We start from the raw sequence: 57272 nt of genomic DNA, 5'->3' as shown, positions 1-57272 counted from the left end.
GAATATGGGCCGGATTATATCTATGCCCTTCTGACCTCTTATGAGGAAACGCCTGAAGAGCTGGAAGAAACTGTCGGCGACAAATATTACAATCCGGCATTCGGATCTGGTGTCGCGATCGGCATGGCTCCACCGCTTTCTGACGAGCTGGTGGATTATACCGATGGAACGCCGATGACCACGGAGCAATATGCCAAGGACGTGACATCCTTCCTGATGTGGGCCGCAGAGCCCAAGCTGGAAGAACGCAAGCGGGTGGGCGTGAATGCTCTCATCTTCCTTGTTGTCTTCTCGTTCCTGATGTTCTTTACCAAGCGCAAATTGTGGTCGAAAGTGAAGCACTGATCACGAAAGCGTCTGGATTAGAAGTCAAATGAGGGCCCCTTTTCGGGGCCCTTTTTTGTGTGCTGGTTGAAAGGTTGATCGAAAGGGGAGGCGCCGGATCGGCGTATGCTCAGATGATCTGCTACGATTGTGTAAAGGAAAAAATCTCGGGAAGCTTGTAGATATATTAAATACTATATATGGAAGTATAAAATTTAGCTATAGAGAGGCTGTATGCCAGCAAAAACCGAAAGTAGAAAAAACAACAACAAAAACGGGCGCGTATCCCTTGCCATGGTTGCTGCGCATGCTGGCGTCTCTATTGCCACCGCCTCAAGAATTATCAATGGCATCACCAACAAGGCATCAAAGCAAACCGTAGAGCGCGTTCGGGCTTCCGTGGAGGCATTGCACTACCGTCCGGCGAGCATCGGAAGGGCTTTACGCTGTCAGGAAAGTCGCATTATTGGCCTGCTGGCCGCCGCCATCGAAAATCCGACCATGGCTGCGATTGCTGCTTCTATAGAAAGGGCGCTGCGGGACGAAGGCTATGTCATGTCCGTTTGCGATACCTATGAGCGCGCCGATGTGCAAGATGAATATCTGCTTGAGATGCAATCCCAACTGGCGCGGGCGGTCATCATCGTTGGGGCAGTGGGAAGCCCGGTTCTCGACCGGATGCGTGAGAGTGGCCCGCCGATGCTGTTTGTCAATCGGCCCGATCCGGACGATAGCAATAGCCCCTATATGGGTATCGACAATTACCGGACCGGGCGCGACGTGGCTGATCTGCTGATTGCGCGGGGTATTCGCAACGTGGCGCTCATTCATGGGGCTCTTGATCGTACGGCTGCGACCTATCGGCGTCAGGGCGTTCTGGATGGACTGGCTGAAGCGGGGATTATGGAGCGCGATATCCTGCATGCGCATGTTGAAGGGCTTAATCATCTGGAAGTGGGCTATGCAGCCATGGCTCAGATTTTGGAGCGCGATAACCCGCCGAGGGTCATCCTTTGCATGAGCGACATGTTGGCTTATGGGGCCTATCGACAGGTTACCGAACGCGCTATGGACCCTGTAAGGGACTTCGGCTTTATCGGGTTTGATGCTTGCCCTCTCAATCCATGGATTGCGGGATGGCTGAACTCTATTGGCGTGTCTGCCGAACATTATGGACGCGGCAGTGTTGCGGCATTGAAAGCGGTCTGGGATGGCGAGGAAAGACCTTCGCCCCTTTTTCTTCCCCATTCCCTGCATTTGAGCGGTCAGCCTCTCCCTGGAGAAAAGTGAGCAGGCTTGCGCCGTAGCCGAGAGGTTTTTCCCTTGCGGCTTTGACCTGTGAAGCTTGTGATCCCGAATCGGGGCGGCTTTCGCGGGCGAGGTCCGGAGGCTTTCGCTTTATGACGCTGCATGCGTTGTTTCTGCGCCCATTTGGGAGGGGTTGCTTGCACTTTTTGAATTGCCTTGTCCGGATTTCTTGTCCATATCTAGGGGAGGGCAGATCCAGCAACTGGATGCCGATAAAGGGTACGGCTGCGTCCAACAGGAAGCCGGTGCTTATCTACGAATTGCGAGAAGCGGAGCCTAGCGAATGCAAAGCAGCGAAAAACTTGATCTCAAGAGCCTCATCCGATCCATTCCGGATTATCCCAAGCGAGGCATCATCTTCAGAGACATTACCAGCCTCATTTCCCATGCTGACGGCTTCAAGCAATCCATCCGTGATCTTTCTGCACCCTATCTTGATAAGGGCATAGAGAAGATTGTTGGTATCGAAGCGCGCGGCTTCATTTTCGGAGGTGCAATGGCGGATTATCTGGGCGTGGGATTTGTTCCCATCCGCAAGCAGGGCAAGTTGCCCGGCAAGGTGGTTGCTCAGGATTATTCTCTGGAATATGGCACCGACCGGATCGAGATGCATGATGATGCGGTTGCGTCAGGAGAGAAGGTGCTTCTCGTTGACGATCTGATTGCGACCGGCGGCACGGCTGTGGCAGCTTGCGAGCTTTTGCAAAGTGTGGGTGGTCAGGTTGAAGGGGCTGCTTTCGTAATCGATCTTCCTGACCTTGGCGGCGTGTCGCTGCTCAAAGAGCGCGGTATTGATGTGCATACATTGGTAGCCTTTGAAGGGCTCTGATCGCTTTGTTATGCCGGTGCGCAGGAGTCTGCGCTGTGACTTAATATCGCATATAAGTGTTTTACCTAGGGTGAATGCTTATATGGGAGTAAGATGCAATCCTTGCTACAAAGGAGTCAGATCATGACTGTGAATGTTGGAAAGCTCGATCGGATCATTCGTGTGATCGTGGGTATCGTCTTGCTTGCGATCGTCTTCATCGGACCGCAAACCCTGTGGGGCCTGTTGGGAATCATTCCACTGGCGACCGGTTTGTTCCGCTTCTGCCCGCTTTACACCCTTATCGGGTTCAATAGCTGCCCGGCGTCTGAAAAGACAGATGCCTGAATAGATAGGGTCATTCCCGCCGGATATTACCGAGATTTGGGTCTCAGGTAGTGCCGGTTGCTATGAAAACGCCCGCCCCGGATCAGTATCTGGAGCGGGCGTTTGCTATTTTGCGCGGAGCCTATCCCCTTTGAAGTGGCGTAAGGCGCGACCCGCGCTTTCTAGTGTTGCACAATGTTGGCGCGTGGAGCCAACCATGGCAGCAGGGCGGCAAAGCCGAAGACGACGGTTATGATGCCGAACATTTCCAGCGTCGAGAGCAGCACACTCTGATGGTAGATCGTGTAGCTGAGGCTGCCGACAGCTGCGTCGTGGGACATCCCTCCTTGCATCATGTCGTTGATGACCCGGTCGGTGTTTGGCATCATGTTAACGAGCTCATTCTGCTTCACGCGTGCGGTATTCTGCCATTGGGTCTGCACCAGAGACGTGGCAAAGGCCCCTGCGAGCGTTCGCATGAAGTTGGAGAGCCCGGCGGCGTTGGCTTGCTCATGGGGCTCCACGGTGGCCAAGGCCAGCCCTGTGACAGGGACGAAGAACATCACCATGAATGGCCCAGTGAAGAGCGTTGGCCACGCCATTTGCATGAAGGTTACATCACTGTTGAAAGTCATGCGCCATGCCATCATCGCGCCAAGCCCCAAAAGGCCCGTCGAGAGAATTATGCGGGCATCAACCACTTCGACCACCTTGCCAACAATGGGTGCAGATACCATGGCCAATATGCCCATGATGCCGGTGGCATAGCCAGCCCAGGTGGCGGTGTAGCCCATATTCTGCTGCAGCCACAAAGGCAGGATCACCACTGAGGCGAAGAAGGCGGCAAAGCCCCCGGCAAAGGTCACCGAGGCAGCCGTAAAGCCCCTGTGCCTGAAGATGCGCAAGTCTACGATGGGGTTTTCATCGGTCAACTCCCAGATCAGGAACGAGAGGAAGCCTATGACGGCAATCGCTCCGAGGATGCAGATTTCCGGCGAGGAGAACCAATCCTTGTCTCGCCCTTCTTCGAGCATGACTTCCAAAGCCCCGACCCAGATGATCAGCAACCCAAGGCCGACGGCATCAATGCGCGCCTTGGTTTTGGGGTCTGGCTGATGTCTGAGGAAGGCCCAGACAACCAGGCCTCCGATAATGGCTACAGGCACCTTGATATGGAAGATCCACTGCCAGCCATAGCTATCGCAGATGATGCCACCTAGAATAGGGCCTGCAATCGGGCCGATAAGGGTCGTCATCGCCCAGAGCACCGAGGCCGCTGTGGCTTTCTCCTTGGGGAAGATGCGCATCAGCAGCATCTGGGAGAGAGGCATGATGGGGCCGCCAACCAGACCGAGCATGACGCGCCCGAGAATGAGTGTGTTGAGCGAGCCGGCCATGCCGCAATAAAGGGAGACCAGCGCAAAGGCAAAGAAGCAGAAAATGAAGGTTCGGGCGGCACCGAACTTCATGGCCAACCAGCCTGTCAGAGGCACAGTGATGGCTTCCGCCACCGCGTAGGAGGTGATGACCCATGTGCCTTGCGACATGGAAACACCCAGAGATCCGGCAATCGTTGGGACCGATACGTTTGCAATCGTGCTGTCCAGCACGACAAGAAAGTTGCCTGTGCCGATCGCCAGAGCAGCAATTATTAGGCTGGCCCCTGTTAGGGGCCGGCTGTTGCTGTCATCGTTCGTCATCTTTTTATGTCCTTTATGTCCGACTACTCAGCGACATGAATGTCGGCTTCCATGGACAGGCCCACTTCCAGGGGATGGTCTTTCAGTTGTTCTGGATTAAGTGCGATGCGGACCGGTAGGCGTTGGACCACCTTGATCCAGTTGCCGGTGGCGTTCTGGGCAGGGACGGCGGAGAAGGCAGCGCCGGTCCCGCCAGAGAAGCCCACAACGGTGCCCTCAAATTCGACATCGCTGCCGTAAAGGTCGGAATGAAGGGTCACAGATTGGCCCGGCTCAACCTTTTCCAATTGCACTTCCTTGAAGTTGGCATCGACATAGACCTCGTCAAGGGGGACGACGACCATCAGGCGCATGCCCGGCTGAACCCGTTCTCCGACCTGCACGCGGCGCATGGACACGACACCGTCGACCGGTGCGCGAATGACCGTGCGGTCCAGATTGACTTGAGCCTGATCTCGTTGAGCCTTGGCGACCAACACTTGGGGGTTGTTCTCCACTGATGCACCTTCGATCATGGCTGCGTTGGCCATTTGCTGACCTTCCGCGGCTTCAAGTCCCGCGCTTGCCGCTTCGAGAGCCGCTTCTGCTGCTCCCAGATTGGCCTCGGCATTCTTGAAGGCGGTTTCGGCCATGGTCAGCTCATCGCCAGAGACGGAGCCGTTTTCGACCAGAGTCTGGCGGCGTTCGAGGTCGATCTTGGCCTTGGCGAAATTGGCCTCGGCCATTTCATGTTGGGCTTCAGCGCGCTTCTGATCGGCCTTGCGGCCTTCGATCTGGGCGAGCAGGGTCTTGTCCGTTGCGTTCAGAGCCTTGACGGCCCGCAGCGACTGCTGATAGCCGGCTTCGGCCTGTGCCAGATGCAGCTTGGCGTCGGTATCATCCAACACCACCAGAATATCACCTTTGGCGACATGCTGGGTATCGCTGACGCGTACTTCCTTCACCGGAGCGGCAATCAGTGGTGTGATGCCTGCAATATCTGCGCCCACATAGGCGTTGTCGGTGATGGCATGCTTGGACGCATAGAGCGTGTCATAGGCGTAGTAGGCGCCAGAAAGGGCCGCTACAGCGACGAAGAGGCCAAAAAACAGGGGCCAGCGTTTGCTTTTCTTTTCAGGCATTTCTGTCTCGCGATCCTCATAGATCTTTTCGATCTTGTTCTCGAGTTTTACATCCGTTGGTACTTTTTTCATGTCACTCACTTGGTTTTCTCCATGTCACGAAAGCCTCCACCAAGAGCACGGACCAACTGAATATCGAGCGCAAAACTACGCGCTCTCAGAGCAGCCGCGGCACCGCGGGCGCCAATCATGGCGTCCTCGGCGGCTAGGACTTCAAGATAGGTTGCAAGGCCGCCTTCATAGCGGTTCTTGACAATGTCATAGGCATTTTGCGCCGCTTGCACGGCATTGCGGGTTGCTCTCAGGCGCACGGAGAGCTGGCGTTTGCTCACCATGGCGTCGGCAACATCTTTGAGCGCTCTTGTGAGCGTCTGATCATATGTCGCGACCGCCATCTCCTGGCTGGCTTTGGATCTCATGAAACCAGACCGCAGGCGTCCTCCGTCCAGAATCGGCAGAGAAACCGCCGGGCCGATGGAGCCGAGCGTTGCGTCTCCGGCATGTAGCATGTCTAGGCCAAGGGCCTGTCGGCCAATCATCGCCGTCAAGTTGACGTTCGGGTAGAAGGAAGCCTTGGCCTCATCTACGCGTTTGACAGCTGCCTCTGCCCTCAGACGTGCGGCAACAATATCCGGGCGGCGTCCCAGAAGGTCGAGCGGCAACTGGTTTGGTAGGCCATAATAATGACCGCCGTTGACCCTTGGACGTTTGATGGACAATCCTCGGTCCGGTCCTTTGCCCAGAAGAGCTGCCATCTGGTTCTTTGCCAGAGCGATATTCTCGTCAATGGCAGCAAGGCGGGCGATCGTGCTTTGCTGGTTGGATTTGGCTCTTTCGAGTGCGCTTTCATTTTCAAGCTGCTGATTGAAGCGGGACTGCATCAGCTTGAGACTGTCGTTGCGGACACGCAGGGCGCTGGAGGCTGCATCACGGCTGGCATAAAGCGATGCTAACTGCGCATAAGCCTGTGCGATACCGGAGGAGACGGCAAGGCGCGCTGCTGCAGCCTCTGCTTCGGCTGCTTGCTGTTCGCCCTTGGCGGCGGCCAGTGCGGCCCGGTTCTTGCCCCAAAAGTCGATTTCCCAATTAAAGTTGAGCGTCGCGATGCCGCCATCATTCCAGCCTTGAGGCACGAATGCTTCATCCATCAGATAATGGTAGCTCTGGCGTTCCTGATCGACAGACGCCTGCGCACCAACATTGGGAAGCAGGCCGGCCTTGGACATGCCGGTCGCGGCTTTCGCCAATTTGAGGCGCGCCTGTGCCAGCCGAATATCGTTGGCTTGCGAAAGGCCTTCCTTCATCAACTGGTTTAGCTGTTTGTCTTTATAGGCTTCCCACCAATGGTCAGATGGCCATTGGGCAGCGCTGGAAAGGAGCGACTTTCCGGTCTGATAGCTTTCAACCGATTTCATCTCGGTGAGCGGGGTGTCTTTTGGCGGAATGGCGCAGCCAGCCAAGAGAATGAGGATGCTCAGGGCCATTGGCGTGGCGCGATGGTGGTTCAGATTGAAATGCGACATAGTTGGGAAATCCAAATTGGGTTCAGGGTGCGGTAAAACCGTACAGTACGTTTTAGTTATATTCTTCACTTGCGCTCGTCAAGCTAAAACTGTACTCTTGTGTTCACTTATAGGGAGTGTCGCATGCGCGTTAAGACAGATGAAAAACGGCTCGAGATTCTGCAGGTTGCTGCCAAAGTCTTTGGCCAGAATGGCTATCATGGGGCCAGCATGTCAGCGATTTCTGCGGAGCTTGGGGGGTCAAAAGCTACACTTTATGGTTACTACAGTTCTAAGGAAGAATTGTTTGCCGCCGTGCTGATGCAGTCATTGGATGATCAAGGAACCGCTGTATTCCGGATTTTCGAGGACCGGGACAATGATGATCTGGCGGGTCAGTTGAAAAAATTCGGACGCGACTATCTGGACTTCATCACCGATCAGGAAACCATGGCGCTTTTTCGCAGCGCCGTTTCTGAAGATTTCGAAGGTAAGCTGTCTCAGTTGCTTTATAAGAACGGTCAGGGACGTGGCTGGGGTGAGGTGGAAGACTTTATGGCGCTCAAAATGCAGCAGGGGGCCATTTCGGGGCCTTCTGCCCAAATTGTCAGCCTGCATCTAAAGGGGCTGTTAGAAAGCGGAGTTGCCGAGCCGATTATGTATCGTTGTCCCCCATTGCTTGATTTCGATCTCGCGGTTGATGCAGCTGTCGATGCGTTCATGAATGCCTATGGCGGGGCTGGCTGATGGGCATACAGGTTGTTTTGCATTATGTGCGCGTGATCCTGCGCTATCTTTGCCGCCGGCAACGCTCAGAGCAATAGAGAACCTGCGGCCAGGAACGCACCCATTTCTTGCGCCAGTTGAATGGCCTGAGGCATGCCGGACAGATTTTGCTGGGTAGAGGCGGCTTGCTCCTGCTCATAGGCGCTGGCTCCTCTTCTTTTCCTTAACGACTGCCATAGCGTTTGTTGCTGCCAAAGAAGTCCATTGGCGGCGTAATGAAATATTTTCATTTACACTATGGCTCTACCGGAACTTATACGGGTTTGAACCGTTGATCGGATGATACCATTTTAAGGAAAACAACAAGGGATCGGGACGAAGGGGTTTGCAAGAAAATCCAGCCTGCTCCCTTCATTGATTTCATTATTTTCAGGAGAGCCCAATGAAAGATAGTTATGATATTGCCGTCATCGTGGGGAGTTTGAGAAAAGACTCCATCAACCGCAAGGTCGCTAATGCGATCGTCAATCTGGCCCCGGAAAGCTTGTCTTTCCGTTTTGTGGAAGTGGGCTCATTGCCCTTCTATAATCCGGATCTGGATGGCGAAAATGCACCCGAAGAATGGAAATCCTTCCGCGCGTCTTTGGCGCCTGCCGATGGCGTTTTGTTTGTAACACCGGAGTATAACCGTTCTGTGCCTGCTGCCTTGAAGAATGCGCTTGATGTCGGGTCGCGTCCTGCTGGCGAGAGTTCCTGGTCTGGTAAACCTGCGGGTATCGTATCTGGGTCTCTGGGCGGTATTGGCGGCTTTGGCGCCAACCATCACTTGCGCCAGTCCCTGACCTTCCTTGATATGCCTGCCATGCAGCAGCCAGAAGCCTATATCGGCGCATTCGGTGGTCTGTTTGACGATAAGGATCAGATGACAAATGACGGTACGCGGGACTTCCTCAAGCAGTTTGCTGCGGCCTTTGCCGACTGGGTCAAGCTGCACGCCAAGTAAGCCCGCTTTGATCAGAGTTTGTTACTGCTAGCGCATAAAAAGCCTGCCCGGAATGGGCAGGCTTTTTTGTTTGGCTGTTCCAGTTCCTCAAGTGTTGAACTTGAAGAGCATGACGTCGCCGTCTTGCACAATATATTCCTTGCCTTCGTCGCGGGCTTTGCCAGCTTCTTTGGCCGCTGTTTCGCCACCAAGGGTCACATAGTCATTAAAGGCGATGGTCTGGGCGCGGATGAAGCCGCGTTCGAAATCGGTATGAATGACACCGGCGGCCTGTGGGGCCTTGCAGCCTTTGGTGATGGTCCAGGCGCGGGTTTCTTTCGGGCCAGCTGTGAAATAGGTGATGAGGTGCAGCAGGTCGTAACCGGCGCGGATCATGCGGTCGAGACCGGGCTCTTCCAGGTCCAGCGTTTCCAGGAATTCTTCCTGTTCTTCTGCATCCAGCTGAGAGATTTCAGCCTCGATCGCTGCAGAGATGACAACGGCGCCTGCGCCCTGTTTTTCTGCCATGGCTTCAACAGCCTTGGAGAATTCATTGCCCGTGCCAGCGCTTTCCTCATCCACATTGCAGATATAGAGGACGGGTTTTGTCGTCAGCAGGTTGAGATCGTTGACGGCCTTTCGTTCTTCATCGTCGGCCATGTCGAGCATACGGCCCGGTTTGCCATCATGCAGCAGCTCAAGCAGGCGATCCATCAGGGCGGCTTGCGCCTTGGCGTCTTTGTCTCCGGTCTGACCGCGCTTGCGCAGGTTGGCCACACGGCGCTCAAGGCTCTCCATGTCAGAAATCATCAACTCGGTTTCAACGGTTTCAGCGTCGGTAACCGGATCGATCTTGCCTTCCACATGGGTGATGTCTTCATCTTCAAAGCAGCGCAGCACATGCACAATGGCGTCCACTTCGCGGATGTTGGCCAGAAACTGGTTGCCCAGACCTTCGCCCTTGGATGCACCGCGCACGAGACCGGCGATGTCAACAAAGGTAAGGCGGGTCGGGATGATTTCCTTGGAACCGGCAATCTTTGCGATGGCATCCATGCGCGGATCCGGAACGGCAACATCGCCCGTATTCGGTTCAATGGTGCAGAAGGGATAGTTGGCTGCCTGTGCCGCTGCGGTTTTCGTTAGCGCGTTGAACAGGGTGGATTTGCCGACATTTGGCAATCCCACGATACCGCATTTAAAACCCATTGCTCTTAATCCTTGTTTCTGGTGACCAGCTGTTTCAGCGCTTCGGCCATCGCATTGCGTGGGGGCTCCGCGTTTTTGTCGGAGCGGGCGCTGTTGCTGCCCTTGTTCGGTTTATCCGAGCTGCTTGATGATGCCTTGCTGCCTGGTTGGGAGGGCTTTGTGTCAGCGCTTGCGGATTGTGACTTGCTTTTCTTGTGGCCATTGACGGGAGGGGCCAGCCTCTGGTTGAAATCCGTCATGAAGCGGCCCAGATCATTCTCGATGAGGCTCTGGGCTGTGTAGGCCAGAGCGTCGAGTGTTGGCTCCAGCCACTCTCTGTCCACTTTGGCGAAATCGCCTAACACCCATTGGGTGACCCGTTCCCGGCCCGGATGGCCGATCCCCAGACGGATGCGGTGGAAATTGTTGCCGATATGCGCACCAGTCGAGCGCAGGCCGTTATGCCCGGCGACGCCGCCGCCCAGTTTGGCCTTCACCTTGCCGGGGTTGAGATCCAACTCATCATGATAGACATAGACGTCTTCAGGCGGGATCTTGTAGAAGCGACAGGCTTCCGAGATCGCACGGCCGGATTCATTCATGAAGGTGGTAGGCTTGAGGAGCAGGACTTTATTCGAGCCGATAAGGCCTTCGCTGACCTCACCCTGAAACTTGCGGCGCCATGGACCGAAATTATGCTGGCGGGCAATCTCATCGACTGCCATGAAACCGATATTGTGGCGGTTTCCTGCATATTGGGGTCCGGGATTGCCAAGTCCGACGAGCAGATACATGGATTAACCTCCCGAACCCTGAACTTGTGGGGTCTGAAACGCAGAGCCGATTACTCAGCTTCTGCTTCAGCGCCTTCTTCTTCTTCACCTTCAGCTGGTTCGTTGAAGCCAGCAGGTGCTGCGATGGTAGCGATGGTGAAGTCGCGATCGGTAATGGTCGGGTTCACACCTTCCGGCAAGGTCGTTGCGGAAATGTGGATCGAATCGCCAAGATCGGCTTCTTTCAGATCGAATACGAAGGATTCCGGAATATCGGTTGCCGGGCATTCAACTTCGACGTCACGACGAACGATGTTGAGGGCGCCACCGCGTTTCAGGCCTGGGCATTCTTCTTCGTTGATAAATTCAACTGGAACACCAACAGTGATTCTGGTGGTGCGTGAAACACGCAGGAAGTCGACATGCATCGGGAAGTCACGGATGACGTCGAGCTGGTAGTCGCGAGGGATCGCGCGGATCTTGTCACCATCCACATCGATGGTCACGATGTGCGTCAGGAAACCGCCCTTATGGATCTGAAGGTTGGTTTCCTTGTAAGGGATAGCGATGGAGATAGGATCTTTCTTGTCGCCATAGATGACGGCAGGGATCTTGCCTTCGCGACGCAATGCACGAGCGGACCCCTTACCGACCCGGTCACGGCGTTCTGCTTTGAATTCAAAGTTAGCCATTGGATATACTCCTGAAAAAATAGAAAAAAGGCCGAATGTTCGGCCCCGCTGCTGCAACTCCTCCAAGGGTGTAGAGGCAGCTGGAGGGCTTATAAGACATAAGGGTGCTATTGGCAAGCGGTGGTAACGCAGAAATCAGCGATTTTTCGCGGCGACCTTTGCCCGTCCTGTTATCGGAGCCGGACAGGCTTGTCTGGCCTATGCAATCAAACTCTCATGCAACGGTGTTGCCGGCAACTGCGATCATTAAAGCAATTCGTCAAAAGCCCCATCAAGGAACGGCTTGAATTTGAGCCATTCTTTGGAACTGTTTTTGTAGATTGACTTTCTGACCTGCAAATTCGATGCGGTTTTGACCATGCGGCTGTTTGCATGAGGAGACAGACAAGCATCCTGCCAGTCGAGGTTCAAATAGCTGATCAGCTTTCTGATTTCAGTGTCATGGTCATTGGTCAGAGCATCATAATCGACTTCTATTATCCGGTCGCCATATGTCTGGTTCCAGAAGGTCATGAGGTCTTCATATAGCTTATAGAAGCGCACGACGGCTTGAAGATCATAACTGTATCCCAAACCGTTGCCGACGAAGCATGTCTTGAAATTAGACCAGCAGATCGCTGCTGCATCGCGCTTCACATGGATGATCTTCGCTTCGGGAAGCGCCGAACAGATAAGGCCGATCTGGCGGAAATTGTAGGGCATTTTGTCGGTGACATATGCTTTGCCTTCGGATGCTCTTTTCAGTTCCGACAAGTATGTCTGTCTGAAAATCTGTAAATTTTCAGTCGTTGCAGGAACGGTTCCCAAGCTGATTTTTAAACCCAAGTTCGTTGCATAGTCGAGTTCGCCACCTCCATGGACGTCACCATGGCTCGAAATGATCTGCTCAATCAATGTTGTGCCAGATCGCGGCATGCCGAGAATGAAAATCGGTGTGACAGTCTCATCGTCTCGGGAAGGAACCAATGCTTGTGCTTTGATGCCGGGCGCTGACTGCCGGATCTTTTCGAAAAGCTCTTCATCCTTTTCGATAGTGTAGTGCACACGGTTGATCTGCAGTGCGCCACCCGCTTTATAATGCTTGAGAGACTCCTCCAACTGGCCTGTTTCTTCATGGATTTTTGCCAGAGTGTAATGTAGCAGGATCTTGTCCTTGCTTGACAGATCCTGCTTGTTCAAAAGGCCTTCGATGAAGCCGATTTGAGGATCATCTGGAGTGTGGTCTAAATAGGAACCAATATTATGGAGCGTTTGTGCGTCATCTGGCTTGATGGACAGCGCTTTTGTGTAAGCCTCCATAGCCTTGTCGGGCTCGCCGGCCGATGTAAAGATAACGCCGAGATTGGTGTAGGCGCTTACATGCTCGGGGTTGAGAGACAAGGCTTTGTTGCAAGACGCAATGGCCTCCTCGATGTGACCTTGCTCATACAGGGCCGTTCCGAGATTGCTATGGGCTTCGGAAAATGCGGGACGATGGCGTATGGCCTTTTGGAATGCCTCGGTTGCCTCGTCAATTTTTCTTTGTTCCAGATAAACTGTGCCAAGATCATTGTTGGCCTCGGGCAGGTCTGGCTTTATGGACAGGACCTTTCGGTAAGCACTCTGCGCCTCTTCCATCTTTTCAAGATCCTGCCAGCTGCGGCCCAGGTTATACAATGCCTCGGGAAATGCCGGATTGATCGACAGGGCTTTCTGGTAAGCTGCAATTGCTTCGGTCAGCTTGCCCTGTTGGCGAAGAGCATTGCCGATATTGTTGTGGGCTTGCGGCAGATCCGGCTTGATGGATAAAACCTTCTGAAACGAAGAAATGGCCTGCTCGTGCAATCCCTGCATTTGCAGGGCGTATCCTTTGTTCAGGTGAGCCTCGATATAGTCTGGCTTGAGAGAAATTGCTCGATCAAAGGCAGCTATGGCCTGATCGAGCTTTCCAAGCTGGATGGAAGCAATACCGTGAATATACCAGATGACAAACACATCGGGGCGTTGCTTGAGGATTTCCTGAGACTGGTCAATGGCATCTTGGAAGAAGCCTTTGGAAAGCAATCCACCCAGTGTCCTGATCGTTTCGTTGATGTGGGTGTTCGCGCCTCTTATTTTAATCTGCTTTTCCAAGAGAGCTAACCCCTGAACTGCGCGACTGTTGCCGGGGAAGACTTCCAATACAGTCTGATATAGCCTTCTCGCTTCGGAATAATTGCCCTTTTGGGCCAAGGCTTGAGCATTCTTGAGGGTGAGATCTACTTTTAGTTTTGCCAACGTGAATAGCCTTCAACAGTGAAAAGCGGAGATGTAAGATCAGACTTTGGCAATCTCAAGATGTGAAACAACAACTGCTGCCAAAGAATGAGCTTTGTATTGGGCGATGTGAAACGGCCCTCAGAATAGAAACAACCTTGAGCTCTTGGTACGTATAATTGTCAATAAGATGTGGTCAGCACACGTCATTGAGGTGGGCATTCTATCGGGGGATGTGTCGAACAAATCAGACAGGATGGCGGTAATTTACTCCAGATTCGCAGCAACGCAAGGAATGATTGTTATCCAATTGTAACCAAGCGTTTTCCGCGAGTTGGAGAAGAGCGTAGTCCCGGCCAATCAAGTAAATGACTCTGGGGAAGGGCGCTCAAACAAAAAGCCCGCAGCATCAGATGAGACTGCGGGGTTATCGATTTTCGCGCTAACAGGGAGGGGGCTGAAGCAGCTTGAGCTATCCCGTGACTATTCAAGTGCTATTCCGTTTGAGGCACTATATTGGGCTCGATATGGGAATATCCAATCAGATCAAGCATCTTTTTCAGTTCTGGCTGCGTCATGCTTAGGTCGATATTCTCCGTTGTAAATGCTGTGATTTGACCGCTGCCATCATTGGGCAGGCGCATTTCCAGAACCAATTCTTCGGCTGGGTCCAAAAATACTTTATCTGGACAAGCTCTCTCGAAAGCAAATCGCAACCATGGTAAATGTGTGCTGGAGAGCGTATAGGCGGCGACCCCCATTTGTTGGGGTGTCAGGTTGCTCATATAGTCTCGCACACGCGCTTCCGTCCTGTCAGGATCTGAAACGAAGATGCCTGTTTCCACCAGCTCATCGATCAAGGGAGATGCGTTCGCAAAGCTGGCTTTGAGAGACGAGGGCTTTAAACGCTCAACAAACTCTCTTAGCTTTGGATCAGTAACCATTGCCTCTACGCCCAGAATACAGAAATTGCCGTATTCGGCAGCTCTTCTGACGGGCGGAGTTACGCCATATAGCTCCAACTCAGGAAAGGCTTCCTGCAATCGCTCCATAACAACCATGCTTAGCACATTGGCTGCGACAATGACTTTTTGGGCCCCATGAGACTGCAAGAAAGAGACGCTCTTTCTTCCTGTCTCAAATAGCTGATCTGGTGTCTTTTTGCCGAGAGGAAAGCTTGCTCGATCTGCAAACCAGATAATATCCTGATTGGGATAATGCTTCTTGACGGTTTCAACTATCCCAAAGCTGCCAATGCCAGCGTCGAAGATGCCCACCGGGGTTCCTAATTGATCCATACTGTTATGGCTCCAGAGAAACAAAAGCCCACAGCATTTATGCGATGCTGTGGGCAAATTTATTTAAGTTCCTTCGACATTTCGCGCCGAAAGACTTCAGCGTGCTGCCTAGTCGAACAGGGATGAAACCGACTGTTCGTTGGCTGTGCGGGAAATGGCTTCGCCGAGCAGGTTGGCGACACTCAGAACGCGGATGTTATGGGCGTTCAGAACCGCTTCAGTCGGCTCGATGGAATCGGTGATGACCAATTCGCGCAGCTTGGAAGCGGTAATGCGGGCAACAGCTCCACCAGACAGAACGCCGTGGGTGATGTAAGCTGTAACCGATGCTGCACCCTTGTTGATGAGGGCTTCTGCTGCATTGCACAGGGTGCCGCCGGAATCGATGATGTCGTCTACGAGTACGCAGTTGCGGCCTGTTACATCGCCAATGATGTTCATCACTTCGGATTCACCGGCGCGTTCACGACGCTTGTCGACGATGGACAGCGGGGCGCCAATGCGTTTTGCCAGAGCGCGGGCGCGAACCACGCCGCCAACGTCCGGAGAAACCACCATGACGTCTTCGACTTCGTTGCGTTCCAGAATGTCGCGGGAGAAAACCGGAGCGGCATAAAGGTTGTCAGTCGGAATGTCGAAGAAGCCCTGAATCTGGGCTGCATGCAGATCGAGTGTCAGGACGCGATCTGCGCCCGCATTCGAGATGAGGTTGGCAACCAGTTTTGCCGAGATTGGTGTTCTCGGGCCGGGTTTCCGGTCCTGGCGTGCATAGCCGAAGTAAGGCACGACCGCGGTAATGCGGCGTGCTGATGCGCGGCGCAGAGCGTCGATCAGGATCAGCAGTTCCATCAGATGGTCGTTGGCCGGATAAGAGGTTGGCTGAACCACGAAGACATCCTGTCCGCGCACATTTTCGTGCACTTCGATGAAGATTTCCTGGTCCGCAAATCGTCTTACGGAAACATCGCTGATTTCAATGCCGAGATAATCGGCAATGCGTTTGGTGAGAGTCGGATTGGAATTGCCGGCGAGAAGTTTCATGAACCTTATGCCCTGTCGCTTCGCAAGATTGGGGGAGCCGTTGGTCGGGGGATGGCTCCTATGGGCCCCTGATTAACAATCCCCTTTTCAACGATTGAGACTTTCAAAAGTTGAAAAACTGATTGCTTGAAAACTATTGGAGTGGATGCCGCGTTCCTGGAGGATGCGCTGTATTGTAGGGGCCTTGTAAACAACGAACCCCCGTCTTGTAAAGTTTATGTGACGCAGTGAACCGCTTTTTTCTCTAAAAATAATGCTAAAAAATGAGCCTCCGGCCCGCTTTCGGGTCGAAGGCTATAGGAAGGTCTTACGCCTTTCTGTCCGAATTGCCGTCAGACCTTGAATTCGGCAACGGACTGGACAAGGCTCCGGGATACCTTTTTGAGCGATTGAGCACGGTCTCTTGTCTGGCTGGCGTTGCTTTCGCCGCTTCTGGCGCGACCATTCAGAATGCCGCTGGTTTCAGATAGGCCTTTGGAGGCGGTCGACATATCGTTGGCTGCCATCGAGATCTCGCCGATGCCGGAGGACAGTCCGGTGATTCTGTTGGTCATGTCCTCTGCCATGGAGCTGATCTGAGACGTGCTCTGGGCGATGTTGGAGGTCGACTGGCTTTGCTGATGAGTCGTCTCGCGGATCGTTTCCACGCCTTCGCGAATGGCCAGAATGATTTTGGAAACCTCATCGATGCCTGTCTGGGCACTGTTGGAGCCGCTCTGGATGCGGTTCACTTTTTCCTTGATTTCTTCCACGGCCTTGGAGGTCTGTACCGCTAGCTGCTTAACCTCGTCGGCCACAACGGCAAAACCTTTGCCCGCTTCGCCCGCGCGGGAGGCTTCAATGGTGGCGTTGAGGGCCAGCAGGTTCGTCTGGTTTGCCATATTCATGATGAACTGCACAACCACGTCAATTTCTTTGGATGCAGCCACCAGTGCTTCCATGGTGTCGTTGGCATTGGACGACAGATTGGCTGCCTTGAGTGAGATTTCCGAGGCATTGTCCGCGCTGGAGGCGATCTCCTCCACAGACTGGGCGAGATGGCCCACCGTATCGGATACTTCGCGGATCTCGTTGGACATGCTGCGGGCCGAGGAGACGATTTCCTCGCCATATTTGGCCATTTGTGATGAGGTGCTCTGGGCCGAGCCGATGCGGCTTTCAACGCCGGAGACCACTTCATGCATGCTGGAGGAATGACTGGCCAGCATTTGGGAGTTGTCGGTGAATTCCTGCGAGATCTCAACCAGATTTTGCGAGGTTTCGTCCACGGCCTCCGCCTGTCTGGATATTTCGGAGACGAGGTGATGGACCTTGTCGACAAAAGGGTTGATCACCTGGGCTAGCTCGCCCATTTCATCCCCGGAGCTTTCGTCAAAGCGGCTGGTCAAATCGCAGGTGCCTTCGGTCATTTCCATCAGCTTGCGCTGTAACTCGCCAGTGCCGAGGGTTGCGCCATGTTCGGAAATGTTGAGGCCGCGCAATTCGTCTTCAGCGTCGACACGCAGGCCGACGGTCATATCAATCAGTTTGAACATGACGATGGCAGCAGTGAAGGCCCAGACAAAGCAGAGCAGCACGCCTTGTCCCTGAACCAAAAACTGGTCAACACGGGAGCCTGCGGCCAACTTGCTGTCAATGGCAAAGGGAGCGACTAGCAGGGTGCCCAATGCACCGCCCACACCATGAACCGAGACGGCGCCGACCACGTCATCCAGCTTCAGTACGCCAGCGATGAAGTCTTCGGCAAGGCATACGGCAAGGCCCGCGATGATGCCGATCATCACGGCGCCATGCGGATTGACGGCATCGCAGCCTGCGGTGATGGCGACCAGCGCCCCGAGCATGCCGTTGATGGAGCGGCTGGGCTCGAACACGTCATCCTTGACCCAGCCAAGCAGAAAGCCTGCCGTGCCGCCAAAGACCGCTGATAGCAAAGTGTTGGCAATGATGCGGGCAAAGTCCGGCGTTCCTGCCGTTGTGGAGCCACCATTAAAACCGATCCAGCCGAACAGCAGAATGATGGCCCCGGCAGAGGCAAGAACGATGGAATAGCCCTGGATCTTGTTGGGCGTACCGTCTCTGTTGAAGCGACCGATGCGGGGGCCGATGATGATGATGCCAGCCAAAGCCACCCAGGCTCCGACCGAATGGACGACCGAGGAGCCTGCAAAATCGATGAAACCTTTGTCCGCGAGCCAGGCGGTGTTGTCGCCGCTTAACAGGTTGCCCCATGCCCAATGGCCAAAGACCGGATAGATGATCATGGAAATGAGCACAGAGCTGGCGAGATAACCGGTAAAAGTCATACGCTCGGCCACCGCGCCGGAGACAATGGTGGCGGCAGTGCCGACGAACACGGCTTGAAAGACAAAGAAGGTGTAATTCCAGTCGGGGAAAGAATCCCACGCGAACAGATCGGTTTGCCAACCGATCCAGCCGCCAAGACTGGTGCCAAACATGAGCCCGAAACCAAGCAGGTAGAAAAGGGAAATGGAAACCAGAAGGTCGAGAATATTCTTCTGGGCGACGTTGATGGAATTTTTCGAGCGCACCATGCCGCCTTCAAGCAAAAGGAAGCCAACCTGCATGAGCAAAACCAGCGCGGCGGCCGTCATGGTCCAGATGTGATCCGAGTTGACCTGCTGGGCGTGTATACCCTGTGCAATCTGGTTTTCAAGCTCGGTAATACGTGCCTCAAGCGCTGGCGTGGCCATGGCACTTGCAGATCCGAATAGAAAAGTAACAAAAGATACTGTAATACTACTGATATAAATAAAGCACGACTTTCGCTGCTTTATTGAAGAGAAGTATTGCATTATTTTATTCCCCTATAAAATTGCTTTATTTTTGTCAGGGATGATATTTTGTTGTTTTTTAAACGTGGTTAACAAACTAAAAATCAAGTATAGAGAGACAATTTGTCGCGCTGTTGTGCCGAATAATACAATTTTAAAATTATAGTTATTCTAGATATCGGAAAAATATATTGGATTTTTGCCAATTTCCGAATTTGTGTCGCCTCCACTAAGGTGATGCATAGAAAAGCGCCCGCTGAGATCTGTGGGCGCTTTTGGGCAACTTGATTATTGTAAAGCTGTGCTGTTCTAGATGCTGGCGTGCCAGGTTTTAAGCTTGGCGGCTGTATCCGTTGCCACCTTGTCCAGAACTGGGCCGGTGACGCTATCCCATGGATCGGAAGAGACCATCTGGGTCTTTTGCGTTCCGGTTACGCGATTGACGCGTTTGCCCTTCGCATCGAAAATATCCCAGACATAGGAGACCACGCACTCGGAGCCGGATTTGCTGGCAGAGAAGTAGCCCTTGATCCGATGGGTGACCTTGCTGTCGGTGCGCTTGACCACAGGCAAGGACTGTTGTGCCACGCGCATGCCAAGCGCTGTTGCCAATTCGCGGGCAACACGGCTGGGTGCGCCAACCATAGGCTCGAATGTCAAGACCGCACGAGAGGCAGGAGCCTGATATTGCGTGGCTGGCTGGCTGGTGTTGGTGCTGGTCGCGTTGGGAAGGCTGGTGGCCGGGGGAAGACCTGCCGTGTCTGCTGCGGCCAGATTGGTTATGCCATCCTGACCGGTTTCATCAGCAGGAGCCTCTGCCGGTGGCAGGCTTTCCAGAATGGAAGGAGGGGTGTCTCCAATTGCTCCGGGAGGTGTGGGGGCTCCTCCGCTGGCGCATGCAGTTACGAGCATCGCCAGAGAAACCAAAGCTGAGACTCTGCTCAGTAAACCCAGGTGTTGATTATGCATGGTATCATCACTCCGCATTTCTGTGCGCTCAATGTCATTTTTGCCCAATGGCCTCATTGGCAAAAAGAAGGAACGGGGTCGGTTCACTTGAGCCAAGCGGACCCTGTTCCTGTTGCGTTGTGACCCTATCAAACAGGATTTGTTTTAACTCTTCTTTAAGAACAATAAATTGTTACCGAACAATCAATTCCAGTGGCAGTTTCGAGAGTGATTCTGGCTCGGATTCCGTCGTCAGATATGTCTGCCCCAAGGTCATGGCTACCTGTTCGTCGCTATCCATGATGATCATATGCGCAAACAGGGTCATGTTCGGGCAGATGGCATATTCGTTGCCGCGATAGATCAAGGGCCAGTCCATCCAGTTGGGGGCAAAACGGGCACCAACGCTATAACCGCAGGCATTGAGGCGATGGGCATGGGCGCCCATTTCATCGATAACCTTGGCGTGGGTATCAAAGATGTCGCCAATGACGTGACCCGGACGCATGACCTGTTCCACCGCCAGCAGCGCTTCTTTGGCAATTTCATACAATTCCAGATGCCTTGGGGATGGTCGTCCGATGACGAGGGTCCGCATTGCAGGTGCGTGATAATGGCGGAAGGCGCCGGACCATTCGATGGTCAGCTGATCTTGCGCATCAAGGGTGCGGCGGCCGGTCTTATAGCGGCAGAGCAGGGCAGATTCCGATGATCCAATAGAGAAATGGTTGGCTGGATAATCGCCGCCATGTTCCAGAACGACGCCTTGCATGGTTGCCAAAATTTTGCCTTCGTCGGCGCCGGCCTTGATGAGCGGCAAAGCCTCGGTGAAGGCAAGGTCGGTCAATTCTGCAGCTTTGCGGGTATAGGCAATCTCTGCGCCGGACTTGATGGCCCTCAGCGGAGGGATGATTCTGGAAGCGTCCTCGGTGTCGGCAAAGGATTTGAGGGAATCGTCCAGCGTTTTGGCATCTTTGCCCGTTAGCCCGTGGGCGTCATATTCGATGCCGATGCGGCTGCCCAGAAGGTCCAGCTTTTCCAATAGGCCACGCAGTTGTACCGCCGGTGAGGCTTTCTTCTTCTTGCGGTCCGCCCAGATATGGATGGTGCCGATATTGGATGTCTGTTCGGCCTGGCGTACGTCGGCTGAACGGGTCAGCAGATCGGTGCTGCCATCCTTGCGCAAGACCAGACACTGGAACAGATTGAAGCCCGTTGTGTCATAGCCGGTGAGCCAATACATGGTTTCTTGAGCGAAGATCAGCATGGCATCGAGTTTGCGATCTGCCATTTTCGCCAGAAGAGAGGCCTTGCGGCTTTCGAATTCATCCGATGAAAAGTGTAGCGCCATGAGAAGCTCCTTGGTTGGCGGGCTCAAACCTGCCGGAATATAAATGGTCAGATGATTGCTATTGCTGAAATCAATCGGCCATAGTCGGGTTCATTGCGGTGTGTCGTCCGGCGATAGCTGAAGAACAGCTCTTCTTCGCCATAGGTGCAACGATCGAGATTGATCGCGGTGCCAACACCGCTTTCCTGCAATCTTGATAATATGAAGGCTGGCAGATCAAACTGCACATGTCCATCCCTTTTGCCCGCGCTGAAAAAGCGGTTCCAGCTTGCGGATCTTTCAAGGAAGCGGTCCATGAAGGCCTGATCGACCTCGTAATTGTCACGTGAAATGGTGGGGCCGAGAATGGCGGTGATGGCTTCAGGCTTTGCTCCCAGCTCGCACATCTTGTCGACCGTATCGGCGATGACGCCTTCAAAGGCGCCGCGCCAGCCAGCGTGGGCCGCAGCTACGACGCCTGCCTGCTGGTCTGCGAACAGAAGGGGGCCGCAATCAGCGGTCAGGATTGCCACGGCAAGGCCGGGTGTGTTGGTGACGAGCGCATCCAGTTTTGGCGTTTCGCCTTCTCTGAAGGGGGCGTCGACGATCATCGCATCGGGGGAGTGGACCTGATAGGCGGTGACAAGCCTGTCGCTGGCAACGCCGAGGCTTTTGGCCACCAAAGCGCGATTTTGCCTTACCTGCTCTTTGTCATCGCCCGAGCCGAAACCGCAATTGAGGCTATGATACGTCTCTTTCGAGCTGCCGCCTCTGCGCGTGAAAAATCCGTGCGCTATGCCATCAAGGGCCTCAAGTGACGGATGTTGAATGCGCATGCTGTCTCCCGATTGTCGGTTAAGTTGGGTGTGCGGTGGGCAAGATCTTATCAAAGAGTCTTTTCCTTTGAGGGGGAAGTCAACAGGAAAAAGAGACTAGTGAGACGCCCTGTCACATGAAAATACCCGTATTTCTCTATCTCCGCTTCCGCCCCGCTCACTATGTGAGCGTAGCTGGTGGCAGAGATGTCCCCTCAGGCATCAGGGCAAGACATTTGAACAGACTTCCCATTTGCTCTGGGCTTGCGAGACGCTCAACCGCTTGTGATAGTCTCTCTTGCACTTGCTGGCTCTGCCCGGCTCCAATTTGCCCGGCGCGCTGCAAAAGCCCCATGGCAAGCAGGAAATTTCCTTGTGTCATCACCGGTGGGGCAATCATTCGGCTGACTGGAGCTTTAGCGAATTCTTCCTTTGCGCGATTGCGTAGAGCAGTAAAATTCACATGCGCCGTGAGGTCGTGCGCGCCGGGATCGGCGAGCGGATCAGCATAGGCGTGGTGGCGCATGGCCTGAAAGGTGTCCCCATATGCGGGGGTATCATAGCCATAGTCGATGAAGAGCCCTGCGCCGCCATGGGAAGCAAGATGAGTGCTAATGCTGCCCATCATCGCGTCGCTGGCAGGCGCGCGCTCGAGAATGGCGCCGTCTTCAGCTGTCTCTTGCGGGGTGCCCAAGCCGCGGACAGGGCCAAGGCCGAAGCATAAGTGATCCTCAGCGTAGAGCCCGATCACCCGTTCATGCCAATGGCCTTTGTGAAAGACCCATTGATGGATAGGTAGGCAATCGAAAAATTCATTGCCGACTATAAACAGAGGGGCTTCTGGCAGACTGGCAAAATCTGTGTGCCACTCTTTGGAGGCGTCAAAGTTTGCCAAGGCTTTATTCTGCTCACGCTTCAATGTCGGGCTGATCTCAACAAGATGCACATGCAGATGCATGGCGGCGTCTCTGTCAGTGGCTATGGCGCGGATCATGTCGCTCATCAGCGTGCCGCGACCAGGGCCGAACTCGACCAGATGAAACGGCTTCGGGCGGCCTGACTGTTGCCAGATGGCAAGCATCCAGATGCCCAGCAGCTCGCCGAAAAGCTGGCTGATTTCCGGTGCGGTTATGAAATCTCCTCCGGAACCGATCGGCTGCTGGCTTGTATAATAGCCATCTTGCGGATCTGAGAGGCAGAGACTCATATAATCGGCAACGCTGATCGGGCCGGTTGCCCGGATCATGCGCTTGAGGCGCTCTTTTAGAGAGGTTCGTGCGTCTTTACCCATCGGATCGCTTCAGCTGGGCATGGATGATCATGGCCAGACCGGCGAGGATCATCGGGGCCGAGAGCCACATGCCCATTGTGGTACCAAGGCTGAAATAGCCAAGCTGGCTATCAGGCACCCGCACCAGTTCCACCAGTGAACGGAAAATCGCATAGAGAATGGCAAACAGGCCGGCAACGGTTCCCGGCTTTTTCAATGCGCCTGTCCAGTGGCTGAGGACGCGCAGGATGATGAACAGCAGGAGCCCTTCCAGTGCCGCTTCATAAAGCTGACTGGGGTGGCGCGGCTCCGGTCCGCCATTGGGGAAGACAACGCCCCACGGAAGGCTGGTGGGGAGGCCCCAAAGCTCTGAATTGATGAAATTGGCAATGCGTCCGAAAAACAGCCCGATGGGAGCGGCCATGGCGACAAGGTCGAACATGGACAGAAGCGAAATGCTCTTGGCACGGGCAAACAGGATCATGGCCAGTGTGACGCCAAGGAAGCCGCCATGGAAGGACATGCCGCCGGTCCATAGGGCCAGTATCTGCATGGGATGCTGTAGATAGGCATCGAGATTATAAAAGAGGACATAGCCCAGCCGACCGCCAAGAATAATGCCGATGGTGGCCCAGAAGACAAAATCATCCAGAGCTGCAGCCGAAAGAGGGCTTTCGTTGCCCGGCCAGAGCTGTTGTCTGGCAGCAAGGCGCTTGGTGTAGAACCACGCAAGCAGAATGCCCACGATATAGGCGATGGCGTACCAATGGATCTGGATCGGCCCAAGGGACAAGAGCACAGGGTCGATCATCGGGAAGGGAATGGCCAGAAGGGTCACGGCTCTGCCTTTTGAAAATGCTTCGGTATGTCTGGATTTGTTGGTTTATCGACGTCAAGTCAAGGGAAACTGCAAATATTCATTGTGAAATACGCATGGGGCATTATATCTGGAGATAAAGACAGATCTAAGGCAGGATGGACGCAAGCCAGCCAAATCATGGGCTTGCCGCGCCAAGCGAGGGGAAAGTGTTATGACACAGACAAACAATCGGCTTTTTGATGAATTCGCCAAATTGATGAATGATGCCGCCGGTGTTGCCCAAGGGGTGCGCGATGAGGCAGAGGTCGCGATTCGTGCGCAACTGGAACGCCTGATGGGCGACATGGATCTGGTGACGCGCGATGAATTCGAAGCAGTCAAGGCCATGGCCGTTGCCGCGCGCGACGAAAATGACAAGCTCTCGGCGCGTCTTGCCATTCTTGAGGAAAAGCTCGGTGTGTTGGATGATCTTTCTTCCATCGATGGCGCTGATCTTGATGGCTCCGATAAGGCTCCTGAAAAGGAATAAGGTGCCTTATCGCGCATTGGTTTCGTCACGGATGCGTGGCGCGGGAAAGCCCGTCTGGTTTCAGGCGGGCTTTTTGATTGTCTGGTTGGTTTCTGGCGTCGGCCATTTTTCATCTGATGGCTGACTTTTATCACCTTTGGCACGATGAGAATTTGAAAAAGCCCGCAGTCTGTGGCACTCAAAAGGGATGACAAGATCTGCAAGGGCTGGATCTGAACATTAATTTGATGGAATTGACACAATGAAAATGAATGAGTTGTCGCTGGTTTTGGTTGGTGCTGGCAAGATGGGCGGTGCCATGCTCACGGGCTGGCTTGATATGGATCTGGAAGCCAAGAATGTTACGGTGATTGATCCTGGACAGCCAGAAGATATGAAAGCGCTTGCAGACAAATGCGGCTTTTCCCTAGTCTCCTCACCTGAAGCTGTTACGCAGCCGGACATTCTCGTCATTGCAGTCAAACCGCAGATGATGGCCAAGGTGCTGCCGGGCCTCACAGGTCTGGTTGGACCGAAGACCGTTGTTGTTTCTGTCGCTGCTGGCACGCCAATTGCGACCTTCCAGTCCTATTTTGGGGCGGACACGGGTGTCGCTCGCGTCATGCCGAATACGCCAGCTCAGGTCGGGCGCGGCATGTTTGCAGCCTTTGCCTCTGAAGGGGTGTCTGCGGAGATGTGTGAGGCGATTGCTGAACTGCTCTCTTCCACTGGTGAATTCACCTGGGTTGGCGAAGAAGCCCTGATCGACGCTGTAACGGCTGTTTCCGGCTCCGGGCCTGCCTATGTCTTCTATATGGTCGAGGCTCTGGCCAAGGCTGGTGAAGCGCTCGGGCTGGCGCCGGACGCGGCCAATCTGATGGCGCGGCAAACCATCGTCGGTGCCGGAGAGTTGCTCCATCAGTCACCGCTCAGTGCCTCTACCCTGCGCGAGAATGTCACCTCTCCGGGCGGGACCACTGCCGCAGCGCTTGCCGTGCTGATGGCTGAAGAGGGCGGGCTTGGCGAATTGCTGGCCAAGGCTACGGTTGCTGCCAGAGATCGCTCTATCGAGCTGTCGAAATAGGCTTTTGAGCCATTCTATATAGCCGTTCCGAACAGGTTTACCCTTTCGGAGCGGCTTTTGTCTGCCCGGTTTCACGCGATTGTGCTTGAAATGCCCCTGTTTGGGCCACATTTGTAGAGTAGACTGGTCAGAACGGCATGCATGATCAATGGGGCGTCCTGTTTTTCGTGTGATTTGATCCTGATTGTGCAAAGCATAGTATCAAACTGCATATGACGGGTTTAAGCGAGGGAGAGAAAGATGGATCACAATCCGGAAATCAGACAGCGCCTGTTTGAGGAGTTTTCTCAGGTCGTCATGACCAGAGGGTGGCGCTCCGTATCTTGCGCAGAGATTGCGACCAAGGCTGATATCGATATCAAGCTGGCCTTTCTCGAATATCGCGATCGCTATGCTTATGTTTCCGACCTTGTGCGCCGCATCGATCAAGCGATGCTGGAGTCCTATGACCCGGATATGGGAGACGAACCGGCACGGGAGCGTCTTTTTGATGTGATCATGGCGCGGTTCGACGCCATGCAGGGACATCGGGATCTCATTTTGGAGCTGAACAAGGCGGCGCGTCGGGATCCGATGCTTGGCCTCCATCTGCTAGCCCTGTCGCGCCTGACAGGAGAGTGGTTCCTTGATATTTCTCACATCTCTCCGGCTGGTCTTTCTGGCATGGCGCGCAGCAAGGGGGCTCTTTTGGCTTATGCGCGAGCCTTTTCGGTATGGATTGGTGATGACAGTGCCGACCTTGCCAAAACCATGGCAACCCTCGACAAGTTCCTCAAGAAGGGCGAGAAAGCGCTGCACCGTGCTGAGAAAATCGCGTGCGCTCTGCCTCGCATGGGTAAACGCTGTCGCAAATCCCGTCGCCGCTCTCGTTCCGGTGCTGGCGATGACGCGGTGAAAGACGATCCTATCGTCAGTGAGGGGCCTTCTGTGGACGGTGGCTCCATGGCACCCATGCCGTCTTGATATCCATTCGCAACTCCTTGATTATTCCCTTTTTACGAAAAGGGAATAATGATGACGGAAAAAGCAGCAGATATTGCGTTTGACGATTTTCTGAAAGTGGATATTCGCGTCGGTACGATCATCGAAGCCGAGGTTTTTGCCGAGGCGCGCAAGCCTGCCTATAAGATGAAAATCGATTTCGGCGCTGAAATCGGGGTCAAGAAAAGCTCCGCGCAGATCTCAGTCCACTATATGCCCGAAGAGTTGGTTGGCCGCAAGGTGATGGGCGTTGTCAATTTCCCACCAAGACAGATTGGGCCCTTCATGTCCGAGGTTTTGACCTTGGGATATGAGGATGAAGAAGGTGCGATTGTGCTTGCCGGTGTCGACAAGCCGGTGCCAAATGGCTCCCGCCTCTGTTAGCGGTTTCACGCCATTGCTTTGCTGGAGGTGGAGGGCGAATGTCCACCTCGCAATGTCTCGCTTCCAAATTGTTCCTGCTACGAAAACGATCAGGATGGCAGGCGCAGGGTTGCTCTTAGTCCACCGAGTGCACTGCGGCTCAGTCTGAGATCTCCGCCATGGGCGCGGGCAATATCCCGGGCAATCGCCAACCCAAGGCCGGTGTTGGGCGTGTTCTGGTTGCGCGCGGTATCAAGCCTATAGAAGGGCCGGAAGACACTTTCCAGCTCGTCTTCCGGAATGCCCGGACCATCGTCGTCGATATTGATCAGCCACCAATTGCCCAACCGCTCCGATGACAATTCAACAGTTTCTGCATAGCGTGTGGCATTGCTCAACAGGTTATGCAGGCATCGTTTGATGGTCTGCGGGCGTACCTCGATGCTTTCCCCTCCGGTATGCTCGATGGCCAATTCATGGCCCGACCGTTGGACATCGAACTGAAGCTCGGTCAACAATTGCGGGATGTCGATCACTTCGGCCTTTTCCGAAGACGTCCCCCGTGCAAAGGCCAGATAATCCTCCAGCATCATTTGCATTTCATCCACGTCGCGCTGCATCTCGGACGTTTCGGGGCTTTCTTCCAGAATCGCGAGCTGCAGTTTGAAGCGCGTGAGGATCGTACGCAGATCGTGACTGACCCCTGCCAGCATGACCGTTCTCTGTTCTATCTGTCGCTCGATACGGCGTTTCATTTCCAGGAAAGCGTGAGCGGCTTGCCGCACTTCTCGCGCACCTGAGGGGCGGAAATTAAGCGCTTCCTGCCCCTTGCCGAACCGTTCTGCCGCGCCTGCGAGGCGTTGGATAGGGCGGATCTGGTTACGCAGGAAGAGAATGGCAACAACCAGCAGCACCAGAGACGTGCCCGCCATCCAGACCAGGAAGATATGGGAGTTGGAGGCGTAGGCCTGTGAGCGGCGTGCAAATACACGCAGCACTTTGTTATCCAGCTTGATGCGGATTTCGACAATGTTGGAGCGGCCGACCGTATCAATCCAGAAGGGCTTGCCGATCTGGGCCGTTATGTGACGCGACAGGGCATGATCAAGCAGGTTGAAGAAGGGTTTCGGGCCGGGCGGGGGCAGCGGTCCGTCGGGCAGAATGGAGATGTTGAGGCTAAGCCTGTCCTGCGCGATCTTGATGACCTGACTATAGTCGTCGTCCTGCGGATAGGTTTCCAGAATGGCGATGATGGCAGCAATATCCTGCGTCACCGCAGTGGAAAGACGGTCTGTCACCGTCTGCCAGTGACGCTCCATGAAGACAAAGGCAAGGACAGACTGCAGGATGACCATCGGTGCAACGATGATGATGAGGGAGCGGGCAAACAGGCCCTTGGGCATGGCTCGCGCGAGCAGGCGAGCGCCCTTGCGGTAGCCTTTGTAGAGCAATTGCAGAGGCAGAATGGACTGGTGCAGCACACGAAGCCAAAGGGGCTTTAAAGCCTCCTCATGCGCTTTCTCAGCGGCGGTCTTCTCACTGCCGGTCTCTTTCTTGATATGCCCTTTGGTCATGCTTTACAGACCCCTGAATGGTGCTGCCGTGAAGGGAAGGCGACTACCTGCCATTAATCAGTCAATAGACGATAGCCAATGCCCCGGATGGTTTGCAAATAGATCGGGTTGGAAGGATCCGGCTCGATCTTGCGGCGCAGGCGGTTAATCTGTACATCAACGGTGCGTTCTCCCGTTCCGTCTTCTCCGGCAAGTGCCAAGCGGGTGACTGTTGCCCCCGGTTGAGAGGCAAACAGGCAGAGCAGTTCACGCTCCCTGTCCGTGAGGCGAATGACGTCTTCGCCGCAGAGCAGCTCCTGTCGTTCCAGCTTGAAGCAGAAGGGACCAAAGGTCACCTCGTCAATCGGGCTTTGGGGTTGGCTGACGTTGCGTTTGAGAATATTGCGAATACGCAACAGCAGCTCGCGCGGCTCGAAGGGCTTGGAGAGATAATCCGCCACGCCGATTTCCAACCCCTGAATGCGGCTTTCCGCTTCGGCGCGGGCTGTCAGCATGAGGATCGGCACAGGATTGGATTTGCACAAGTCTGCCGCCAGCTCCATGCCGCTTTCGCCAGGCATCATGACATCGAGGATCAGCATGTCGAAGGTCAGGCCGGAAATCGTCTTGCGGGCTTCCTGCGCATTCTGTGCCGTGGTTACGCGGAAGCCATTGTTGGTCAGATAGCGATGGAGCAATGTGCGAATGCGGCTGTCGTCATCGATGACCAGCAAATGCTGCGCATTGTCCGGCAGAGATTTGGCGTCACTTGGCATCAGGTCTTGTCTCTCATTTTCTTCGGCTGGAATCGTCCGGCTCGAACACAGTCAATGCTTCCAATCCGTGATTGAGGCTTCGCACCGTAGGGCGCCCTTGCGGCTCAATCATGGCGTAAAGAAAGGCTTTGCTTGCTTTCTTGGTCTCTGGCGGCAAGGTTTGCAAGGCTTCTTCTATGCGGCGCGCCTGACATTTGGAGATTTCCAACGCCAGTTCGCGTCCTTTTACCGTGGGGAAGAGGCGTCTCTGGCGCCGATCGGTTTCGCCGGGCTGTTGGGCGATATAGTCGTCTTCAATCAGCTGCTTGAGCACGCGGGCCAGACTCTGCTTGGTGATCTTGAGAATATCCAGCAGGGCAGCCACCGTAATACCCGGCCTGCGATTGACAAAATGCAGCACCCGATGGTGCGCTCGTCCATAGGACAATGTCGCAAGCATGGTGTCCGGATCGGCCACGAAATCGCGGTAGGCAAAGAAGAGCAATTCGATCATTTCGAAGGAGATGCCATCATCTTCCGACATGGGATGCGTGATGACCTCGTCGCTGTCCACCTTTTTCTCGGTCATTTTATTTTTTCTCTTGTTACGAATTGCAGGCGATCAACAGTTCGTCTCTCGTGGCTCAAGTAGGAAAAATCTTCTAACTTCATTGAATATCCGGTCAAAACCATTTTGTCACTCCCTGTGTCTGGAAGGGCAATATATGTCAGTAATGTTGACTTAATTTGTTTCATTTGTTACACATTGATCAACATCCGGGTAATGATTGAACAAATATCGACGAAAAAACATATCATTTCAATCTTGCTACGGAATAAATGGAATTGGATCGGTTTGAGTGAATTGTATCAACAAGGCTCATTTTCCGGTTCAAAAATATCCATCGGCGAAGAACCGACGGAATTGTCAGGAGTGAAACGATGGCCGATTTAGCATTTGATCAGCGCGAAGGTAGAATCTGGTATAACGGTGAATATGTAGACTGGAAAGACGCGAAAGTACACGTTCTTACCCATGGCCTGCATTATGGTTCCACCGTGTTTGAAGGTGTGCGCGCCTATGGCGGCGAGATTTTCAAGCTCAAAGAGCATACCGAACGCCTGATTGCTTCGGCCAAAGCGCTTGGTTTCGACCTGCCATACAGCTGCGAAGAGCTGATGGAGGTTCAGAAAGATGTTCTGATTCAGAACAATCTCACCGACGGCTATCTGCGTCCGGTTGCATGGCGCGGTGCTGAATCCATGGGTATCGGCGCGCATGACTGCAAGATTCATGTTGCTGTTGCTGCTTGGGACTGGCCTTCCTACTTCTCTCTCGAAGAGCGCATGAAGGGCCTGCATCTGATGATCGCCGACTGGCGTCGTCCGGATCCGCGCACCATTCCATGCAAGGCAAAGGCTGCGGGTCTTTACATGATCTGCACCCTGTCCAAGCATGCTGCCAACGACAAGGGCTTCACCGACGCCATCATGCTCGATCATGAAGGGTATGTTGCAGAAGCTACCGGCGCGAACGTCTTCTTCATCAAAGACGGTGTTATCCATACGCCTCGTCCGGACAGCTTCCTTGATGGCATCACCCGCCAGACGGTTATCGATCTGGCTAAACGCCGCGGCATTGAGGTTCAGGAACGCAAAATCCTTCCTGAAGAAATGGCCGACATGGAAGAATGCTTCCTGACCGGCACGGCAGCTGAGATCACACCCGTTGCGTCCATCAGCCAGTATACCTTTACTCCGGGCGCTGTTACCGAGCGCCTGATCCACGATTATAACGACGAAGTAACGCCAAAGGCTGTTGCTGCAGAATAGTTAAAGAAATAAGCAATCATCCCTTCCTGAAGTAGAAAGCGCCGTCCAATTCGTTGGGCGGCGCTTTTGTCTGGGGGAGGACTGCTGCTCTTGAAAGCCAACTTGCGGATCTGCTCAGACGTTCAACTTGGTTTCAAAGGGGGGGGGATTTTTGACAGGCGTTCTTGTCAAAGATCGGCTATGCCAGTGTGCGGGTATAGCCGATCTATGTTGCCTATCTCCGTGGTTCACTGCTTGCAGCGAGGATCTCCCGGGCGGCATTCAATGCGGCGTTTGACGCCGGGTTTTTGTCCGGATGGTCTGTTCTGTCCTGCCTTGGGGCGGTTGTGGGTTGGAGCTGCGCGACTGTTACGGTCTATTGGTCGCTTGCGTTCTAAGTTAGGCCGCAAGTTTCTGTCTGTTGGCCGCTTGCGCTCGATGTCCGGTTTGTTGTTTCTTGCGTCCGGGCGTCTGGTGCCAGCCGTTGGTTGACCTCTCTCGAGACGCGGAGAGACTACCCGGGGTGGCTTATTGTTACGGTTGAACGGGCGCGCAGTCGGTTTGTTCCAGTCGTGCGGGCGAACATCCGGCCTATGTGGGCGTACATCCGGCTTCCGTTCATAATGGCCCCGCTCTCCGCGGCTCCATCTATCCCGATCGCGATAGAATGAGCGGTTTCTATAGTGATTGTTCCAGTAGGTTCCGATGCTGAAGACCACGGAGGGAATGCCGAGGGAGCGGTAATAGTCTGGCTCGACTCGCACGCGTCTGCTGCGATAACTCGCCTGAACATAATGGCCGGATACCCAACCTCTGTTACCAAAGAAGCTCACATCGCACCATGGTCTATCGCTCAGGCAGCCGTGAATTTCGACTGACCGGCCGTCAGGAATGACCGTGATTACGGGGAAGTTTGTGCTGGGGCCAGCGCGCATGTTGACGTTTGCTGTCGCAAAGCCCTCTGCTGCCTGCGCGAGGGCTGGCATGAAAAATGCGGCGCCAATCGCTATGCACTTGAAGAACAATTGTCTCAAGGTTTCACTCCTAAAATATTATTTCGTTGTGTCTGCCGATATCTAACAAACACGCGGGGCACCCTGATTGTTCCGCTATTGCTGCATGGATATGCTTGCGGCCTACATGTCGGAAGGCCAAGGGTGTGCAGGGCTGTAAACATCAACCTCTAGTGACTTTGCGGAAAAATATTGGACAAACTAAGGCAAGTTGTCGGGTGGCTCGAAACATCCACTCAGCCGTGGTTTTACCGCTATTGCTCTTTCCAGCGGTCCAGAGCTTCGTCATCCTTGAGGCTGGCTTTTACCCAGTCGCTTTGGCCATCTGCGAGGCTTTCCTTTTTCCAGAAGGGGGCGCGGGTCTTGAGGAAATCCATAATGAATTCTGCCGCCTCAAACGCCACTTGCCGGTGGGAGGAAAGGGTGATGACAAGCACAATACGGTCGCCCGGTTCGAGCGTGCCGAATCGATGGATGATGCGGCTGTCTGTCAAATCTGGCCATTTGGCATGGGCCTCGGCCTCGATGCGTTCCAGCTCAGCTTGTGCCATGGCCGGATAATGCTCCAGCGTCATGGCCGAGATCCGCTGATCCTTGACCATGTCCCGCACGAGCCCGGTGAAGGTCACTGCTGCGCCGACAGATGTGCGGCCGCCAATGAGGGCGTCAAGTTCACTGGAAATATCGAAATCATCAGGCTGTAGGGTAACGCTCATATGAGAGTCCATATTGGCTGGCGATTGCTGCTGCCGGTCGGTCAATGAAAGCCGGTTTGGCCGTTTCTCAGCTTCCCCATATAGTATTGTCGGGCGGATTGAACAGCGGCCATTTAACCTCCGGTCATGGGCGGGAAAAAGGCAATTTCCTCCACTCTGTCCACCGGATCGTCCTGTTCGGCATGGAACTGGTCCAAAGCGACCCTGACGGTCTCTGGCTCTGAAAAGGCGATGGCATAGCCATCGCCGCGACCTTTCTGCCAGATGAGTAAGTCTCCAACGGTATCGATCGTTGCGGGCAGATCAACCTGCTCTTCGTCAATGCCGATATGTTCGCGCAACCAGGCAAAATAAACAAGTTTCATAGTCCGGTCTCCTGATGTAATTGGTCCATTACATAGAACGGGAAAAACACGCCAGAAGTGTGGCGGTCGCCTGTTTCGCGTGCTTGGAATCAGTCTTCAAGCAGATACTGCATGCCTGCGCGGAAATAATCGTAGCCGGTATAAAGGGTCAGAAGCGCGGAAATCCAAAGCAGAACCAAACCCAGATCCGATACAAAAAACAACACCTTGTCTCCTGCCGGACCGGCGAGCAAAAAGCCGATGGCAATGAGCTGGGCGGTTGTTTTCCACTTGGCCAGCTTGGTGACGGGAACACTGACTTGCAGCCCTGCGAGAAATTCGCGCAGGCCCGAGACGAGAATTTCGCGGCATAGAATGATGACGCCTGCCCAGATTTGCCATCCGGCAAGGGTGTGATCATTGGTCAACATGAGGATGCTGACGGAAACCAGCAGCTTGTCGGCAATCGGATCCAGCATTCGGCCAAGGGCGGACTGGAGATTCCAACGTCTGGCCAAATAGCCATCGAGAAAATCAGTTATGGCGGCGGCGCTGAACAGGCCCAAGGCGGTCCAGCGGGCCCAATCATGGGTTGGCCAAAGCATGCAAAAGACGATCGCCGGAACCGCTAGAATACGGGCGATGGTCAGAATGTTTGGTATGTTGAAGGTTTTTGAGCCGGTCATGGCGGGCAGCTCCCTTCTCGGACTGGACTGAACTGGATGATAGTATCTCGCCTCTTTCAAAGCACGTCCAGTGCGTTCTCGTCAATGCGGCTAAACACTTGATCCGCAATCAGGTGGCATCTTCATGAAAATAGGCGTGAATATTTCTGGCCATCTGTTCAGATATGCCATCTACGGCGAGAAGGTCTGAGAGGGCTGCGCTGCGTACGGCCTTGGCTGTGCCGAAATGATGCAGCAAGGCGCGTTTGCGTGCAGGCCCAATACCCGGGATATCCTCAAGGCCGGTTTGCGATATGGCCTTGGAGCGACGCGCCCTGTGGGTGCCGATGGCAAAGCGGTGGGCTTCATCGCGCAGGCGCTGGATGAAATAGAGCACCGGATCGCGCAAAGGAAGCATGAAACTCTCTTTGCCGGGAACAAAGAAATGCTCGCGACCCGCATCGCGATCTGGACCCTTGGCGACGCCGACAAGGGGTAGGTCGTGGACTCCGAGGTCAGCGAGGATCTCGCGCACGGCGTTGAGCTGCCCCAGACCGCCATCGATGAGAAGAAGGTCTGGCCAGGCCGGGTCAGGCACATGACCGTTCTTTTCCTCGTCCAGCGCTTCAGCAGCCTCGCTGGCTGAGGGGCGCTTGCCATTTTCCTTGAGCAGGCGTGAAAAACGGCGTTGGAGCACCTCGCGCATCATGCCGAAGTCATCGCCCGGGGTGATGTCCTGCGATTTGATGTTGAATTTGCGATATTGGTTCTTCATGAAGCCTTCCGGCCCCGCCACGATCATGCCGCCCACGGCATTGGTGCCCTGAATGTGACTGTTATCGTAAACCTCGATGCGGTTGGGCCGGTTTGCCAGCCCAAAGACTTCTGCAACACCATCCAGCAAACGGGTTTGACTTGAGGTCTCCGCAAGGCGTCGTCCCAGCGCTTCCCTTGCGTTGGAAAGGGCGTGGTCGACGAGTTCTTTCTTCTCACCACGCTGGGGCACCATAACGGAAATTTTCTGTTCTGATTTGCTGGTCAGAGCTTCGGCGATCAGGTCCTGTTCCTCAATGGTGTGAGAGAGGAGCACGAGGCGCGGGCAGGGCTTGTTGTCGTAGAACTGGGCAACGAAAGCGCCCAGCACTTCGGCTTCGTCCTGCGTCTTGTCCGCCTTGGGGAAGTAGGCGCGGTTGCCCCAGTTCTGACCGGTGCGGAAGAAGAAGACCTGAATGCAGGTCTGGCCGCCATCCTGATAGCAGGCAAAGATGTCGGCTTCTTCGGTATTTTGCGGGTTGATGCCCTGATGGGACTGGATGTGGCTAAGGGCTGCCAGACGATCGCGATAGATCGCGGCGCGCTCGAAATCCAGTTCTTCGGCGGCTTGCTGCATACGGTCGGACATTTCCTTGCGCACGGTCTGGCTCTTGCCCGTCAGGAACAGATGGGCCTCCTTGACGAGGGCAGCATAGTCTTCAATCGAGATTTCGCCGGTGCAGGGTGCTGCGCACCGCTTGATTTGATGCAGCAGGCAGGGGCGGGTGCGGCTTTCATATACCGAATCTGTGCAGGTGCGCAAAAGGAAGGCTTTTTGTAGGGCGTTGATCGTGTCATTCACCGCGCCAGCCGAAGCAAAGGGGCCGTAATATTTTGCCTTGCGCTTGCGAGCGCCACGATGTTTGGCGATTTGTGGGGCTTCGTGATCTTCACCGATCAGAATATAGGGGAAGCTCTTGTCATCGCGCAGCAACACGTTGAAACGCGGACGGAGGCGCTTGATAAGGTTTGCTTCCAGCAACAGGGCTTCGGTTTCGGTTGCCGTGGTCACAAATTCCATGCTGGCTGTCAGCTGGATCATCCGCAAGATGCGGTTTGTCTGGTTGCCGTGGCGGGAATAGTTAGTGACGCGCTTTTTGAGATTCTTCGCTTTGCCGACATAGAGCACATCGCCATTGGCGTTGAGCATGCGATAAACGCCGGGGCTGTTTGGCAAGCGGCGCACAAAATCGCCGATCACCTCAAAGCCGTTCTTCGGGCGAGCCTGTTGCTCCTCGCTCTTATCCTCTGCTTCAGGGGATGGGGGCATCCCTTCTTCTGCGTCAGTCTGGGGTGTCTTTGTCTCTTCGCTCATGGTCTCTGATGGGTTGCCATAGATTCTGATCTGGCAGTCTACAGGCTATGACTCGGAGCGGAAAGTCAATTCCACCCGGCTCGATTCCGACGCTTCGTGCAAGCGTTGTCAGTTGACAACAAAGGCAAGCGTCACATAGGCAACATAGAGCAGAACCATGAGAATGCCCCGTGCTCTGGTCAGCTCCATCTTGAAGACTGTGAAGAGCAGCATGAGCAGCGCTGTTGCGAGCATGAAGAGCAGATCCTGCCCGATGACCCGTTCGGGGACGGACACGGGGATGATGGTCGCGGTCAGGCCCATGATGGCCAAAATATTGAAGATGTTCGAGCCAATCACGTTACCAAAGGCCATGGCACCCTGATTGCGGATCGCGGCGACAAGCGTCGTGGCCAACTCGGGCAGTGACGTGCCCAGAGCAACCACCGTCAGGCCGATAACCGCTTCTGATACGCCCCAGGTGCGGGCGATGGTCGAAGAGCCTTCAATGGTCAGATGGCCGCCCAGAGGCAAGCCGATCAAACCGATGATGATGAAGGCAATGGCCACACCCAAATTGGAAGGGGCTTCTTCGAGCAGGTCATCATCCACCAGATCGCAGGGTTCGCCGCGCTGCTTGCGCGATGTCCAGACGGTCCAACTGAGAAAGAAGATCAAAAGGGAGAGCAGTACGATACCCGATGTAACATCGAGCACCCCTTGCAGGCAGAGGGCAGAGAAAACGACGGAAATCGCGATCATGAAAACCGTGCTGGATCGCGTGCCGCTTTCCGAACACTGGGTCGGGCGGATCAGGGCGGGAAGGCCCAGAACAAGCAGGATATTCGTGATGTTGGAGCCAACGACATTGCCAATGGAAATGCCGCCAAGGCCTTTAAAGGCTGCGTCGAGCGAAATGATCAGTTCGGGGGCGGAGGTGCCAAATGAAACGATAGTCAGACCGATGATGAGTGGGGGGATGCTGAGACGTGTTGCGAGCGTGATTGCTCCACGAACAAGTAGGTCGCCTGCAACTAGGAGCAAGACGAGGCCTCCAACGAGGTACAGGTACATCATCATGAGTTGGACTGGATCCGTTTTTATTTTGTATTTGGCAGCTCTTTTTTCTGCAAAGCAGTAGTTATCCGCAGTATATAAGAAGATGCAAGGGACATTTAAAGGCTTGATGTATAATTATTTTTGGAGAGTTTTTTAAAGTCTTTCGAATGTAATGAATTGTTTTTATTCGTTTTTGTGCAACTCACCCCGTTCCGGACATGGTTAAGAGCACGCTTGCGCAAGAATGTCTGTCGGAAATGGATTAAAGCGCTGAAATGGGCTCGTAAGCGGAGCTGTTTCGCTGTCAGGTGCGCGCTTTGCGTGAGCGGTTGGAGCGATACCTCTTTTTCGTGCAAAAAAAACACCGATCCATTTCTGAACCGGTGTATCAATAGTCTCGTTATAGGGCGCGAGGCTCCTAGCGCAGAGAGCGGCAATAGGCCCCATAGACGCGCCATGGGTCTCGCCCCAGTATGCACGCTTCCACATTGTAGCTATAACCAGCAAACCCGGCTTTGGCTTCAATCAGATAATAGATGGTCTTCTTGTTGCCCTGCTGGGTATAGCCGGTTGCCTGACAAAAGCGGCGCGGGAAATATGGCTCGGACAGATCTTGCGTTTTGGCGTGACGGACATGATCCAGAGTGATGATCGGATCGCCCGACTGGATGACATTGGATTCGGCGATGGCAAGTTTGCTGTCCACGCGGGAGAGAATGCTCGAACTGTCACATTCTGGCAGAACAGCGGCAGAGGCAGCCCCGGTAAAGGCCGAGAGCAGCAAGGCGCCCGCCAAAGAAAAGAAATGGTGTTTCATGCTGTCAGCTCCTATTGACTGAGGGGCCCGGCGCATGGCGGCGGGTAACTGAAAAGTGAAATGCAGACTTCATTTGGTCGCTGGAACAGACGCTCCAGATGATGACCCTGGACATGAAATCAGGCTCAAATATTTGGTTAACACAAATACTGTTCCTGTTTCCTGCCGATCCGTCAAGCTGGAAAGGGACTGGGGTCTGCTTCGAGGCAGATTGCTGGCGACTATTGACGTGAAATTGGGGAAAGTCCCCAAGTTGCGCGGTTAGCGCACCGCCAGAATACGCAGCTTGTCTTTCGAGCGGCATTGTCCCTTGAGAGCAGAAGCGCTGCAGCGCCTTGGCTCGCCCGCCTTATCCAGACAGACGCGCACCTCCCGCAGCTTCTGCCGACCGCAGGTAATAAAGAGGCTATCTTTGGGCAGATCTGGGTTGGCGTTGTAAAAGCTTTGCTCGATCTGACTTGCCGTCATCAGGAGAGGGCGGGCCAGATCCTTATACTGCTCAGGTCGATTGAGCTTCTTGAAGCTTTTGACGGCAAGGCGGAAATAGTCGAGCGCATTGAGGCCGCTGCATGTGCCGTGTTTGTCCCATTCATGATGGATGAGGCTTTCGCTGGGCGAGAATTTGAGCATTTGGGAGACCAGCTTGTCAGATGGATCGCGAAAGCGGGTTGGGCACCGATCCGGATAGCCTTTCTCATATTGAGGCCAGAGACCATGTATGACAAAGCCGTAGGACCGCTCGGAGAAGCATTGAAGCTGATCGCGATTGCGCTTTGCCTGATCGGCGCAATAGGTGGGAGACCACGAAAGGGTCAGGATGTAATAGTCGAAGTCACCGGCCTCATCGGCCAGCGCTGGGCGGGATGAGCCCGCGAAGCTTACCAGGCCCGCCAAGAAAATGAGGCATGCCATGAGCGGAAGGAAAGGGGCGGACCTTTGTTTCATGTTGGGCCTCATCTAATGGGTGACTTGGGGGGCTCGGGCTGGCCATGATTGGCGCGCTAACGGGCGCTTTATTTGGGTGGCGCAATCCATTCAAGGGTTGAGCGATGCGCGGTTTGTCCGAATATGTCGGCAAGCACGGGCAACAATGCCTTTAGTTCGTCATGCAATGTGTAGGGCGGGTTGATGATGAACAGCCCCGTCCCATTCAACCGCTTTGCTGTGTCGAGCTTATGAACGATCATTTCGGCGCGCAGGATATTGTCCACGCCGGACTCTGCCAGCATTTGTGCTGCGTCATCCACGTCTCGTCGCGCCTTGATGGGATACCAAAGGCAATAGATGCCGGTGGACCAGCGCCGATAGCCCTTGAGAAATGCGTCAACCATGCGGATATATTCGTCTGGCTCCTCAAAAGGCGGATCGACCAGCACCATGCCGCGGCGCTCCTTGGGGGGCAAGTCGGCGCGCAAGGCTACCCAACCGTCATCTTCGCGTACATGGATCTGTCGGTTGCGACCCATGGTGATGGCCAGCGTTTCGGCATCCTGGGGATGCTTTTCGATGAATGTGGCCCTGTCGACAGGCCGCAGCATCTGTTCGATGAGACGGGGGGAGCCGGGATACAGCGCCATCTCCCCATCCGGGTTGAGCTCGTCAATGATGCGCAGATAGTCAGACAGGCACTCTGAAACAAGCGGAGGGAAGCGCTTGTCTGTTCCTCGTAGGCGCGCGATGCCCTCCTGCCATTCGCCCGTCTTCTGGGCTTCTTCACTGGACATATCATATTCCCCGATGCCTGCATGGGTATCGAGCACAAAGCAGGCTTTATCCTTCTTTTGCAGATAGGCAAGGATGCGCGTGAGAATGATATGTTTGAGGCAATCGGCAAAATTGCCCGCGTGATAGATATGGCGATAGTTCATCTGGATGGCAATCGGGTTGAGTAATGGGTTCCGCTGCTATGACCTACCAGAGGCCGCCTGTCAAACTATGCTTGCAGGCAGGGCGCAGTTTGCACTCTCTTTGGTTTATCGGATGGTTGATGAGCATCAGAAAGGGAGACAAGGGGCGTTATTTTTGCTCTTTGGCGTCTTTGCCCTTTTCACCCGTACTTTTTTCTGATGCACCCTCTTGGGTTACTATGCCGGATGCTTCGCCCTGCTCAACTTCGTCAACGAAGGGATAAATGATCAGATCTTTGTCATTATCCTTCTCTTCGCAATCTCCGGAGAGGCCGATCTGGGCGATGTAAAAGCGGCCTTTCTGCCAGGAATAGATGCTATATTGGCGGCAGGAGCTGGTGCTGCCCTGTTTGGGAAACTCGGAGCGGAGCAGCTTTTTCTTCTCGTCCCATGTGGGTTTTTGTAGCTCGGTTGACGCATACCAGCCCAATTTCGTGTCGAGCTGCGGGAAGGTCACCAAATTGGCCCATTCCGCCCGGCCATCTTCCACCTGATAAAGCCGGTAGCTATCGCCATAGAGGTTGCTGGCACAGACCAATCCATAGAATGTCTGCACCCCTAGGCGGATGATCAGTGCCTTGTCTGCCAGCTCTTCATCATCAAATTCTGCCAGCCAGCAGCCCATGGTGGCGCGGTGGTTATCCAGAATGCGCTGCGGGATCTCTTGCGCCTTGCCTTCTGTGACGGTTGCAGCGAAAAGGAGGCTTGCCAGACAAGCCAGCAGGAAAAAGCCGTGAACCGTTTGCAGCCACAAGCCCATGCCATTAGCGATTGCTTTAACAAGGATTTTCTGTCCGGATCTCATTTCGCTTTCTCCTGAGGAGGGTGACGCCAAAAGAATAACTGACTCGCCATGATTGGCCAATTGCTGCTGTTTGATATTTGTTCAACTCGTCGCGATGTTGCCACTTTACTCCAGTTTAGTCTTGCTGCTGCCAGTTTTGGACAGCTTATTCACGGTTGCTTTTGCAGCCAAGTGCTTTATGCATGAAACAATCACCTCTCAAATTGTTTTTGAGCATTTTTTCCCGAAGAGACAGGCCCCGAACAGACAGGATTGGTCACATGAAAGTTGCAATCATTCCCGTAACATCATTCCAGCAGAATTGTACGATTATCTGGGATGAGGAAAGCGGAAAAGGCGTGGTCATCGATCCGGGTGGGGACGTGGAAAAAATCCTGCAAGTGCTCGACCATGAAAAGATAACCGTCGAGCGCATTCTGATTACCCATGGGCATATCGACCATATCGGTGGCGCGGCAGAATTGCGTGACGCTCTGGATGTCGATGTTGAAGGCCCACATGAGGCTGACAGGGAACTGATCGAGCGGGTGGCTGATCAGGCTCTGCAGTTCGGTGTGCCTGCGGCCAAGCCATGCGAGCCGGATCGTTGGCTCACGGAAGGGGATACGGTTGATATTGCCGGTATGCCTTTTGCCGTTCTGCATTGTCCGGGGCACGCGCCGGGGCATGTGGTTTTCTACAATGAGGAAGCCCGTTTTGCGATCATGGGAGACGTCCTGTTCAATGGCTCTATCGGCCGTACGGATCTGCCGGGGGGCAATCACGAAACGCTTCTGGCGTCCATCCGCGACAAGATCCTGCCTCTAGGCGATGATGTTGCCTTTATCTGCGGACATGGGAACCATTCCACCATTGGTGACGAACGAGTGAATAACCCATTCCTCAAGGGACTTTGAGACTTTTCTGGAGCACGCCTTCCAAGCTGGGGGCGTGCTTTCGCGTTCCGGGAGGCAGGGATGAGTGAGATTTCTTTTTCGAAGGAAGACAAGGCGCGTCTTGTCGGAATCCTTCAAGACTATCTGCGTGATGAACTCGATCTGGATCTCGGGCGGTTTGAAGCCGAATTTTTCCTTGATCATCTTGCAACCCATCTAGGGCCGATCTTTTACAACAAGGGCTTGCTGGATGCGCAAGCGCTGCTGCAAAAGCATATGGATAGTTATAACGACGACCTCTACAGTCTTGAAAAAGGGTAGAAACAGGCGGTTTTATGGTCGCTTCTTGGCTGTCTGTTGCATAAATGCACTACGTAAATGGGCGAATTGCTGATAGGTTGCAATCCAATCGGGTGAGATTTGATTCCATTGAAAGTTGGGCATTGAAATGAAATTCATATTGGCTGTGTGTTTTGCATTTCTGGCTGGAGCATTTGTGCTGTCTGATCAGCAGGCTCTTGCCAAATCTGTACAGGTGGTGCCCTCGGGAAACCGCCAGAAGGTTCAGCCCAAGATCCCCAATGGATCCCATTTGCGCACCAAGGCGCAGAAATTGTCGTTTGAGAAAAAATACGACAAGGTTCATGCCCTTTTGCAGAAGGACAAAAAGCTCCTTGCCAAAATCAAGGATGCAGCTGATGTCTATTCCATCGATCCGATCCATATGATTGGTGCGATTGTTGGTGAGCACACCTACAATATCAATGTTTTCGACTATCTTCAGACCTATTACACAAAGGCTGCCATCTATTCAGGCATGGATTTGAAATTCGCCTATGATGGCGAAGATATCGAGACCTTCCTCAAGCGGCCACAGTTCGAAGCCTGTGACGAACACAAGGATTCTTACTCACTCTGGTCCTGCCGTCAGGCGGTCTGGAAAAAGGACTTTCAGGGCAAGAAAGTGGACGGGAAGACCTTCCCGAGAGATCGTTTCAGCAAGGTGTTCTTCCAGCCCATTTATGCTGGCCAGACCTTCGGCCTGGGGCAGATCAGCCCGCTAACGGCGCTCAAACTTTCCGATCTGGTGCATCAGAAGTCTGGTATTCGCAAGCTGGATGCCGACAATGCTGCCGGGGTCTACAATGCGATCATGAAACCGGATATTTCTCTGGCCTTTATGGCCGCGATGATCCGCAAGGCCATCGATGATTACCGCAGCATCGCAGGTGTCGATATTTCGCAAAATCCTGGAATTACGGCGACACTCTACAATATCGGTGATTCCGATATCCATGCTCGTGAACTGCGCGAGAAACGGAAGAAATCCGGTCGCACAGTCTGGCCCCAAGAGAATTATTACGGCTGGCTCGTCAACGACAAGGCAGAAGAGCTGGTGGCTCTGGTCGACGAAGCCGGGGGGGCTAAGAAGCGCATCAAGCAGGCGAATGCGCGTCAGTAGCCTGCTCGTTCGCTCGGATCTGTTTTTCAAAATACAATCTAGTGGAAGCCAGCCATGGTGGCATTACTTGGGGCGCCTTATGATGCGTTCCGGATGCAGACCTTAGTGGTACCGGCATTCTTGAAGCCCAGACGCTTGGCCGCCTGACGGCTGACATCCAAAATGCGCCCCTTGATAAAGGGGCCGCGGTCATTGACCCGAACAATGACCTTTTTGCCATTGCGCATATTTGTCACTTCGATTTTCTGGCCAAACCGAATAGAACGATGGGCCGCCGTCATCTTGGTGGGGTTGGCCATTTCGCCCGATGCTGTTCTCGTCGTTAATTGATACCAGGATGCCGTCCCGCAGTGGCTCTTGTCTGCAGCGTGGCTTACATCCTGCAATACCATAAGGAACAGGGTGGCCGCGATAAGGCCTATGCCGGTTGATGCAATCTTGTTCACGCTTGATTTTCTCACTCTTTGTTTGTTGCGCTTGGTCGGTCTCGCGTTTGAGGCTCCTTGTCATCTGTCTTATGGGCGGGAGTGTGATCGAAACATGGCCATTTTCAATCGATGCGTGATTTGGACGCCCTGAGAGCAGAAAAAGGCGGAACTGTTGCAGATTTGCTACATTATTCAGCGTATGTCTTGTAAAAAATGACGATGCGTATGATAATCGTGGATAGTCTTTCTATGTACGTAAAAGACCGGCTGGTAAAATTCTCGTATCTCCGCTTAATGCGACGCAAACATGAAATGAAAATTGCAGAGATCGCTTGAGATTCTCATTTGTCTCACGCGCTGGCATGGTTGCAAGTTAGTCGTTTATAGCGGATCGCCAGCGAAATCTATGCCTGATTTGGCCGCCGAAAGGACCCCGTCAGATGCTTTATCTTGAATTCCTGTTTTTGCTGGTCATGCTCTATATCGGCTCCCGTTTTGGCGGGATCGGTCTGGGCGTGGTGTCCGGCATTGGCCTGGTCATCGAAGTCTTCATCTTTCAGATGCCGCCAACGTCTCCACCCATCACCGTCATGTTGATCATCCTGGCAGTGGTGACCTGTGCCTCTATCCTGGAAGCCGCCGGTGGCTTGAAATACATGCTGCAGGTCGCCGAGCGCATGCTTCGCTCTAACCCGAAGCGCGTTACGCTGATCGCTCCGTTTGTAACCTACACCATGACCTTCATGTTGGGCACGGGCCATGCGGTTTATTCCATCATGCCGATTATCGGTGACGTAGCTCTGAAAAATGGTATCCGCCCGGAACGCCCCATGGCAGCCGCGTCGGTTGCTTCTCAGGTTGGTATTACAGCCTCGCCGATCTCTGCTGCGGTCGTCTATTACCTGGCACAGTTGTCAGATATCAATCCTGATATCACGCTGCTTTCCATTCTGATGGTTACCGTTCCAGCCACCTTGTGCGGGACGCTTGCCATGGCGCTTTATAGCATGCGTCGCGGCAAGGAACTGAATGAAGATCCGGAATATCAGCGACGTCTGCAGGATCCAGCGTGGGCGGAACGGATCAAATCTACCACGGCGACCTCTCTCAACGAGGCTCTGCCAACTTCCGCACGCAACGCCGTGCTTCTGTTTGTCCTCGCCATTCTGACGATTGTCTTCATCGCCATGGTGCCCGAGGTGAGAACTGTCGCCGGAGCTGAGAAGCCGATCAGCATGTCCGTTGTCATCCAGATGATGATGCTGTGCTTTGGCGGTATCATCATGTTGGCCACAAAGACGCATCCGCGCACGGTGCCTGACGGGGTCGTGTTCAAGTCGGGCATGGTTGCCGCGATTGCCATTTTCGGTATTGCTTGGATGTCGGACACCTATTTCAAATATGCCATGCCGCAGTTCCAGGCTGGTATCGTTGATATGGTGACCCAATATCCGTGGACCTTCGCACTGGCGCTGTTCATCGTGTCTGTTGTGGTGAACTCTCAGGCCGTGACGGCGCGCATGATGTTGCCGGTTGGTCTGGGGCTAGGCTTGGAGCCTGCGCTGCTGATCGGGTTGATGCCTGCAGTTTATGGCTATTTCTTCATCCCGAACTATCCATCCGACATTGCCACCGTCAACTTCGATGTGTCCGGTACAACGAAGATCGGAAAATGGTACTTCAACCACTCCTTCATGGCAGTTGGCTTGATTGCCGTGGTTACCGGTTCGGTCGTTGGCTTCCTGCTGGCCGAGATTGTGATTGGCTGATGGACGCCTCGTTTGGGTGACGCGATGAATGAGAAAGGCCCCGCTTTCAGAGTGAAGCGGGGCCTTTTCTTTTGACTATTTATCTGCCGATTACGGGTCAGCTCTTTGGGCGCTTGGGGCGCGGAGCCTTGCTGGCGCCTTTGGGACGGGGCATGTCTGTGCCTGGGCCCATATCGTCCAGATCGGGCTGCTGGATACGGCTTCCTTTGCTGGAGCCTGATTTCGGCATATTCGCCGAGGTGCCATATTTGCGTTCGCCGCGATAGCCACCGGTCTTCCCGTCGACTGCCGACTGGCGAGCCAATGGGTCATCGGCAATGGCCAGCTCGGTTTCGCGCAGGCGCTTGACTTCGTCTCGCAAACGAGCGGCTTCCTCGAATTCGAGGTTGGCAGCGGCGTCCTTCATGCGGCTTTCCAGATCCTCGATATGGGCTTCCAGATTGTGCCCGATGCCAGCCTCTGTTTCTTCGGCCAGGCCTTTGTCGACGGTGACATGATCGCTTTCATAGACCGATCCGAGAATGTCGCCGATATTCTTCTTGACCGTCTGCGGCGTGATGCCATGCTCTTCGTTGTAGGCAAGCTGCTTTTCACGACGGCGATTGGTCTCGGAGATGGCGCGGTCCATGGACCCGGTCATCTTGTCCGCATAGAGAATGACTTTGCCGTCGGCGTTACGAGCGGCACGGCCGATGGTCTGGATGAGCGAGGTTTCCGATCTGAGGAAGCCTTCCTTGTCGGCGTCCAGAATAGCGACGAGGGCACATTCGGGAATGTCGAGACCCTCGCGCAGCAGGTTGATGCCCACGAGCACGTCGAAGGCCCCAAGGCGCAAATCGCGAATGATTTCGATGCGCTCGATGGTGTCGACGTCGGAATGCATGTAGCGCACGCGCACGCCCTGCTCATGCAGATATTCGGTAAGATCCTCAGCCATGCGCTTTGTGAGGGTCGTCACCAACGTTCGGTAGCCCTGCGCCGCCTTTTCCTTGACCTCGCCGAGCAGATCGTCAACCTGCGTCTTTGCGGGGCGGATTTCGATGATCGGATCGGTCAGGCCGGTGGGGCGAATGACCTGTTCGGCAAAGACGCCACCGGCTTCTTCCATTTCCCAGTTGCCCGGCGTTGCGGAAACCGCCACAGTCTGTGGACGCATGGCGTCCCATTCCTCAAAGCGCAAGGGACGGTTGTCCATGCAGCTTGGCAGGCGGAAGCCATATTCGGCCAGCGTTGCCTTGCGGCGGAAGTCGCCGCGATACATGGCGCCGAGCTGGCCGATGGTCACGTGGCTCTCATCGACAAAGATGAGCGCGTTGTCGGGCAGATATTCAAACAGGGTTGGCGGTGGCTCTCCGGGCAGGCGGCCTGTGAGATAGCGTGAATAGTTCTCGATGCCCTGACAGGCGCCGGTTGCTTCCATCATTTCCAGATCAAAGCGGGTGCGCTGCTCAAGACGCTGGGCTTCTAGTAGGCGGCCATGGGCTTCCAGCTCGGCAAGGCGCTCGTTGAGCTCCTTTTTGATGCTCTTGATCGCCTGATTAAGCGTCGGGCGCGGGGTCACATAGTGCGAGTTGGCGTAGAGCTTGATCATCTCAAGCTCGCCCATTTTCTGACCGGTCAGCGGGTCGAATTCCTTGATTTCCTCAACCTCGTCACCGAAGAAGGAAATGCGCCAGGCACGGTCTTCATAGTGGGCCGGGAAAATCTCGACCACATCGCCATTCACCCGGAATGAGCCGCGATGGAAATCCATGTCGTTGCGCTTATATTGCAGCGCCACCAGATCGGCCATCAGCTGGCTCTGGTCGATCTCGTCGCCGGTCTCGATCTTGAAGCTCATTTCGGTGTAGGTTTCCACCGAGCCGATACCGTAGATACAGGAGACCGAGGCGATGATGATCACGTCGTCGCGCTCGAGCACGGCGCGGGTCGCCGAGTGGCGCATACGGTCGATCTGTTCGTTGACCGTGCTTTCTTTCTCGATGAAGGTGTCGGTGCGCGGCACATAGGCTTCCGGCTGGTAATAATCGTAGTAGGAAACGAAATATTCCACCGCGTTGTTGGGGAAGAAGCTCTTGAACTCTCCATAGAGCTGGGCTGCAAGGGTCTTGTTGGGCGCAAGGATCAGAGCAGGGCGGTTGGTCTGGGCGATCACCTGCGCCATGGTGAAGGTCTTGCCCGAACCGGTAACGCCGAGCAAAACCTGCGTTGCTTCGCCATCACCGATGCCTTCCAGCAGATCGGCAATTGCAGTTGGCTGGTCGCCCGCCGGTTCATATTCGGTTTTCAACTCGAAGGAAACGCCGCCTTCCGATTTTTCCGGACGATCCGGACGGTGAGGGCGCCATGGTTCAGAATCCATGAATTCCGGTCGGCCATGCTCGATGAGGGATTCCAGCGCGCGCACGGTCTCTGTGACGCCCGAGCGGTCGTCATTCTTGCCCTTTTTCTTCTGGGCCTTCTTGCGCTCCTTGGTGACACGTTCCAGCTCTTCAGCTTTCTCGAGCGAGATGTCTAGACCGGCAACCGGATTCAGCCCGCCGGCAGCGCGGTCTCGGGCGGAGGCCTTCTGGTCGTCAGCTTTCTTGCTGCGCTTGGCAGCGGGCTTTTTGCTGGCGCTCTTAGGCTTCGGTGCTGGTTTGGGCTTGGCATCCAGATTGGCGGCCTGAGCGATTTCGTCAGCCCAGTCTGCAATCGAGTCAGAAAGCGGGGCTCCTTCAAAGGAGGCTTGAGGCGCTTCGCCCAACCCACTTTGCTTATCAGCCTCTTCCTGTTTCTTGGACGCCATGTGCTTACCTCTCGGAGCTGTTTAAGCACAATGTAAGGGAACAAAGCGAGAATATGAAGGGGGCTTGGCAAAATTTTTCCGATGGCCCTTTTGTCCCTCCAAAGCACATCAGCCGAATTGATTATTTCTCTTTGTATTAAATAGTCCTAATATTCGAAATAACTAAAATAAAAGGGATGCAATTGATTGCGAGGAGCGCCTCATTCCGGGGGGAAGGGTGCTGAAAGGGAGAGAATATGACGCATGTAGTGGTTTTGGGAGGAGGCCTGGGCGGCCTTTCAGCAGCTTATGAGATCCGCCAGCAACTGTCGAAGGCTGGTAAGGTGACCGTGATTTCAAACAAGCCGTTTTTCCAGTTCACACCATCCAATCCATGGGTCGCCGTGGGATGGCGCAAGAAGAAGGACATCACACTCGATCTGGCAACGGTTTTGCCAAAGAATAAGGTGGACTTCATCTGCTCCGCCGCCACGAGCCTTGATCCTGAGAATAACACTGTCGGTCTGGAAGATGGCTCATCGGTTTCCTATGATTATCTGGTGATCGCAACGGGTCCTGAGCTTGCCTTTGACGAGATCGAGGGCTTGGGCCCAGAGGGCAACACCATTTCTGTTTGCGATGTTGACCACGCGACCGCAGGGCATGAGAAATGGGAAGCCTTCTGTGCTGATCCTGGCCCGATTGTGGTGGGTGCCGTGCAGGGGGCATCCTGCTATGGCCCCGCCTATGAAACAGCCATGATTTTCGACACCGATCTGCGCAAGCGCAAAATCCGTGACAAGGTGCCCATGACTTTTGTGACCTCGGAGCCTTATGTGGGCCACCTGGGCCTTGGCGGCGTGGGTGACACCAAGGGCATGCTGGAATCGGCCATGCGCGACCGGACCGTGAAATGGATCACCAATGCCAAGGTCGACAAGATCGAAGAAGGCATGATGTATGTCACCGAGGTTGACGCTGACGGGAACGAGAAGAAAAAGCATGAGTTGCCCTTCAAGCATTCCATGATGCTGCCAGCTTTCCGCGGTATTCCAGCGCTGCGAGGTATCGAAGGGCTGGTCAATCCGCGCGGCTTTGTCATTGTCGACAAACATCAGCGCAATCCGAAATATCCCAATATTTTCGGCATCGGCGTTTGCATCGCCATTCCGCCTTATGAGGCGACCCCGGTGCCGGTGGGTGTGCCGAAAACCGGTTACATGATCGAATCTATGGTCACGGCATCGGCCAAGAATCTGGGTGAAATTCTGGCGGATAAAGAGCCGACCCATGAAGCGACCTGGAACGCGATCTGTCTTGCCGACTTTGGCGATTCAGGGCTGGCCTTTGTGGCCATGCCGCAGATTCCGCCGCGCAACACCAACTATTCAGGGCAGGGTAAATGGGTGCATCTGGCCAAGATCGCCTTTGAGAAATATTTCCTGCGCAAAATCCGTAAGGGCGAGACCGAGCCATATTATGAAAAGGCCGTTTTGAGTCTGCTGGACATCGCCAAGATCAAGAACTGAGTAACCAACCTCCTGGTTTCCCGTGTGGAAGGCATCCTTGGCCGCTGTTCTTTTGAGCAGCGGTCTTTTTGTTGTCTGTCTCTTGTTTGCTTTGATTGAGCGATTTGCGTCAGGCCGGAATGTCGGCTGAGGCTTCTGTTGTGTCCGTGGCTTCGGTTTTCTTTTTTGCGCGACGCAGGCGCTTCTGGATCTGCGGCAAAAGCTCGACCAGCAGAATGCAGGAGAAGATCAGGAAGCAGCCCAGATACTGGGTTGACGTCAGGCGTTCGCTCAACAACAGAGCGCCGAAGATGGCGGCAAATACACTCTCGCCGGACAGGATGATTGCGGCGTCCGCAGGCGGCGTGTAGCGCTGCCCGATGGCTTGCAGACCGAAAGCAAGGGCACCGGAGAAAACGCCGGTATAGATGATCTGGAACCAGGCGCCCTGAAGGCTGGACAGGTCCATTGTCTCAAAAGGCAATCCACCAAGGAAGCCGAGTACGCCAGCGGTGGCAAACTGCAGGAAGGCAAAAGCCAACGGGTTGCCATATTTGCTGACCATGCGTCCCACGAAGATGATCTGCAACGCCCATGACAGAGCGCTGAACAGCATAAGAATGTCGCCCTCTTTCATGGTTTCCAGACTGCCTGCCAGCAAATAGGCACCAAGCACAGAGATGGCTACAATCGGCCAGATGATCGGGGTTGGCCAACTGCGGAAAATCAGAACACCGATGACCGGTGTCAGGGGAACATAGAGAGCTGTGAGAAAGCCTGCGTTGGTGACCGATGTCGTGGCAAAGCCGAATTGCTGGAACGCCATGCCAGAAAAGAATACAACGCCCACCAGAATGCCCTTGCCGATCACCGGCAGAGGGATCGGATTGCTCACCCTACGCCGTTCGAAATAGGCAAAGGGTGCTACAGCCAAGGTCGCAAGAAGGAAGCGCACGCCTGTGAAGTTCATCGGACCGATGGACTCCATCGCAGTGGACTGGGCGACAAAGGCCGCACCCCAAACGATGGCAGCGGTCAGCAACAACAGGTTGGCGGTCATTCTTGGCATTGATTGCAGCTTTCCAGTGTGAGGAGGGGGAAATGCGGGCGTGGCGCCAGCAAGAATGACCGATTTCTAAGGCAAGAGTCTCACCACTGCAACCGAATTCTATTCATCAATCAAGCAAGAATTTTGATGGATTGGCTTGGCATGCTGCCGCCCGTTCAAACTGCTGCGTTTTAGCGGATCAACTGAGCTGTTTTACGGTCTGGCGTGGCCTCGGCGATGAAGCGCAAGGGGCCGCTGGTAAGGCCATCAAATGGCCAGCAGGAAGAGAGGACGAGTGAAGAACTCAGCGTATTCCTGACAAGGCCGGATTGATCCCAGCGGGCGATGCGGCTGGCATCGATGGTGTAATGCAAAGTCGGGCCGTGCATTGGCTCCAGCGACACCTGCATGCCAACTTGCAAATTGGCAAGAGCCTTGAAATGGGTATCTCTGTGCGCCGAAATGACGCTCGTTCCCCGTTGGCCCAGCGGGGCGGACTGATCTAGCAGAACCGGACCGAAGGCGAGGCCTTCGCCGCCGGATTCCTTGAGAATGATCGCTTCAAAATCAAGGTCCGGGATGGTCAGTTTGGCAACTGGCCAGCTGTCTGCCCATGGCCATGCCTTGTGGGGCGCGCCATCGCTCTTGCTCTGCTGCCACGCCCTCTCCAGCAGATATTGAGCGAGTTCGGCCTTGACGGGGATCCAGCTTCCCCAAATGAGTAACCCCAGCCCCAGCAGTCCAAGAGCCATGGCGCTGACTGCGCCTATTTTAAACTGCGTGGGGCTGGGGGCTGGTTTTTCCATACTGTCCTTGGTGTGTGCGTTTTTTTGAGAATGTGAGAAAAAGGCGCGTGGACCGAAGCCCACGCGCAGGCTGCTACTCTAAGGACAGACCTAGCGCAACTCCGGTCGGATCTTCCGCCATTGTATCCATGCCATCAGGACACCGGCCAGGGTCAGCAGGGCGATACCCAGGAGGATGAGAAGATCCGACCGCGTTGCGGTCTTGGGGAGAAGAATCTGGTTGCCGCCGGTCGGGGCAAGGGCAACCTGAGCGGGGCCGCTCTGGGGGGCTGAAGCCACTTTCATGGCCTTCATGGCGGCGGGAGCAAGCGTCATCAGACCGGCCGTGCGGTTGCCTGCCTGAGGTGCCGGGGCAATGGCAGCATCAATGCCGGTGTCCATCATCGGAGCACTCTCACCAAACACGCTTTCCATTTTCCAGCCATCGGGGAGATTCAGTGGAACCTTCTTGCTGTCCAATGTCTGATTTTGCGGGCGTGATGGGGTGACGTCGACGGCGACGAGGCTCGTCAGGCGCGTGACCAGATGATGTGTGAGTCCGAGGGCTTCGATCCCCTTGTCGAAAGACGCCGGATCTGTCGCAAGCAGGCGTTCATTCTCCAACTGGCGGATCTTGCCTCGGGCCCACAATTTATCGATTGCATCGGATGGGGCAGCCTTGGTGATGTCGACAGTCATAGACCATGGCTGGTTGTCAAAACGGCCTGTAAGGGTCAGTTCCTGACCCAGATCTTTGCCCTTGAAGGCAACCACAACCGGCTCTCCCTTATAGAGATCTGGCAACGCACTCGGAGAGGCCTCGATATCCTTGCCGTTAGCAAAGGTGATGCTGAGGTCGGTGGCGACTGGCGTGGTGAGCTGGGTGAAAAGCTCTGCCATCTTGCTCTTCACTTCGGTGATATTGCCGATCTGGGTGAAGGTGCCGCGTCCGACTTCTGCTGCGCGGGACATGAAGAAGCTGTTCGGGGCAGATCCGATGCCGACCGTGAAGATGCGAGAGCGGCCCATGCCGGATTTGACGGTTTCAAACAGCTGGCGCTCGTTGCCGATGGCACCGTCGGTGAGGAAAATAACCTGACGCAGGGTCGGTGAATCGGGATTTTGATCCTTTAGGGCGGCCTGCATGGCGGGCAACATTTCCGTGCCGCCGTTTGCTTCAATTGCTGCCACCCAATAGCGCGCGGTGGCAATATGCTCTTTATCTGCCGGTTGGGGCGAAGGGAAGAGCTGCGCCATGTCATTGTTGAAACGGATGATCTGGAAGGTGTCTTCCGGCTTGAGCTGGCCCAGCGCTTCGATCAGGCTCTCGCGTGCCTGCCGGATGGAGGGGCCATCCATGGAGCCAGATTGGTCGATGACGAAAATCACTTCGCGTGGGGGTACCTTAAGCTCGGTCGCCAGTTTGTAAGGTGGAGTGATATAGGCCAGCAGATACTGTTCTGCTTCGCTTTCCAGCAGGCTTTCCTCTTCCTCATTTTCATCTCTGGCGTCCTTGCTTTGCCCATCGCCGGTCTGCCGCTGGTTGGGGTCGTCTTTGAGGGTCTGGGTAAAGAGGCCAAGATTGGGCGTTTCACTTGGCTTGCCACTCCATGTGAGCAGGAAGTCCTTGTCGGCTGGTACGGCTTCACCCTTTAGCGAGAGGGTCATGGTGTCGCTGCCTTCGGGCTTTACCACCACATCATGATAGTGGCTGACGACATTATCGAGAGGGAAACCGGCCTTCAGCTTGATGCTGAGTGTAACAGGATTGCTCTTGCCCTCTGTTTTCGGGTCCAGCACGGGGGCGGTGATCGCCTCGCGATCAGGAACCGGATCTGTCGTACCCCAGCCGCTCGCATTGTCGGACTGGTTGGGCTTGAGATCAATGACGGGCTTGAGGGGCTTGTCGAGGGGATTGTCGAGGGGATTGTAACGCGGCGCGACGACCAGCGGCACACGCAGGGAGAATTCTTCATCCTTGCGCGGAATGCTCTGCTGATACTCGATCTGGATGGTAATGGAATCCCTCGGACCTATATTGGCGACAGCGTTTGTGAAGAGATTGGGGCGATGCTGCTCCAGCAGGCTGGCTTTCTTGCCTTGCTGTTTGGCGGTTTCGTAAATCTGGCGGGCTTCTTCTTTGGGCTTGATCTGGCCTTCGATCATGCGCTCGCCGATTTTCATTCGCAATTCATCCACGGCGGCGGTGTCTGGCAGGGGGAAAACATAGATGCCCTCGACCCAGGCGTCGCTCGGGTTGAGGAATTTCTGCGTAACCACAGCGCGGGCGATCGGTCCGGTGACATCGATCTTGATGTCGGTCGCCACCTTCGGCGCCTCGATATATTTGCCCGCTTCCTTGGCCTTGAACAACAAGCCGCCCGATTGCATGTCATCGGGGGTGAGAAGCAGTGGCTGCGCCGTGGGGGTGTCCTGCACGGTAGATATTTGTGAAGGGGCCGAATGGGCTGGCTTTCCGAAGGCTATGACGAGAGCTGCACAGATCGCAAATGCATAGGCTCCGATCCAGAGCTTAAAAATTCTTGAAATGGGACTTTTGCGTTCGGCATAGGCGCTCAGTTCTATTGTATGGCGCTTTCTTTTCCTGTCGCTTGTCCGGTCATTTGCGTTGGTGTCAGGCAATGTCATTGTTTTAAATCCCGTGGCAGGGTTGGTCCAATGATACTGTCTCACGGGATTGCGGCCCGGATTTGCGTGAAAGAGGGCGCAAAGGGATCAATATTGTGACAATTTCGGGGCGCTTGGTACAATTGTATGTGATGGCTATGAGACCTTTGGATGGGCGCGACAGCTTGCCTCAGCAGCTTCCCTGATCTTTCCTCTTTACCTTATGGACGTTGTTTGTTATGTATATTCGCAAGTTCTAATTTAATGGAGTTCTAAAATGTCGCTCGATCGTTCCATTCTCGCATTTGCAGGCTTCATGGTCCTGCTGTCCGTCGTTCTGACGGTCTATGTTCATCCGCTGTTTATCTGGCTGACGGTCTTCGTTGGCGCCAACATGATGCAGTCTGCTTTTACCGGTTTTTGTCCGGCCGCCATGATTTTGAAGAAAATCGGCGTCAAGCCCGGCACAGCCTTTGAATGATGCAACAAGGACGAGGCATCGCTCGATGCCTTGATCACTCAATCCAAAGAAAAAGCCGCGGCATTCGCTGCGGCTTTTTCTTTGGTTATTTTGCCTTGGGTTTTTGCTTTGGCTATTGGGTGTCTTTTTTCAGCATGCCCGGCTGCTGCTCTTCCAGATAGGCTTCTTCTGCGGGTGTCAGTTCGATCTTCTCGTAGCCGGTGATCATGGTCTTGATATAGTGGAACACCGTTTTGCCTGTGGTCGTCATATAAACATGGATGACGACAAAGGTGATCATCGCGAAGGCTGCTGCCGTATGCACAAAGGCCACCAGAGTGAAGATCTGCTGGCCATTCTGGATGTTTTCCCAAAGGCCGTAGAGCAGATAGGCAATGCCCGAGAGCCACAGGGCCGGGCCGATGATGACCATGAAGGTCAGGTAGGCCAAAGACTGCAGGGCATTCTGCTTGCGATTAAGGCTCTTCGAGTAGGGGTGCGGGGCGCCGGTGATGATGCCATAGGCATAGAATTTGATCACCGCGAACAGTCCCTTGTTCTGGGGCAGATAGTGGCGCCACTGCCCTGTGGTGAAGTTCCAGAAGGTGGTGAAGAGCCACAAGAGCAGCAACAAAATGGCTGCATAGGTGTGGACCATGACCGCCAGCGGAAAAGGTACCAGCGTGAGTGAGCCGTGCAGATTGAAGCCCGAAAAGGCCAGAATGAAGATCAGCAGGGCCTGGGACCAATGCCAGAAACGCTCATAGCGCGTATAGATTTTCACGGCCCGCTTTTTGACGTCGGGCTTGTTGGCCAATTCTTCTGATTGGGCAGAAGACGGTATGTCAGTCATGATAATGTCTCCTCAAGCCTGTGTCTTGCGATTGCGAAAGATGATGCGCAGCAAGGCGTGGATCAGAACGCCCAGCAAAGTCAGCCCGAAGGCGGCATAACCAATCCAGTCGAGCCATTTGAAATTGTCACGTCCCGGCATGTAGATTCCGGTGATGCCGTCGAGCCGTCCTTCCTTGGCGTGGCATTCGGTGCAGCGCACAGCCTGTTCTTTGGGGGCGACCATATGGGTGATCGGCCAATACATGTAGGTATCGACAAAGCCCAACTCGCCGGAGAAGTCCTTGCCGATGAACTCCATGGCAGCAGGCACCGATTTGTCCCAGTCGAAATTGGTCCAGAGAGCCGTGTCGTCCTTGCCGAAGACATGGTTATAGACCAGCTGATTGTTTGCCTTGTCATATGGCTGACGCGAATGCATGCGTTTGAATGGCCAGATGCGGGATTTGCCATCGGTGGCTGATCCGCCAAGGGCGTTGATCTCGACAACCTTGGTCGGGTCGATTGTGTCGTCGAGCAGGGTCCATGTCGTCTCGCCATTGAACCATGAATAGAATGGCTGGACATTCTCGGCATATTCAAAATCGCCCTTCTCGGACATGTAGCTGGGATGGCCATGCTCATCCATGACCTTGTAGGGCTTGCCATCCTTCAACTTGCCAGCCGTTGACCAGTCCCAAAGGGTTTTGGTGGCAACACCCCCTCGAGCGAATTCGGGCACATGGCAGGTCTGGCAGGCGACCGTGTCGGTATGATCATTGAGCTTGATGCCCATGATGTCATTCCCATCATGCGGGCGCGCCGAATGGCAGCTCTCGCAGGAGGCGGACGGTTCCATCAGGCCGGCATGCTGATCGAGGGAGCGGATTTTGGCGGTCTTGGTTTCCTCACCATCGTTGGTGATTGTAGTGGGTTTTGCCTCGGTGCTGTAGCGCGAGCCGGGCCATTGGTGGCCGGAGCCTGAATGGCAGGCTGTGCAGGCCATGTTGAGGCCGTCTGCATTCATATGCACGTCAAGGGCAGCATCGGGATGGTTCAGGGAACTGTCCAGATCCCCATGTTTGACGCCGTCACCGCCGCCGCCATAATAGTGGCAGGAGCCGCAATTCTCACGTTGCGGATTGGTGACCGACTGAGCTGCCATGCTGAGATTTGGCGGCTGGACGATCTTGCCGTTCCACGGGGTCGGTTCATAAAGCGGGTGACCGGCCTTGGTGGGGAATTTCTTGTAAAGCGCTGTATCCGCATGACAGACGAGGCAATCGACTGCTTCGGGGTCGGAAGGGGGAGGCTGGCGCATATCCTCCCAGCCATACCCTGCATGGCAGGATGTGCAGCGCGGCTCGTTTGAGGCGACATTGCCGCAAAAGCTGTTGATGACGGTGCGCTTGCCGAGGGTCTGGCCAGTGGCCTCATTCTTGGTTTCCCATTTCCAGTGCAGGGTGTGCTGCACCTGATCGGCTGCTTCCGTGTGGCAGGAGAGGCAAGCCTTGGTGACCTCAGGGCCGGATTTGAAATCCTGTTGCAGAATTTCAAACTTGGAATGGTCTGCCGTGCCGCCAGCTGGTTTGCCGGACAGTTGCAATGCTGACGCCTTGGCATCTGCATTAACGGGGGAATGGGGGAGTGTTTCCTGTCCGGATGCCGCAAGGGCTTCGATGTTGGACAGGGATAGCAATGATACAAAAGAAAGGGCAGACACGGCCATAACAAGGCCTCTGAGGGCTTTGATATGCGGCCGTCTGCCCTTAGATGCAAAGTTCGCCATGTGGTCCTCCGAACAAATGCAAAAGGCAAGAAGATCAGTTTTCCCGGCAGAAACTGATCTGGTTGTCGTAAAATGCGGAATCGGCTCCGGACCGGTTCCGACAGGTCTCTTTAAACAAGACTATAAAATGCTTATTTTGGATATTCGAATTAAGTAGATGAGACATGTTGTCACGCGCGGTAAGTTGTAGGTATTTTTGCGCATGTAAGAAAAGGCCGCAGGGTGCGCCCACGGCCTTTGAAAGTTTGCTCGGTGCTACGCCGCTATTTGATGCGGTCTGGTTCATGTGCTTCCAGGTAGGTGACTTCTGCTTCGGTCAGTTCCATATCCTCAAAGCCGGTGATCATGGCCTTGGTATAGTGGATCAAGGTTTTGCCCGTGGTGACCATATAGATATGACCAATCACGAAAGCGACCATCAGGAACGCTC

General features: G+C 54.5%; 54 protein-coding genes and 1 pseudogene (2 of these 55 running past the window's edge). 17 read left to right on the top strand and 38 right to left on the bottom strand.

The genetic code is table 11. The features are described from left to right. The 4 genes from BM258_RS13505 to BM258_RS13490 form a co-directional block, all read left to right on the top strand. Window positions 1-345, top strand: partial view of a cytochrome c1 gene (locus BM258_RS13505; protein ID WP_090073101.1) — the end only. Its footprint begins 537 nt before the window's first position; 345 of the gene's 882 nt are visible here — the last part of the coding sequence; the start codon falls outside the window, past its left edge; the stop codon is at window positions 343-345. A 213-nt stretch (window positions 346-558) separates the two neighbouring features. Then, window positions 559-1614, top strand: a complete 1056-nt coding sequence (locus tag BM258_RS13500; protein ID WP_090073099.1) for a LacI family DNA-binding transcriptional regulator — start codon at window positions 559-561, stop codon at window positions 1612-1614. A gap of 301 nt (window positions 1615-1915) precedes the next feature. Then, on the top strand, window positions 1916-2461 hold the full coding sequence (locus tag BM258_RS13495) for an adenine phosphoribosyltransferase (protein WP_090073097.1): 546 nt from the start codon (window positions 1916-1918) through the stop codon (window positions 2459-2461). A 123-nt stretch (window positions 2462-2584) separates the two neighbouring features. After that, entirely contained in the window at window positions 2585-2788 is a 204-nt protein-coding gene (locus tag BM258_RS13490) for a YgaP family membrane protein (RefSeq protein ID WP_090073095.1), read from the top strand. 161 nt (window positions 2789-2949) lie between these two features. Here the strand turns inward: BM258_RS13490 and BM258_RS13485 are convergent, their stop codons facing one another. The 3 genes from BM258_RS13485 to BM258_RS13475 are packed head-to-tail and all read right to left on the bottom strand — an operon-like array spanning window position 2950 to window position 7111. Beyond that, the gene (locus tag BM258_RS13485; RefSeq protein ID WP_090073093.1) at window positions 2950-4467 is read right to left on the bottom strand and encodes a DHA2 family efflux MFS transporter permease subunit; all 1518 of its coding nucleotides are present in this window, start codon (window positions 4465-4467) and stop codon (window positions 2950-2952) included. A gap of 23 nt (window positions 4468-4490) precedes the next feature. Beyond that, window positions 4491-5660 carry an HlyD family secretion protein gene (locus tag BM258_RS13480; protein WP_175528066.1) on the bottom strand — a complete coding sequence of 390 codons (1170 nt, stop codon included), beginning with the start codon at window positions 5658-5660 and terminating at the stop codon, window positions 4491-4493. 5 nt (window positions 5661-5665) lie between these two features. Then, a complete protein-coding gene (locus BM258_RS13475) occupies window positions 5666-7111 on the bottom strand; it encodes an efflux transporter outer membrane subunit (protein WP_210186746.1) in 1446 nt (481 codons plus the stop codon). A gap of 123 nt (window positions 7112-7234) precedes the next feature. Here BM258_RS13475 and BM258_RS13470 point away from each other — a divergent pair, with 123 nt between their 5' ends. Further along, the gene (locus BM258_RS13470) at window positions 7235-7837 is read left to right on the top strand and encodes a TetR/AcrR family transcriptional regulator (RefSeq protein WP_090073091.1); all 603 of its coding nucleotides are present in this window, start codon (window positions 7235-7237) and stop codon (window positions 7835-7837) included. A 43-nt stretch (window positions 7838-7880) separates the two neighbouring features. On the opposite strand, the gene BM258_RS13465 is transcribed toward BM258_RS13470, so the two are convergent. After that, complete coding sequence (locus tag BM258_RS13465) at window positions 7881-8015, bottom strand: DUF2256 domain-containing protein (protein WP_090073089.1); 135 nt, start codon at window positions 8013-8015, stop codon at window positions 7881-7883. A 243-nt stretch (window positions 8016-8258) separates the two neighbouring features. Between BM258_RS13465 and BM258_RS13460 the strand changes: the two genes are divergently transcribed. After that, window positions 8259-8819 (top strand): NADPH-dependent FMN reductase, encoded by a 561-nt coding sequence (locus BM258_RS13460; protein WP_090073087.1) that lies wholly within the window; start codon window positions 8259-8261, stop codon window positions 8817-8819. A gap of 87 nt (window positions 8820-8906) precedes the next feature. On the opposite strand, the gene ychF is transcribed toward BM258_RS13460, so the two are convergent. The 13 genes and pseudogenes from ychF to lgt all read right to left on the bottom strand — a co-directional run bounded on the left by ychF (window position 8907) and on the right by lgt (window position 23994). Further along, window positions 8907-10007, bottom strand: a complete 1101-nt coding sequence (ychF, locus tag BM258_RS13455; protein ID WP_090073085.1) for a redox-regulated ATPase YchF — start codon at window positions 10005-10007, stop codon at window positions 8907-8909. Between the two features lie 5 nt (window positions 10008-10012). Beyond that, window positions 10013-10780 carry an aminoacyl-tRNA hydrolase gene (gene pth, locus BM258_RS13450; RefSeq protein ID WP_090073083.1) on the bottom strand — a complete coding sequence of 256 codons (768 nt, stop codon included), beginning with the start codon at window positions 10778-10780 and terminating at the stop codon, window positions 10013-10015. Between the two features lie 50 nt (window positions 10781-10830). Further along, a complete protein-coding gene (locus tag BM258_RS13445) occupies window positions 10831-11451 on the bottom strand; it encodes a 50S ribosomal protein L25/general stress protein Ctc (RefSeq protein WP_090073081.1) in 621 nt (206 codons plus the stop codon). A gap of 246 nt (window positions 11452-11697) precedes the next feature. Next, a complete protein-coding gene (locus BM258_RS13440) occupies window positions 11698-13563 on the bottom strand; it encodes a tetratricopeptide repeat-containing sulfotransferase family protein (protein WP_244544698.1) in 1866 nt (621 codons plus the stop codon). Window positions 13564-13572: 9 nt separating this feature from the next. After that, window positions 13573-13707: pseudogene (locus BM258_RS25085) on the bottom strand (hypothetical protein); the annotation flags it as partial. 473 nt (window positions 13708-14180) lie between these two features. Beyond that, window positions 14181-14963 (bottom strand): glutamate racemase, encoded by a 783-nt coding sequence (locus BM258_RS13435; protein ID WP_210186745.1) that lies wholly within the window; start codon window positions 14961-14963, stop codon window positions 14181-14183. A 129-nt stretch (window positions 14964-15092) separates the two neighbouring features. Next, window positions 15093-16025, bottom strand: coding sequence for a ribose-phosphate pyrophosphokinase (locus BM258_RS13430; RefSeq protein ID WP_090073075.1), 933 nt, complete (start codon window positions 16023-16025; stop codon window positions 15093-15095). A gap of 332 nt (window positions 16026-16357) precedes the next feature. Then, on the bottom strand, window positions 16358-18739 hold the full coding sequence (gene amt, locus BM258_RS13425) for an ammonium transporter (RefSeq protein ID WP_175528065.1): 2382 nt from the start codon (window positions 18737-18739) through the stop codon (window positions 16358-16360). 390 nt (window positions 18740-19129) lie between these two features. After that, a complete protein-coding gene (locus BM258_RS13420) occupies window positions 19130-19789 on the bottom strand; it encodes a hypothetical protein (protein WP_139229275.1) in 660 nt (219 codons plus the stop codon). Between the two features lie 172 nt (window positions 19790-19961). Further along, complete coding sequence (locus BM258_RS13415; protein WP_090073071.1) at window positions 19962-21119, bottom strand: M24 family metallopeptidase; 1158 nt, start codon at window positions 21117-21119, stop codon at window positions 19962-19964. Window positions 21120-21166: 47 nt separating this feature from the next. Next, the gene (gene pgeF / locus BM258_RS13410) at window positions 21167-21934 is read right to left on the bottom strand and encodes a peptidoglycan editing factor PgeF (RefSeq protein WP_090073070.1); all 768 of its coding nucleotides are present in this window, start codon (window positions 21932-21934) and stop codon (window positions 21167-21169) included. A gap of 160 nt (window positions 21935-22094) precedes the next feature. Further along, window positions 22095-23204: a class I SAM-dependent methyltransferase gene (locus BM258_RS13405; RefSeq protein ID WP_090073068.1), complete on the bottom strand. Its 1110-nt coding sequence runs from the start codon at window positions 23202-23204 to the stop codon at window positions 22095-22097. Further along, a complete protein-coding gene (lgt, locus tag BM258_RS13400) occupies window positions 23197-23994 on the bottom strand; it encodes a prolipoprotein diacylglyceryl transferase (protein WP_090073156.1) in 798 nt (265 codons plus the stop codon). Before lgt ends, BM258_RS13405 begins: the two co-directional genes overlap by 8 nt. Before the next feature lie 220 nt (window positions 23995-24214). Here lgt and BM258_RS13395 point away from each other — a divergent pair, with 220 nt between their 5' ends. From BM258_RS13395 to BM258_RS13380, 4 genes are all read left to right on the top strand, one after another. After that, window positions 24215-24532: an accessory factor UbiK family protein gene (locus BM258_RS13395; RefSeq protein ID WP_090073066.1), complete on the top strand. Its 318-nt coding sequence runs from the start codon at window positions 24215-24217 to the stop codon at window positions 24530-24532. A gap of 241 nt (window positions 24533-24773) precedes the next feature. Further along, window positions 24774-25595, top strand: coding sequence for a pyrroline-5-carboxylate reductase (proC, locus tag BM258_RS13390; protein ID WP_407062724.1), 822 nt, complete (start codon window positions 24774-24776; stop codon window positions 25593-25595). 240 nt (window positions 25596-25835) lie between these two features. Continuing rightward, complete coding sequence (locus BM258_RS13385) at window positions 25836-26558, top strand: hypothetical protein (RefSeq protein WP_090073064.1); 723 nt, start codon at window positions 25836-25838, stop codon at window positions 26556-26558. 48 nt (window positions 26559-26606) lie between these two features. Then, window positions 26607-26960: a tRNA-binding protein gene (locus BM258_RS13380; protein ID WP_090073062.1), complete on the top strand. Its 354-nt coding sequence runs from the start codon at window positions 26607-26609 to the stop codon at window positions 26958-26960. Window positions 26961-27049: 89 nt separating this feature from the next. On the opposite strand, the gene BM258_RS13375 is transcribed toward BM258_RS13380, so the two are convergent. The 3 genes from BM258_RS13375 to BM258_RS13365 are packed head-to-tail and all read right to left on the bottom strand — an operon-like array spanning window position 27050 to window position 29836. Further along, window positions 27050-28513: an ATP-binding protein gene (locus tag BM258_RS13375; RefSeq protein WP_175528064.1), complete on the bottom strand. Its 1464-nt coding sequence runs from the start codon at window positions 28511-28513 to the stop codon at window positions 27050-27052. 53 nt (window positions 28514-28566) lie between these two features. Then, window positions 28567-29268, bottom strand: a complete 702-nt coding sequence (locus BM258_RS13370; protein WP_090073060.1) for a response regulator — start codon at window positions 29266-29268, stop codon at window positions 28567-28569. Window positions 29269-29281: 13 nt separating this feature from the next. Further along, complete coding sequence (locus BM258_RS13365) at window positions 29282-29836, bottom strand: MarR family winged helix-turn-helix transcriptional regulator (RefSeq protein WP_090073058.1); 555 nt, start codon at window positions 29834-29836, stop codon at window positions 29282-29284. A gap of 353 nt (window positions 29837-30189) precedes the next feature. On the opposite strand from BM258_RS13365, the gene BM258_RS13360 reads away from it, so the two are divergent. Then, entirely contained in the window at window positions 30190-31080 is an 891-nt protein-coding gene (locus tag BM258_RS13360) for a branched-chain amino acid aminotransferase (protein WP_090073056.1), read from the top strand. Between the two features lie 227 nt (window positions 31081-31307). Here BM258_RS13360 and BM258_RS13355 read toward each other — a convergent pair whose 3' ends face one another. From BM258_RS13355 to BM258_RS13310, 10 genes are all read right to left on the bottom strand, one after another. Further along, the gene (locus tag BM258_RS13355) at window positions 31308-32093 is read right to left on the bottom strand and encodes an SH3 domain-containing protein (RefSeq protein ID WP_244544697.1); all 786 of its coding nucleotides are present in this window, start codon (window positions 32091-32093) and stop codon (window positions 31308-31310) included. A 233-nt stretch (window positions 32094-32326) separates the two neighbouring features. Continuing rightward, window positions 32327-32800 carry a molybdenum cofactor biosynthesis protein MoaE gene (locus tag BM258_RS13350; protein WP_210186750.1) on the bottom strand — a complete coding sequence of 158 codons (474 nt, stop codon included), beginning with the start codon at window positions 32798-32800 and terminating at the stop codon, window positions 32327-32329. A 101-nt stretch (window positions 32801-32901) separates the two neighbouring features. After that, window positions 32902-33153, bottom strand: coding sequence for a molybdopterin converting factor subunit 1 (moaD, locus tag BM258_RS13345; RefSeq protein WP_090073055.1), 252 nt, complete (start codon window positions 33151-33153; stop codon window positions 32902-32904). An 89-nt stretch (window positions 33154-33242) separates the two neighbouring features. Continuing rightward, a complete protein-coding gene (pgsA, locus tag BM258_RS13340) occupies window positions 33243-33818 on the bottom strand; it encodes a CDP-diacylglycerol--glycerol-3-phosphate 3-phosphatidyltransferase (protein WP_090073053.1) in 576 nt (191 codons plus the stop codon). 109 nt (window positions 33819-33927) lie between these two features. Then, complete coding sequence (gene uvrC / locus BM258_RS13335) at window positions 33928-35925, bottom strand: excinuclease ABC subunit UvrC (protein ID WP_090073052.1); 1998 nt, start codon at window positions 35923-35925, stop codon at window positions 33928-33930. A gap of 108 nt (window positions 35926-36033) precedes the next feature. After that, the gene (locus tag BM258_RS13330; protein ID WP_210186744.1) at window positions 36034-36948 is read right to left on the bottom strand and encodes a calcium/sodium antiporter; all 915 of its coding nucleotides are present in this window, start codon (window positions 36946-36948) and stop codon (window positions 36034-36036) included. 433 nt (window positions 36949-37381) lie between these two features. Next, window positions 37382-37780: a hypothetical protein gene (locus tag BM258_RS13325; RefSeq protein WP_090073048.1), complete on the bottom strand. Its 399-nt coding sequence runs from the start codon at window positions 37778-37780 to the stop codon at window positions 37382-37384. Window positions 37781-38041: 261 nt separating this feature from the next. Next, window positions 38042-38725, bottom strand: coding sequence for a ribonuclease T2 family protein (locus BM258_RS13320; protein ID WP_175528063.1), 684 nt, complete (start codon window positions 38723-38725; stop codon window positions 38042-38044). Between the two features lie 68 nt (window positions 38726-38793). After that, window positions 38794-39648, bottom strand: coding sequence for a 23S rRNA (adenine(2030)-N(6))-methyltransferase RlmJ (locus tag BM258_RS13315; protein ID WP_090073044.1), 855 nt, complete (start codon window positions 39646-39648; stop codon window positions 38794-38796). A 148-nt stretch (window positions 39649-39796) separates the two neighbouring features. Next, a complete protein-coding gene (locus BM258_RS13310; protein WP_090073042.1) occupies window positions 39797-40492 on the bottom strand; it encodes a hypothetical protein in 696 nt (231 codons plus the stop codon). Window positions 40493-40752: 260 nt separating this feature from the next. Between BM258_RS13310 and BM258_RS13305 the strand changes: the two genes are divergently transcribed. The 3 genes from BM258_RS13305 (at window position 40753) to BM258_RS13295 (ending at window position 42829) form a co-directional block, all read left to right on the top strand. Next, complete coding sequence (locus tag BM258_RS13305) at window positions 40753-41388, top strand: MBL fold metallo-hydrolase (RefSeq protein WP_090073040.1); 636 nt, start codon at window positions 40753-40755, stop codon at window positions 41386-41388. 60 nt (window positions 41389-41448) lie between these two features. Further along, entirely contained in the window at window positions 41449-41688 is a 240-nt protein-coding gene (locus BM258_RS13300) for a DUF2164 domain-containing protein (RefSeq protein ID WP_090073038.1), read from the top strand. Window positions 41689-41824: 136 nt separating this feature from the next. Next, window positions 41825-42829 carry a DUF1402 family protein gene (locus tag BM258_RS13295; protein ID WP_407062726.1) on the top strand — a complete coding sequence of 335 codons (1005 nt, stop codon included), beginning with the start codon at window positions 41825-41827 and terminating at the stop codon, window positions 42827-42829. A gap of 77 nt (window positions 42830-42906) precedes the next feature. Here BM258_RS13295 and BM258_RS13290 read toward each other — a convergent pair whose 3' ends face one another. After that, window positions 42907-43275: a septal ring lytic transglycosylase RlpA family protein gene (locus BM258_RS13290; RefSeq protein ID WP_407062723.1), complete on the bottom strand. Its 369-nt coding sequence runs from the start codon at window positions 43273-43275 to the stop codon at window positions 42907-42909. A 422-nt stretch (window positions 43276-43697) separates the two neighbouring features. Here BM258_RS13290 and BM258_RS13285 point away from each other — a divergent pair, with 422 nt between their 5' ends. Continuing rightward, window positions 43698-45026, top strand: coding sequence for an anaerobic C4-dicarboxylate transporter (locus BM258_RS13285; protein ID WP_090073035.1), 1329 nt, complete (start codon window positions 43698-43700; stop codon window positions 45024-45026). 97 nt (window positions 45027-45123) lie between these two features. On the opposite strand, the gene uvrB is transcribed toward BM258_RS13285, so the two are convergent. Further along, window positions 45124-47814 (bottom strand): excinuclease ABC subunit UvrB, encoded by a 2691-nt coding sequence (uvrB, locus tag BM258_RS13280; protein WP_090073034.1) that lies wholly within the window; start codon window positions 47812-47814, stop codon window positions 45124-45126. 236 nt (window positions 47815-48050) lie between these two features. Between uvrB and BM258_RS13275 the strand changes: the two genes are divergently transcribed. Beyond that, window positions 48051-49322, top strand: a complete 1272-nt coding sequence (locus BM258_RS13275) for an NAD(P)/FAD-dependent oxidoreductase (protein ID WP_090073032.1) — start codon at window positions 48051-48053, stop codon at window positions 49320-49322. 109 nt (window positions 49323-49431) lie between these two features. Here the strand turns inward: BM258_RS13275 and BM258_RS13270 are convergent, their stop codons facing one another. The 3 genes from BM258_RS13270 to BM258_RS13260 all read right to left on the bottom strand — a co-directional run bounded on the left by BM258_RS13270 (window position 49432) and on the right by BM258_RS13260 (window position 53783). Next, a complete protein-coding gene (locus tag BM258_RS13270; RefSeq protein WP_210186743.1) occupies window positions 49432-50370 on the bottom strand; it encodes a DMT family transporter in 939 nt (312 codons plus the stop codon). A gap of 170 nt (window positions 50371-50540) precedes the next feature. Beyond that, entirely contained in the window at window positions 50541-51101 is a 561-nt protein-coding gene (locus BM258_RS13265) for a class GN sortase (protein ID WP_210186742.1), read from the bottom strand. 144 nt (window positions 51102-51245) lie between these two features. Next, complete coding sequence (locus tag BM258_RS13260) at window positions 51246-53783, bottom strand: marine proteobacterial sortase target protein (RefSeq protein WP_090073026.1); 2538 nt, start codon at window positions 53781-53783, stop codon at window positions 51246-51248. A 256-nt stretch (window positions 53784-54039) separates the two neighbouring features. Between BM258_RS13260 and BM258_RS13255 the strand changes: the two genes are divergently transcribed. Next, on the top strand, window positions 54040-54243 hold the full coding sequence (locus BM258_RS13255) for a YgaP family membrane protein (RefSeq protein WP_090073024.1): 204 nt from the start codon (window positions 54040-54042) through the stop codon (window positions 54241-54243). A gap of 112 nt (window positions 54244-54355) precedes the next feature. On the opposite strand, the gene BM258_RS13250 is transcribed toward BM258_RS13255, so the two are convergent. The 3 genes from BM258_RS13250 to BM258_RS13240 all read right to left on the bottom strand — a co-directional run. After that, window positions 54356-55075, bottom strand: coding sequence for a cytochrome b/b6 domain-containing protein (locus BM258_RS13250; protein ID WP_090073022.1), 720 nt, complete (start codon window positions 55073-55075; stop codon window positions 54356-54358). A 12-nt stretch (window positions 55076-55087) separates the two neighbouring features. Beyond that, complete coding sequence (locus tag BM258_RS13245) at window positions 55088-56842, bottom strand: tetrathionate reductase family octaheme c-type cytochrome (protein ID WP_210186741.1); 1755 nt, start codon at window positions 56840-56842, stop codon at window positions 55088-55090. Window positions 56843-57105: 263 nt separating this feature from the next. Beyond that, a protein-coding gene (locus BM258_RS13240) for a cytochrome b/b6 domain-containing protein (protein WP_090073019.1) crosses the window boundary here: on the bottom strand, window positions 57106-57272 show its end. Its footprint extends 550 nt past the window's final position; the window shows 167 of its 717 coding nt (coding positions 551-717); the start codon falls outside the window, past its right edge — the gene reads right to left on this strand; its stop codon occupies window positions 57106-57108.

The organism is Cohaesibacter marisflavi (assembly GCF_900115225.1).
Lineage (GTDB): Bacteria > Pseudomonadota > Alphaproteobacteria > Rhizobiales > Cohaesibacteraceae > Cohaesibacter > Cohaesibacter marisflavi.
This window is presented reverse-complemented; position numbering and strand designations above follow the sequence as displayed.

Bases quoted from the DNA above. Each gene is read 5' to 3' on its own strand.
- BM258_RS13260 (WP_090073026.1), bottom strand. From the start codon at position 53,783: ATGACATTGCCTGACACCAACGCAAATGACCGGACAAGCGACAGGAAA.
- pgsA (WP_090073053.1), bottom strand. From the start codon at position 33,818: ATGACCGGCTCAAAAACCTTCAACATACCAAACATTCTGACCATCGCC.
- uvrC (WP_090073052.1), bottom strand. From the start codon at position 35,925: ATGAGCGAAGAGACAAAGACACCCCAGACTGACGCAGAAGAAGGGATG.
- lgt (WP_090073156.1), bottom strand. From the start codon at position 23,994: ATGATCGACCCTGTGCTCTTGTCCCTTGGGCCGATCCAGATCCATTGG.
- BM258_RS13460 (WP_090073087.1), top strand. From the start codon at position 8,259: ATGAAAGATAGTTATGATATTGCCGTCATCGTGGGGAGTTTGAGAAAA.
- BM258_RS13475 (WP_210186746.1), bottom strand. From the start codon at position 7,111: ATGTCGCATTTCAATCTGAACCACCATCGCGCCACGCCAATGGCCCTG.
- BM258_RS13250 (WP_090073022.1), bottom strand. From the start codon at position 55,075: ATGACTGACATACCGTCTTCTGCCCAATCAGAAGAATTGGCCAACAAG.
- moaD (WP_090073055.1), bottom strand. From the start codon at position 33,153: ATGAAACTTGTTTATTTTGCCTGGTTGCGCGAACATATCGGCATTGAC.
- BM258_RS13300 (WP_090073038.1), top strand. From the start codon at position 41,449: ATGAGTGAGATTTCTTTTTCGAAGGAAGACAAGGCGCGTCTTGTCGGA.
- BM258_RS13325 (WP_090073048.1), bottom strand. From the start codon at position 37,780: ATGAAACACCATTTCTTTTCTTTGGCGGGCGCCTTGCTGCTCTCGGCC.
- BM258_RS13310 (WP_090073042.1), bottom strand. From the start codon at position 40,492: ATGAGATCCGGACAGAAAATCCTTGTTAAAGCAATCGCTAATGGCATG.
- BM258_RS13415 (WP_090073071.1), bottom strand. From the start codon at position 21,119: ATGGCGCTACACTTTTCATCGGATGAATTCGAAAGCCGCAAGGCCTCT.
- pth (WP_090073083.1), bottom strand. From the start codon at position 10,780: ATGTATCTGCTCGTCGGACTTGGCAATCCCGGACCCCAATATGCAGGA.
- BM258_RS13470 (WP_090073091.1), top strand. From the start codon at position 7,235: ATGCGCGTTAAGACAGATGAAAAACGGCTCGAGATTCTGCAGGTTGCT.
- BM258_RS13385 (WP_090073064.1), top strand. From the start codon at position 25,836: ATGGATCACAATCCGGAAATCAGACAGCGCCTGTTTGAGGAGTTTTCT.
- BM258_RS13275 (WP_090073032.1), top strand. From the start codon at position 48,051: ATGACGCATGTAGTGGTTTTGGGAGGAGGCCTGGGCGGCCTTTCAGCA.
- BM258_RS13445 (WP_090073081.1), bottom strand. From the start codon at position 11,451: ATGGCTAACTTTGAATTCAAAGCAGAACGCCGTGACCGGGTCGGTAAG.
- BM258_RS13480 (WP_175528066.1), bottom strand. From the start codon at position 5,660: ATGAAAAAAGTACCAACGGATGTAAAACTCGAGAACAAGATCGAAAAG.
- BM258_RS13375 (WP_175528064.1), bottom strand. From the start codon at position 28,513: ATGACCAAAGGGCATATCAAGAAAGAGACCGGCAGTGAGAAGACCGCC.
- BM258_RS13255 (WP_090073024.1), top strand. From the start codon at position 54,040: ATGTCGCTCGATCGTTCCATTCTCGCATTTGCAGGCTTCATGGTCCTG.
- BM258_RS13370 (WP_090073060.1), bottom strand. From the start codon at position 29,268: ATGCCAAGTGACGCCAAATCTCTGCCGGACAATGCGCAGCATTTGCTG.
- BM258_RS13305 (WP_090073040.1), top strand. From the start codon at position 40,753: ATGAAAGTTGCAATCATTCCCGTAACATCATTCCAGCAGAATTGTACG.
- ychF (WP_090073085.1), bottom strand. From the start codon at position 10,007: ATGGGTTTTAAATGCGGTATCGTGGGATTGCCAAATGTCGGCAAATCC.
- BM258_RS13490 (WP_090073095.1), top strand. From the start codon at position 2,585: ATGACTGTGAATGTTGGAAAGCTCGATCGGATCATTCGTGTGATCGTG.
- pgeF (WP_090073070.1), bottom strand. From the start codon at position 21,934: ATGCGCATTCAACATCCGTCACTTGAGGCCCTTGATGGCATAGCGCAC.
- BM258_RS13420 (WP_139229275.1), bottom strand. From the start codon at position 19,789: ATGCATAATCAACACCTGGGTTTACTGAGCAGAGTCTCAGCTTTGGTT.
- BM258_RS13270 (WP_210186743.1), bottom strand. From the start codon at position 50,370: ATGCCAAGAATGACCGCCAACCTGTTGTTGCTGACCGCTGCCATCGTT.
- BM258_RS13285 (WP_090073035.1), top strand. From the start codon at position 43,698: ATGCTTTATCTTGAATTCCTGTTTTTGCTGGTCATGCTCTATATCGGC.
- proC (WP_407062724.1), top strand. From the start codon at position 24,774: ATGAAAATGAATGAGTTGTCGCTGGTTTTGGTTGGTGCTGGCAAGATG.
- BM258_RS13495 (WP_090073097.1), top strand. From the start codon at position 1,916: ATGCAAAGCAGCGAAAAACTTGATCTCAAGAGCCTCATCCGATCCATT.
- BM258_RS13350 (WP_210186750.1), bottom strand. From the start codon at position 32,800: ATGGACTCTCATATGAGCGTTACCCTACAGCCTGATGATTTCGATATT.
- BM258_RS13405 (WP_090073068.1), bottom strand. From the start codon at position 23,204: ATGGGTAAAGACGCACGAACCTCTCTAAAAGAGCGCCTCAAGCGCATG.
- BM258_RS13500 (WP_090073099.1), top strand. From the start codon at position 559: ATGCCAGCAAAAACCGAAAGTAGAAAAAACAACAACAAAAACGGGCGC.
- uvrB (WP_090073034.1), bottom strand. From the start codon at position 47,814: ATGGCGTCCAAGAAACAGGAAGAGGCTGATAAGCAAAGTGGGTTGGGC.
- amt (WP_175528065.1), bottom strand. From the start codon at position 18,739: ATGGCCACGCCAGCGCTTGAGGCACGTATTACCGAGCTTGAAAACCAG.
- BM258_RS13320 (WP_175528063.1), bottom strand. From the start codon at position 38,725: ATGAAACAAAGGTCCGCCCCTTTCCTTCCGCTCATGGCATGCCTCATT.
- BM258_RS13245 (WP_210186741.1), bottom strand. From the start codon at position 56,842: ATGGCGAACTTTGCATCTAAGGGCAGACGGCCGCATATCAAAGCCCTC.
- BM258_RS13465 (WP_090073089.1), bottom strand. From the start codon at position 8,015: ATGAGCAGGAGCAAGCCGCCTCTACCCAGCAAAATCTGTCCGGCATGC.
- BM258_RS13485 (WP_090073093.1), bottom strand. From the start codon at position 4,467: ATGACGAACGATGACAGCAACAGCCGGCCCCTAACAGGGGCCAGCCTA.
- BM258_RS13365 (WP_090073058.1), bottom strand. From the start codon at position 29,836: ATGACCGAGAAAAAGGTGGACAGCGACGAGGTCATCACGCATCCCATG.
- BM258_RS13380 (WP_090073062.1), top strand. From the start codon at position 26,607: ATGATGACGGAAAAAGCAGCAGATATTGCGTTTGACGATTTTCTGAAA.
- BM258_RS13395 (WP_090073066.1), top strand. From the start codon at position 24,215: ATGACACAGACAAACAATCGGCTTTTTGATGAATTCGCCAAATTGATG.
- BM258_RS13265 (WP_210186742.1), bottom strand. From the start codon at position 51,101: ATGGCTCTTGGACTGCTGGGGCTGGGGTTACTCATTTGGGGAAGCTGG.
- BM258_RS13430 (WP_090073075.1), bottom strand. From the start codon at position 16,025: ATGAAACTTCTCGCCGGCAATTCCAATCCGACTCTCACCAAACGCATT.
- BM258_RS13315 (WP_090073044.1), bottom strand. From the start codon at position 39,648: ATGAACTATCGCCATATCTATCACGCGGGCAATTTTGCCGATTGCCTC.
- BM258_RS13360 (WP_090073056.1), top strand. From the start codon at position 30,190: ATGGCCGATTTAGCATTTGATCAGCGCGAAGGTAGAATCTGGTATAAC.